This window comes from Rhabdothermincola salaria, from assembly GCF_021246445.1.
Taxonomy (GTDB): Bacteria; Actinomycetota; Acidimicrobiia; order Acidimicrobiales; family Acidimicrobilacustridaceae; genus Rhabdothermincola_A; species Rhabdothermincola_A salaria.
Genome location: NZ_JAJQXW010000003.1, coordinates 285148 through 341008, shown reverse-complemented (window position 1 = coordinate 341008; position 55861 = coordinate 285148). Strand labels below are relative to the sequence as shown.

60 protein-coding genes (2 of these 60 running past the window's edge) are annotated in these 55861 nt (G+C 71.8%); 39 read left to right on the top strand and 21 right to left on the bottom strand.

The annotated features are described in order from the left end of the window. Both LUW87_RS14895 and LUW87_RS14890 read left to right on the top strand, forming a co-directional pair. Positions 1-560, top strand: the 3' portion of a protein-coding gene (locus LUW87_RS14895) for an EAL domain-containing protein (RefSeq protein WP_232671984.1). It extends 2164 nt beyond the left edge of the window; the window shows 560 of its 2724 coding nt (coding positions 2165-2724); the start codon falls outside the window, past its left edge; its stop codon occupies positions 558-560. Between the two features lie 103 nt (positions 561-663). Continuing rightward, a complete protein-coding gene (locus LUW87_RS14890; RefSeq protein ID WP_232671983.1) occupies positions 664-1674 on the top strand; it encodes a cobalamin B12-binding domain-containing protein in 1011 nt (336 codons plus the stop codon). 74 nt (positions 1675-1748) lie between these two features. On the opposite strand, the gene LUW87_RS14885 is transcribed toward LUW87_RS14890, so the two are convergent. Then, a complete protein-coding gene (locus LUW87_RS14885; protein ID WP_232671982.1) occupies positions 1749-2261 on the bottom strand; it encodes a hypothetical protein in 513 nt (170 codons plus the stop codon). 213 nt (positions 2262-2474) lie between these two features. On the opposite strand from LUW87_RS14885, the gene LUW87_RS14880 reads away from it, so the two are divergent. Beyond that, positions 2475-3014, top strand: a complete 540-nt coding sequence (locus tag LUW87_RS14880) for a hypothetical protein (RefSeq protein WP_232671981.1) — start codon at positions 2475-2477, stop codon at positions 3012-3014. Further along, positions 3014-4060 (top strand): COG1361 family protein, encoded by a 1047-nt coding sequence (locus LUW87_RS14875; protein ID WP_232671980.1) that lies wholly within the window; start codon positions 3014-3016, stop codon positions 4058-4060. The genes LUW87_RS14880 and LUW87_RS14875 overlap by 1 nt, the downstream gene beginning before the upstream one ends. Positions 4061-4071: 11 nt before the next feature. Here LUW87_RS14875 and LUW87_RS14870 read toward each other — a convergent pair whose 3' ends face one another. The 3 genes from LUW87_RS14870 to LUW87_RS14860 form a co-directional block, all read right to left on the bottom strand. Then, complete coding sequence (locus tag LUW87_RS14870) at positions 4072-4809, bottom strand: GAF and ANTAR domain-containing protein (RefSeq protein ID WP_232671979.1); 738 nt, start codon at positions 4807-4809, stop codon at positions 4072-4074. A gap of 118 nt (positions 4810-4927) precedes the next feature. After that, entirely contained in the window at positions 4928-5659 is a 732-nt protein-coding gene (locus tag LUW87_RS14865) for a GAF and ANTAR domain-containing protein (protein ID WP_232671978.1), read from the bottom strand. Beyond that, the gene (locus LUW87_RS14860; protein ID WP_232671977.1) at positions 5656-6108 is read right to left on the bottom strand and encodes an STAS domain-containing protein; all 453 of its coding nucleotides are present in this window, start codon (positions 6106-6108) and stop codon (positions 5656-5658) included. Before LUW87_RS14860 ends, LUW87_RS14865 begins: the two co-directional genes overlap by 4 nt. 336 nt (positions 6109-6444) lie before the next feature. On the opposite strand from LUW87_RS14860, the gene LUW87_RS14855 reads away from it, so the two are divergent. Together LUW87_RS14855 and LUW87_RS14850 are read left to right on the top strand one after the other, a co-directional pair. Beyond that, the gene (locus LUW87_RS14855; protein ID WP_232671976.1) at positions 6445-8217 is read left to right on the top strand and encodes a putative bifunctional diguanylate cyclase/phosphodiesterase; all 1773 of its coding nucleotides are present in this window, start codon (positions 6445-6447) and stop codon (positions 8215-8217) included. 130 nt (positions 8218-8347) lie between these two features. After that, positions 8348-8935, top strand: a complete 588-nt coding sequence (locus tag LUW87_RS14850; RefSeq protein WP_232671975.1) for a TetR/AcrR family transcriptional regulator — start codon at positions 8348-8350, stop codon at positions 8933-8935. A gap of 37 nt (positions 8936-8972) precedes the next feature. Here the strand turns inward: LUW87_RS14850 and LUW87_RS14845 are convergent, their stop codons facing one another. Together LUW87_RS14845 and LUW87_RS14840 are read right to left on the bottom strand one after the other, a co-directional pair. Then, positions 8973-9275 (bottom strand): hypothetical protein, encoded by a 303-nt coding sequence (locus LUW87_RS14845; RefSeq protein WP_232671974.1) that lies wholly within the window; start codon positions 9273-9275, stop codon positions 8973-8975. Continuing rightward, positions 9272-10360 carry a glycosyltransferase family 4 protein gene (locus LUW87_RS14840; protein WP_232671973.1) on the bottom strand — a complete coding sequence of 363 codons (1089 nt, stop codon included), beginning with the start codon at positions 10358-10360 and terminating at the stop codon, positions 9272-9274. The genes LUW87_RS14845 and LUW87_RS14840 overlap by 4 nt, the downstream gene beginning before the upstream one ends. A gap of 33 nt (positions 10361-10393) precedes the next feature. On the opposite strand from LUW87_RS14840, the gene LUW87_RS14835 reads away from it, so the two are divergent. Next, positions 10394-11578 carry an MGH1-like glycoside hydrolase domain-containing protein gene (locus LUW87_RS14835; RefSeq protein ID WP_232671972.1) on the top strand — a complete coding sequence of 395 codons (1185 nt, stop codon included), beginning with the start codon at positions 10394-10396 and terminating at the stop codon, positions 11576-11578. 60 nt (positions 11579-11638) lie between these two features. Here the strand turns inward: LUW87_RS14835 and LUW87_RS14830 are convergent, their stop codons facing one another. After that, a complete protein-coding gene (locus tag LUW87_RS14830) occupies positions 11639-11947 on the bottom strand; it encodes a hypothetical protein (protein ID WP_232671971.1) in 309 nt (102 codons plus the stop codon). 99 nt (positions 11948-12046) lie between these two features. Between LUW87_RS14830 and LUW87_RS14825 the strand changes: the two genes are divergently transcribed. After that, the gene (locus LUW87_RS14825; protein WP_232671970.1) at positions 12047-12775 is read left to right on the top strand and encodes an enoyl-CoA hydratase; all 729 of its coding nucleotides are present in this window, start codon (positions 12047-12049) and stop codon (positions 12773-12775) included. Between the two features lie 37 nt (positions 12776-12812). Here LUW87_RS14825 and LUW87_RS14820 read toward each other — a convergent pair whose 3' ends face one another. Continuing rightward, positions 12813-13367: a septum formation family protein gene (locus LUW87_RS14820; RefSeq protein ID WP_232671969.1), complete on the bottom strand. Its 555-nt coding sequence runs from the start codon at positions 13365-13367 to the stop codon at positions 12813-12815. A 127-nt stretch (positions 13368-13494) separates the two neighbouring features. Next, positions 13495-14490 (bottom strand): sortase, encoded by a 996-nt coding sequence (locus tag LUW87_RS14815; protein WP_232671968.1) that lies wholly within the window; start codon positions 14488-14490, stop codon positions 13495-13497. A 629-nt stretch (positions 14491-15119) separates the two neighbouring features. On the opposite strand from LUW87_RS14815, the gene ccmA reads away from it, so the two are divergent. From ccmA to LUW87_RS14770, 9 genes are read left to right on the top strand one after another with little or no spacing between them, the layout of a single operon-like run. Then, a complete protein-coding gene (ccmA, locus tag LUW87_RS14810; protein WP_232671967.1) occupies positions 15120-15899 on the top strand; it encodes a heme ABC exporter ATP-binding protein CcmA in 780 nt (259 codons plus the stop codon). Continuing rightward, the gene (locus tag LUW87_RS14805; RefSeq protein ID WP_232671966.1) at positions 15889-16557 is read left to right on the top strand and encodes a heme exporter protein CcmB; all 669 of its coding nucleotides are present in this window, start codon (positions 15889-15891) and stop codon (positions 16555-16557) included. The genes ccmA and LUW87_RS14805 overlap by 11 nt, the downstream gene beginning before the upstream one ends. After that, positions 16554-17408 (top strand): cytochrome c biogenesis protein CcsA, encoded by an 855-nt coding sequence (gene ccsA / locus LUW87_RS14800; protein WP_232671965.1) that lies wholly within the window; start codon positions 16554-16556, stop codon positions 17406-17408. The genes LUW87_RS14805 and ccsA overlap by 4 nt, the downstream gene beginning before the upstream one ends. Continuing rightward, a complete protein-coding gene (locus LUW87_RS14795) occupies positions 17405-17542 on the top strand; it encodes a hypothetical protein (RefSeq protein WP_232671964.1) in 138 nt (45 codons plus the stop codon). Before ccsA ends, LUW87_RS14795 begins: the two co-directional genes overlap by 4 nt. Next, positions 17533-18150: a cytochrome c maturation protein CcmE gene (locus LUW87_RS14790; RefSeq protein WP_232671963.1), complete on the top strand. Its 618-nt coding sequence runs from the start codon at positions 17533-17535 to the stop codon at positions 18148-18150. Before LUW87_RS14795 ends, LUW87_RS14790 begins: the two co-directional genes overlap by 10 nt. Continuing rightward, the gene (locus tag LUW87_RS14785) at positions 18147-20228 is read left to right on the top strand and encodes a heme lyase CcmF/NrfE family subunit (RefSeq protein WP_232671962.1); all 2082 of its coding nucleotides are present in this window, start codon (positions 18147-18149) and stop codon (positions 20226-20228) included. Before LUW87_RS14790 ends, LUW87_RS14785 begins: the two co-directional genes overlap by 4 nt. Continuing rightward, complete coding sequence (locus tag LUW87_RS14780; protein WP_232671961.1) at positions 20225-20845, top strand: TlpA family protein disulfide reductase; 621 nt, start codon at positions 20225-20227, stop codon at positions 20843-20845. Before LUW87_RS14785 ends, LUW87_RS14780 begins: the two co-directional genes overlap by 4 nt. Next, a complete protein-coding gene (locus tag LUW87_RS14775) occupies positions 20842-21384 on the top strand; it encodes a cytochrome c-type biogenesis protein (RefSeq protein ID WP_232671960.1) in 543 nt (180 codons plus the stop codon). Before LUW87_RS14780 ends, LUW87_RS14775 begins: the two co-directional genes overlap by 4 nt. Next, positions 21381-22391 (top strand): tetratricopeptide repeat protein, encoded by a 1011-nt coding sequence (locus tag LUW87_RS14770; RefSeq protein ID WP_232671959.1) that lies wholly within the window; start codon positions 21381-21383, stop codon positions 22389-22391. Before LUW87_RS14775 ends, LUW87_RS14770 begins: the two co-directional genes overlap by 4 nt. Before the next feature lie 99 nt (positions 22392-22490). Here the strand turns inward: LUW87_RS14770 and LUW87_RS14765 are convergent, their stop codons facing one another. Together LUW87_RS14765 and LUW87_RS14760 are read right to left on the bottom strand one after the other, a co-directional pair. Beyond that, positions 22491-22961 (bottom strand): SixA phosphatase family protein, encoded by a 471-nt coding sequence (locus LUW87_RS14765; protein ID WP_232671958.1) that lies wholly within the window; start codon positions 22959-22961, stop codon positions 22491-22493. A gap of 43 nt (positions 22962-23004) precedes the next feature. Then, a complete protein-coding gene (locus tag LUW87_RS14760; protein WP_232671957.1) occupies positions 23005-23199 on the bottom strand; it encodes a hypothetical protein in 195 nt (64 codons plus the stop codon). 29 nt (positions 23200-23228) lie between these two features. Between LUW87_RS14760 and LUW87_RS14755 the strand changes: the two genes are divergently transcribed. From LUW87_RS14755 to LUW87_RS14720, 8 genes are all read left to right on the top strand, one after another. Then, positions 23229-23672, top strand: a complete 444-nt coding sequence (locus LUW87_RS14755) for an SRPBCC family protein (RefSeq protein ID WP_232671956.1) — start codon at positions 23229-23231, stop codon at positions 23670-23672. Positions 23673-23761: 89 nt separating this feature from the next. Then, positions 23762-24685, top strand: a complete 924-nt coding sequence (locus LUW87_RS14750) for an alpha/beta fold hydrolase (protein WP_232671955.1) — start codon at positions 23762-23764, stop codon at positions 24683-24685. Between the two features lie 160 nt (positions 24686-24845). After that, complete coding sequence (locus LUW87_RS14745; RefSeq protein ID WP_232671954.1) at positions 24846-26237, top strand: ABC transporter substrate-binding protein; 1392 nt, start codon at positions 24846-24848, stop codon at positions 26235-26237. Between the two features lie 163 nt (positions 26238-26400). After that, positions 26401-27795, top strand: a complete 1395-nt coding sequence (locus LUW87_RS14740; protein WP_232671953.1) for an ABC transporter substrate-binding protein — start codon at positions 26401-26403, stop codon at positions 27793-27795. 88 nt (positions 27796-27883) lie between these two features. Continuing rightward, the gene (locus tag LUW87_RS14735; RefSeq protein WP_232671952.1) at positions 27884-30142 is read left to right on the top strand and encodes a branched-chain amino acid ABC transporter permease; all 2259 of its coding nucleotides are present in this window, start codon (positions 27884-27886) and stop codon (positions 30140-30142) included. After that, complete coding sequence (locus LUW87_RS14730; protein ID WP_232671951.1) at positions 30139-30882, top strand: ABC transporter ATP-binding protein; 744 nt, start codon at positions 30139-30141, stop codon at positions 30880-30882. The genes LUW87_RS14735 and LUW87_RS14730 overlap by 4 nt, the downstream gene beginning before the upstream one ends. After that, positions 30879-31598 carry an ABC transporter ATP-binding protein gene (locus tag LUW87_RS14725; RefSeq protein ID WP_232671950.1) on the top strand — a complete coding sequence of 240 codons (720 nt, stop codon included), beginning with the start codon at positions 30879-30881 and terminating at the stop codon, positions 31596-31598. The genes LUW87_RS14730 and LUW87_RS14725 overlap by 4 nt, the downstream gene beginning before the upstream one ends. A gap of 13 nt (positions 31599-31611) precedes the next feature. Further along, a complete protein-coding gene (locus LUW87_RS14720; RefSeq protein WP_232671949.1) occupies positions 31612-31998 on the top strand; it encodes a hypothetical protein in 387 nt (128 codons plus the stop codon). 100 nt (positions 31999-32098) lie between these two features. On the opposite strand, the gene LUW87_RS14715 is transcribed toward LUW87_RS14720, so the two are convergent. Both LUW87_RS14715 and LUW87_RS14710 read right to left on the bottom strand, forming a co-directional pair. Next, entirely contained in the window at positions 32099-33286 is a 1188-nt protein-coding gene (locus LUW87_RS14715; protein ID WP_232671948.1) for a cysteine desulfurase family protein, read from the bottom strand. A gap of 8 nt (positions 33287-33294) precedes the next feature. Further along, positions 33295-34014, bottom strand: coding sequence for a helix-turn-helix transcriptional regulator (locus LUW87_RS14710; RefSeq protein ID WP_232671947.1), 720 nt, complete (start codon positions 34012-34014; stop codon positions 33295-33297). Positions 34015-34114: 100 nt separating this feature from the next. Between LUW87_RS14710 and LUW87_RS14705 the strand changes: the two genes are divergently transcribed. From LUW87_RS14705 to LUW87_RS14685, 5 genes are all read left to right on the top strand, one after another. After that, positions 34115-35257, top strand: coding sequence for an Mrp/NBP35 family ATP-binding protein (locus LUW87_RS14705; RefSeq protein ID WP_232671946.1), 1143 nt, complete (start codon positions 34115-34117; stop codon positions 35255-35257). Positions 35258-35330: 73 nt separating this feature from the next. Then, on the top strand, positions 35331-35567 hold the full coding sequence (locus LUW87_RS14700; protein ID WP_232671945.1) for a DUF3107 domain-containing protein: 237 nt from the start codon (positions 35331-35333) through the stop codon (positions 35565-35567). 16 nt (positions 35568-35583) lie between these two features. Next, positions 35584-36546, top strand: a complete 963-nt coding sequence (locus tag LUW87_RS14695; protein WP_232671944.1) for an ArsA family ATPase — start codon at positions 35584-35586, stop codon at positions 36544-36546. A gap of 6 nt (positions 36547-36552) precedes the next feature. Beyond that, positions 36553-37728, top strand: a complete 1176-nt coding sequence (locus LUW87_RS14690) for an ArsA family ATPase (protein WP_232671943.1) — start codon at positions 36553-36555, stop codon at positions 37726-37728. A 19-nt stretch (positions 37729-37747) separates the two neighbouring features. After that, entirely contained in the window at positions 37748-39247 is a 1500-nt protein-coding gene (locus LUW87_RS14685; protein ID WP_232671942.1) for a sensor histidine kinase, read from the top strand. A gap of 136 nt (positions 39248-39383) precedes the next feature. On the opposite strand, the gene LUW87_RS14680 is transcribed toward LUW87_RS14685, so the two are convergent. Beyond that, positions 39384-39650, bottom strand: coding sequence for a WhiB family transcriptional regulator (locus tag LUW87_RS14680; RefSeq protein ID WP_232672071.1), 267 nt, complete (start codon positions 39648-39650; stop codon positions 39384-39386). A gap of 359 nt (positions 39651-40009) precedes the next feature. On the opposite strand from LUW87_RS14680, the gene LUW87_RS14675 reads away from it, so the two are divergent. Then, a complete protein-coding gene (locus LUW87_RS14675) occupies positions 40010-40702 on the top strand; it encodes a glycerophosphodiester phosphodiesterase (protein WP_232671941.1) in 693 nt (230 codons plus the stop codon). Between the two features lie 18 nt (positions 40703-40720). Here LUW87_RS14675 and LUW87_RS14670 read toward each other — a convergent pair whose 3' ends face one another. Continuing rightward, entirely contained in the window at positions 40721-41653 is a 933-nt protein-coding gene (locus LUW87_RS14670) for a diacylglycerol/lipid kinase family protein (RefSeq protein WP_232671940.1), read from the bottom strand. A gap of 159 nt (positions 41654-41812) precedes the next feature. Between LUW87_RS14670 and LUW87_RS14665 the strand changes: the two genes are divergently transcribed. Together LUW87_RS14665 and LUW87_RS14660 are read left to right on the top strand one after the other, a co-directional pair. Then, positions 41813-42595 (top strand): electron transfer flavoprotein subunit beta/FixA family protein, encoded by a 783-nt coding sequence (locus LUW87_RS14665; RefSeq protein WP_232671939.1) that lies wholly within the window; start codon positions 41813-41815, stop codon positions 42593-42595. 45 nt (positions 42596-42640) lie between these two features. Then, positions 42641-43606: an electron transfer flavoprotein subunit alpha/FixB family protein gene (locus tag LUW87_RS14660; protein ID WP_232671938.1), complete on the top strand. Its 966-nt coding sequence runs from the start codon at positions 42641-42643 to the stop codon at positions 43604-43606. Positions 43607-43807: 201 nt separating this feature from the next. Here the strand turns inward: LUW87_RS14660 and LUW87_RS14655 are convergent, their stop codons facing one another. From LUW87_RS14655 to LUW87_RS14645, 3 genes are read right to left on the bottom strand one after another with little or no spacing between them, the layout of a single operon-like run. Next, positions 43808-44518 carry an SCO1664 family protein gene (locus LUW87_RS14655; protein ID WP_232671937.1) on the bottom strand — a complete coding sequence of 237 codons (711 nt, stop codon included), beginning with the start codon at positions 44516-44518 and terminating at the stop codon, positions 43808-43810. Then, positions 44500-45006: a DUF3090 family protein gene (locus LUW87_RS14650; protein WP_232671936.1), complete on the bottom strand. Its 507-nt coding sequence runs from the start codon at positions 45004-45006 to the stop codon at positions 44500-44502. The genes LUW87_RS14655 and LUW87_RS14650 overlap by 19 nt, the downstream gene beginning before the upstream one ends. Before the next feature lie 8 nt (positions 45007-45014). Next, the gene (locus LUW87_RS14645; RefSeq protein WP_232671935.1) at positions 45015-45662 is read right to left on the bottom strand and encodes an MSMEG_4193 family putative phosphomutase; all 648 of its coding nucleotides are present in this window, start codon (positions 45660-45662) and stop codon (positions 45015-45017) included. Positions 45663-45752: 90 nt separating this feature from the next. On the opposite strand from LUW87_RS14645, the gene LUW87_RS14640 reads away from it, so the two are divergent. Both LUW87_RS14640 and LUW87_RS14635 read left to right on the top strand, forming a co-directional pair. Further along, entirely contained in the window at positions 45753-46430 is a 678-nt protein-coding gene (locus LUW87_RS14640) for a uracil-DNA glycosylase (RefSeq protein WP_232671934.1), read from the top strand. 133 nt (positions 46431-46563) lie between these two features. Then, positions 46564-47010: a hypothetical protein gene (locus LUW87_RS14635; RefSeq protein WP_232671933.1), complete on the top strand. Its 447-nt coding sequence runs from the start codon at positions 46564-46566 to the stop codon at positions 47008-47010. 50 nt (positions 47011-47060) lie between these two features. Here LUW87_RS14635 and LUW87_RS14630 read toward each other — a convergent pair whose 3' ends face one another. Further along, positions 47061-48266 carry a Coenzyme F420 hydrogenase/dehydrogenase, beta subunit C-terminal domain gene (locus LUW87_RS14630; protein ID WP_232671932.1) on the bottom strand — a complete coding sequence of 402 codons (1206 nt, stop codon included), beginning with the start codon at positions 48264-48266 and terminating at the stop codon, positions 47061-47063. Between the two features lie 75 nt (positions 48267-48341). On the opposite strand from LUW87_RS14630, the gene LUW87_RS14625 reads away from it, so the two are divergent. The 4 genes from LUW87_RS14625 to LUW87_RS14610 all read left to right on the top strand — a co-directional run bounded on the left by LUW87_RS14625 (position 48342) and on the right by LUW87_RS14610 (position 54312). After that, positions 48342-49583, top strand: a complete 1242-nt coding sequence (locus LUW87_RS14625; protein ID WP_232671931.1) for an acyl-CoA dehydrogenase family protein — start codon at positions 48342-48344, stop codon at positions 49581-49583. Positions 49584-49742: 159 nt separating this feature from the next. After that, positions 49743-50945, top strand: coding sequence for a DUF4397 domain-containing protein (locus tag LUW87_RS14620; protein ID WP_232671930.1), 1203 nt, complete (start codon positions 49743-49745; stop codon positions 50943-50945). A 177-nt stretch (positions 50946-51122) separates the two neighbouring features. Continuing rightward, on the top strand, positions 51123-52619 hold the full coding sequence (locus LUW87_RS14615; RefSeq protein ID WP_232671929.1) for an LCP family protein: 1497 nt from the start codon (positions 51123-51125) through the stop codon (positions 52617-52619). A 121-nt stretch (positions 52620-52740) separates the two neighbouring features. Further along, complete coding sequence (locus LUW87_RS14610) at positions 52741-54312, top strand: MFS transporter (RefSeq protein WP_232671928.1); 1572 nt, start codon at positions 52741-52743, stop codon at positions 54310-54312. Between the two features lie 35 nt (positions 54313-54347). Here LUW87_RS14610 and LUW87_RS14605 read toward each other — a convergent pair whose 3' ends face one another. Next, positions 54348-54791, bottom strand: coding sequence for a universal stress protein (locus LUW87_RS14605; RefSeq protein WP_232671927.1), 444 nt, complete (start codon positions 54789-54791; stop codon positions 54348-54350). After that, positions 54788-55861 carry the 3' portion of a BCCT family transporter gene (locus LUW87_RS14600; RefSeq protein WP_232671926.1) on the bottom strand. 582 nt of this gene lie beyond the right edge of the window, so the window shows 1074 of its 1656 coding nt (coding positions 583-1656); the start codon falls outside the window, past its right edge; the stop codon is at positions 54788-54790. The genes LUW87_RS14605 and LUW87_RS14600 overlap by 4 nt, the downstream gene beginning before the upstream one ends.

Below are 55861 nucleotides of genomic sequence, written 5' to 3'. Positions count from 1 at the left end.
AAGGGGCCGGCCGGATCCCGACGGCACCCGCATCAGGCGTGGCGGGTGCCTCCGGTGCCACCGACGATGGCCATCGCCCGTCGGCGAGGCGGGCCGGTGCCCCATCGCCTCACCGCAGACCCGGTCCGCCACCGCTCGCCCGCGGCCCGGAACGGCCGACGGCGGCCGTGGAAGTCGCCGAGTCCGACGTCGTCGCCGACCTGCTGCGCGGTCTGCTGCGGGTTCGCTCCGCGCCGGCCGCAGCCGAGCTGCTCCAGACCACGATCCGGGGGATGGGCGGTCTCCCGGTGCTGGCGACCGACGCAGGGGAGCACGCGCTCCCCGTCGACGTGTCCCTCGGCGAAGGGCCGTCGGTGCTCGTCGAGGTCGATCGGTTCACGGTCGCCCGCATGCAGCTCGAGCGGCTGTTGCCGCGCCTCGTCGAGGATGCACGCCAGGCCGTGGACCTCCTCCGTCGAGCGGAACGGCTCGGAGAGGGCGCCGCCCGGGAAGAGCTCATCGACCTCGCCCGACCGTCGCGCCTTCGACGCGGTGTCGACGAGAGCGCGACCCGCTCGTGACGTCCCCGCTCCGGGCCCGTGGGTCCCGCACCGCGGCGGCCGTGGTGGTGGGTCCGGATGGTCCCGGCCCGACAGCGTCGGGACGCTCGTGCACCGAAGCGCCGTGACACCACTCGGGCCGGAGGCGGCCGAACTGCTGGGCGTGGCCCGCCGAGGGCAGCCGCGACCGGCGATCGAGCTCGTCCTCGCGCTCCGTTCCCGTGGCCTCGAGACCGACGCGATCATCACGGACGTCCTGGCCCCGGTGCAGGTCGAGGTGGGGGATCGGTGGGCGGCGAACCTGTGGAGCACCGCCGATGAGCACGCGTCCACCGCGGTGGTCGACGGTGTGCTCGGAGCTCTGGCCTTGCAGGAACGGGCCCCGGATGCGTGGCGGGGGACGGCCCTGGTGGCCTGCGCCGAAGGCGAGCACCACACGACGCCGGCCCGCATGGGTGCCCAGCTGCTCCGCAGTGAGGGGTGGGACGTGACCTTCCTCGGCGGCAGCCTCCCGGCCGACGACCTCCAGCGGTACGCCGCGGTCACCGAGCCCGATGTCGTGGTGATCAGCTGCACCGTCCCGCTGTTCCTGGGCGGTGCCCGCCGGTGCTTCGCCGCCGTCGCCGAGCTCGGACTTCCCGCCCTGGCGGCCGGGGCTGCATTCGGGTCCGACGACGTCCGAGCACGACGGCTCGGCGCCAGCGGGTGGATCGGTCCGACCGCCGACCTCGGTGCCGCCCTGGCTGCGCCGCCCGCTCGCGAGCGATCCCCGGCCCCCTCACCTCCCGAGGCGTTCGCCCTGGAGCTGGCCACCGAGGAGCTGCAGCGATCGTGCCTGTCCGCCATGGCTGAGCGTCTGCCGGCGATGGCCACCTACTCCCCGGCCCAGCTCGCCAGCACGCGCACCGACGTCGGCTACATCCTCAGCTACCTGGTGACGTCGATCGACCTGGGCGACGACGGCATCTTCACCGCCTTCGTCGAGTGGCTGGCCCATGTCCTGGCGACGCGTGGCGTGCCCCCCGTCGTGCTGGACCGGTCGCTGGACATCATCGGTGACGTGGTGGCGGAGGCCGGGATGACGGAGGCGGCGAGGCTCTGCGCCACGCAGCGGGCCGCCGGCACGCCGCGCTGATCGCCCTCGACGCGGCAGAGCCCGCTGCGCAAGCAGCGGGCCCGTCGTTCGAGCTACCGGTGGTTCGCTTTTGCCTAGACGAGCGAGGTGGTGACGGTGCCCGAGTAGTCGCCGGCGAGTGCGCCGGCGGGCATGCTGACGTCGAGCGTCGGGTTCCAGGCCGCCGTGTTGTTGCCGGACACGGCGGTGGCGGTGGCCACGGGCGCCACGGCGGTGATCGACTGCCCGTCCGCGGGTGCCACGGTGCTGGTGCCGGTCGTGGTGACGGTGGCGTTGGTGTAGGCGACCCCGGTGGAGACGGACAGGCCCGTGCCGGTGAACGTCGTCGACGCTGCGGAGGTGACCCAGCCGGCGGTGCCGCCGCGAGCGTCGGTGACCAGGACCTCACCGAGGGTGCCGGTGATGGTGTTGGCGGCGACGCCCGAGGCCTGGTTGGTGAGTGCCGCGCTGGCGGCCACGCTGAGGGTGAGGCTGCCGCCGGTGAGGCTGAACGTGGTGGTGGTGTCGTCGGCGGAGGCCGGCACCGCGACGCCCAGCACGAGCGCGGTGGCGCCGGCGGCGAGCAGCAGGGTCTTGGCTGTTTTCATGGGGTGTCCCTTGTCTCGGGAGCGCCGGACGGCACTCTCGTCCGCACTGTGTCGGACCCCTCGGAACCGGGCTGAACCGTTGTTGGGCTCCTGTAGTGGGTTCGCCGAGATGTTGATCGGACGTTGTGACCAGAGGCCGGCCGCAACTGCCGATCACCTGGAGGAAGGTGCTGATCCGGAACTCTCCGATCGCCAACGCTGGGACGACCCACCATGACCAGAGCCCGCCTGCTCGCCGCCACCGCCACTGCCGCCACGGCGGTCATCGTCCTCGGGACCGGCGTCGGCCCCGTCGCTGGCCAGGAGCCCACCACCGCGACCATCACCGTCACCGGGGGCGCACTCATCATCACCGTCCCTGCTGATGCCGGTGCTCTCGGCACCCGGGCCAACACCGTCGAGGGCGGCACCATCAGCGGCCCCCTCGGCCAGGTCCAGGTCGACGATGCCCGCAGTGCCGCCGCCGGCTCGGGCTGGGTGGCCAGCGTCATCTCGACGGCGTTCACCCCGCCGAGTGGGCCGGCCATCGCGGCCTCGGCGGTGAGCTACGGCGCAGGAGTGATCACGAAGGTCGGCACCGCCACCTACACGGCCAACGACCCGGTCGACCTCACCGGCGTGGGTGCGGCGGTCACCGCGTCGGGGATCACCGGTGACAACTCGGCGACCTGGAACCCGACGATCACCGTCGCCGTCCCCGGCGGCATGGCCGCCAACGTGTATTCCGCCACCATCACCCATTCGGTGCTCTAGTGCGGACGCCCACGACCGACGACGTTCGCCCACCCCGCGCCCTCCGTCTGGCGCTGGTCTCGCTCACCGTGGGGTTGCTCCTCCTCGCCGGCGGCGCACCGGTGTCGGCGGCGACCGCCGACGAGCAGAACCCCGGAGGCATCGGCCTGCGTCTGCTCGATGCCCCGGTCTCGGCCAAGGACGACCCTCGGGCCAGGATCTACGTCGTCGACCACCTCGCGCCCGGCGCCGTCATCGAGCGACGCGTCGAGGTGGCCAACACGACGGACACCGCCCAGGAGCTCGTGCTCTATCCCGCGGCTGCGACCATCGACGACGGCACGTTCGTCGGCGCCCCCGGCAGGGAGCTCAACGACCTCGCCTCGTGGACGTCGGTCACCGCCGACGCCGCCACCGTCCCTGCCGGCGGGACCGAGATCGCCGTGGTTCGCATCGTCGTTCCCGACGACGCCGCCCCCGGCGAGCAGTACGGCGTCGTCTGGGCCGAGGCCCGATCCGACGAGGCCGACGCCACCGGCGTCGTCCAAGTGAGCCGTGTCGGCATCCGCCTCTACGTGTCGGTGGGTCCGGGAGGGCCACCTGCGGCCGACTTCGAGATCGAGGCGCTCACGGCGGAACGCTCGGCGGATGGCGCCCCCGTGGTCGCGGCCATCGTGCGCAACACCGGCGGTCGGGCTCTCGACATGACGGGGACGCTGCAACTGTCGAACGGTCCGGGCGGCCTCACTGCCGGGCCGTTCCCCGCCGAGCTCGGGCGCACGCTGGCCATCGACGGCAGCGAGCCGGTGCGGGTGGCGCTCGACGAGCGTCTCCCCGACGGGCCCTGGGACGCCGTCATCACCCTCGAGAGCGGGCTGACTCAGAGGACCGGAGAGGCGACGATCACCTTCTCGGCCGCCGGGGACCCGGTCCCCGTGACCGAAGCAGACGACGCGATGCCGTGGGCGGTCCTCTTGGGCGCCGGCGCCGTGCTGGCCCTGCTCGTGGGGGCCACGTGGTCGATCCGGCGGCAGCGCCGTCGTCGGGCCACCCGTCCGGCTGCCTGAGGGTCAGGCACTCACGACCGGGTCGCCGGGGGTGACTGCAGCTCCGACGGTGGGAGTGAGCTGTCGATGACGGACTGGGCGACGTCGCTGAGTCGGAGGTTGTGGTTGCGGGCGTAGCTGCGAAGGGTGAAGAAGGATCGCTCCATGTCGAGGTCGAGCCGCTCGGCGACCATGCCCTTGGCCTGCTCGAGCATGACCCGGCTGTTCAGGGCGTGCGTCAGCTGCTGGGCGAGGACCTGCGCCTCGAGCGCGGCCCGGTGCTGGAGAATGGCGATGGTGGCGACGTCGGCGAACGCCTGGGCGAGGTCGACGTCGGCGGGGCCCATCGCCCCGGAGCCGGACCGGAAGAGGTTCAGCGCGCCGATCACCGAGCCGCGAAGGCGCAAGGGGAGGGCATGGGCCGAGCGGAACCCGGCGCCGAGCGCTTCGGTGGCGAACTGCGGCCACGGGCCATCCGAGGCGTCGAGGTCCTGGTTCACGACGGCTTGTCCGGTGCGGTGGCACTCGTAGCAGGGGCCCTCCTGGGCCTGGATCTCGAACAGCTCCAGGACGCGCATGGCCTCGCTGGACGAGGCCATGACGCGAAGCTGTCCGTCCGGCGCCGCCAACATGATCCCGGCGGCCTGCACGTCGAGCACCTCGACGCAGCGGTCGGCGAGCAGGGTGAGGAGGTCGACGACATCGAAGTCGTCGACCAGGGTGTCGGCCAGCTCGACGAAGGTTTGGGCGAGCACGGATTCTCTGGTCATCGGGGGCTCCCGTCGGGTGACCACCGGCGATGTGGCCTGTCGGTTCGGACCTCGGGCCCGAGGTCCTCGATCGTAGGGTCCCCGGGCGGCGGGGGCGCGGGCACGAGATGGTGGGTGGTCATGGCATGAGGTCCTTCTCGCCGCTGTCGGCGTCGAAGCGCAGCTGTCGGTCGACGACGTCGCGGGCGACATCGGTGAGGGGTCGGTCGTTGCCGAAGGCGTAGGCGCGCAGGCGGATCAGGGCTTGGCTGACCGTGACCTCGAGCTGGGCCGCGACCATGCCTGTCGCCTGGTGGACCACGTACTGGAAGTTGGCGTTGGTCTCCAGCTCGGCGGCGAGGGTGTCGGGGGGTGCCTCGGCCTGGAGGAGCAGGACGGCCTGGGCGGCCACGTCGGCCATGACCAACGCGTCGCGGCGCTGGTCGTCGGTGAGCGACCCGGAACGGTCGTTGTAGAGGTTGAGCGCACCGAGACGGACGGCGCCGACCTGGAGGGGGAAGCCGAAGATGGCCCTGGCGCCGGCCTCGACGGCCGGTCCGGTGAAGGCCAGCCAGCGCAGCGTGTCGGGTTGGGCGAGGTCGGGCTCGTACACGGGACGGTCCTGGTGGTAGGCGTCGACGCAGGGACCTTCGCCGAGGTCGTACTGCAGCTGTTCGATGACGCCGCTGACGGAGTCGGTGGTGCACACCGATCCGCGGGGGATGTCGCCCGCCATGAGCATGATCCCGGCCCCGGTCACACCGGTGACGCCCGCGCACACCTGGCAGAGCCGCTCGGTCGTGAACCCCGGGCCGGGGTGCAGCAGGCGTTCGAGGATGGCCAGCCGGCGCTGGCGGCCGTCCTCGGTCACGGCGGCCCTCGGTGGGGCGGGACCGACCCGGCCAGGTCGGCGCCGTGCTCCACCTCGACGAGCGCAGGCCGCGGGGACGGGGCCCCGCGGCTGGCCGACGGCGCAGGATCGCCGGAGCGCTCCGATGCGGGCACGTCGACCCACGAGCCCAGGGCGGGGGCCGCGGGCGGGTGCGCAGGCTCGGCGTCGTCGTCGATCAGGGCGACCAGCCCGCACGCGTCGAGGAGTCGCCGGGCGAGCGGTGACGGGGCCCGGACGCACAGCGATCGGGAGCGAGCTCGGAGGTGGTGTCGGGCGACGACGAGGGCGCCGATGGTCGACGCGTCCATGAAGGTCACGCCGCTGAGGTCGACGACGAGGTCGGCGTCGTCGGCCCGGGCGGCTTCGGCGATGGCCGCCGACAGACGCGTTCGGGTGCCGAGGTGGTGGTCGCCGCGGAGCCAGACCACGGTGCGGAGGGGATCGCTACCTGGATCGGGGGACCCGCGTCGGCACACCGACGCTGAGGGCTCTTCGTGGGTACGCATGGGTGTCCTGGTTCCGGTCGTTGCGAGCAACGTGCGCTACCAGGGTCCGGAGCACCGCTCCCGAACCAGCGTGGTGCTGGTCCGGCACGTCTGGGCTGTGTTGTCGTGCCGTTGTCACCGTACACCCTGCCCGGCCCCTTCCGCCGGGCCGGGCGGCACGGTAGGATCACCACACGAGCCGCTCGCCTCGCCGATGCGGACGACACGACAGCCGCGTTGCTCCGGACCTCGGTAGCGCTCAGCCTCACGGGGAGCGACATGGCTGCGACGACGACTGCCGGTGGTACCACCGTCGATGCTGCGTTGCCCGGCGTGGTCGTCGACGGCTCGCCCGATCTGCAGACCGTCACCGGCGTCGACGGCGTGTACCGGTTGGTGTCCTCGGCGGGGCTCGAGCCGTTCGGGTGGACGGCCCCCGAGCTGTTGGGCCGCCCCCTCATCTCCTTCACCCACCCGGACGACTGCCGGCTCATCGAAGAGGCCCACGGCGAGGCCTGGCGCGACGGCGAGACCATCACCACCACCTACCGGTTCCGGTGCGCCGACGGCTCCTATCGATGGATCGAATCCCGCTCTCGGTCGATCGAGGCGGGCGGCGAACGCCTGGTGGTGTCGGCGGTGCGAGACGTCGCCGAGCGCCGGCAGTCCGAGCTCGACCTGCGCCGCCAGGCGGCATCGGACCCGCTGACCGGTCTGGCCAACCGCACCGTCTTCCTCGATCGGCTCCGCCACGCCCTGCTCCGGCTGGACCGCGGGGACAGCCTCGTCGCCGTCCTCTACCTCGACCTCGACCGCTTCAAGCTGATCAACGATTCGCTGGGCCACCACATCGGTGACGCCGTCCTGTCGCAGATGGCCGAACGGCTGCTGCAGGTCCTGCGGCCGCAGGACACCCTGGCCCGGCTGGGGGGCGACGAGTTCGCCGTCGTCATCGAGGACGTGGTCGACCCCGATGAGGCCGTCGCGCTCGGGGCCCGCATCGTGGAGGCCGGTCGCGCCCCCTTCGTGGTGGGCGACGAGCAGTTCATCTGCACCGCCAGCGCCGGCGTCGCCGTGACCTCCGACGCGGGCCACAGCGCCGAAGGGCTCCTCCAGGAGGCCGACCTCGCCCTCTATCGAGCCAAGGACCGCGGCCGCGACCGAGCCGACGTGTTCGACGAAGACCTTCGCACCCGCGCCGTCGGCCGCCTCGGCACCGAGCGCATGCTGCGCCGGGCCCTCGCCGAGGACCGCCTCCGTGTCGCCTACCAGCCGATCATCGAGCTGGCGAGCGGCGAGACCGTGGCCGTCGAAGCGCTCGTGCGGGTCTGGGACGACGACGCGGGAGAGCTCATCGCGGCCGAGGCGTTCATCGAGGTCGCCGAGGAGACCGGCGTCCTGGCCACCATCGACGAGTGGATGCTCGGGCAGGTCGTCGAGCAGGCCGCGGCGTGGCGCGTGCCCTTCGCCGGCACGGCCTTCGTCGACGTGGCCCTCAACGTCACGGCCCGAGACCTGGCCAACGCCGGCTTCGCCCAGTCGGTGATCGACCAGCTCGCCGACCACCACCTTCCGCCCGGCGTCCTGCAGGTCGAGGTCACCGAGCGGATACTGATGGAGGCGTCGAACTCCGCCCTCACGGGTCTGACGTTCCTGCGTGCCGCCGGCGTCAAGGTCGGCCTCGACGACTTCGGCACCGGCTACTCGTCGCTGTCGTACCTGCGCATGTTCCCCCTCGACTTCGTCAAGATCGACCGGTCCTTCGTCCACGGCCTCGCCGCGGGGGCGACCGAGAGAGCCATCGTCGCCTCGATCATCGAGCTCTCCCACGCCCTCGGCATGGGCGTCGTCGCCGAAGGCGTCGAGACCCGCGAGCAGGCGGACGTGCTCGCCGAGCTCGGCTGCGACCGCGCCCAGGGGTTCCACTTCGCGGCCCCCGGCCCGGCCGACGCCGTCGCCGACCGGGTGCTCGGCACGGCCCCTGCGGTCGAGCCCACCGATCGACCGATCGTGGCCAGCCCGAGGCCAGCAGCGCAGGCGTCGCGTCCCTGATCAGGGTCTCGTCGACCACGAGACGGCGCGGTGCCGCCGTCCGGCGGGCGGGCGGCCACCGCGTTGTTACCGGGTGGTAGGACGGGGTCGTCGGGGTCGTTACGCTCGTCGCCACGATGAGGTCATCTCGATGAACGCCCGACTCCCCGCCGCCGAACGTCGCCACCAGCTCCTGGCTACGGCGCTCGCCACCTTCGCCGAGCGCGGGTACCACCAGGCGTCCATGAACGACATCGCCGATGCCGCAGGGGTCACCAAGCCGGTGCTCTACCAGCACTTCGGCTCCAAGCGCGAGCTCTTCCTCGAGGTTCTGCGCGAGGTCGGCGGCGAGCTCCGCCAGCGGGTGCGGGAGGCCACCATCGGGGCGCCGAGCCCGCACCAGCAGGTCCTGCGGGGGTTCGAGGCCTGGTTCCGCTGGGTCGACGAGCAGCGCGACGGCTTCGCCGTGCTCTTCGATGGCGAGGTGCGGCGCGACGCCGAGTTCCTGGCCGAGGCCAGCAAGGTCCAACGCCAGATCGCCGACCTCATCGCCGACCTCATCGCCGTCGACGGGCTGTCCGAGGAGCGTCGACGCCTGCTCGCCTACGGCATCGTGGGTCTGGGCGAGAGCACCTGCCGGCGTTGGTTGGCCAAGGAGATCCAGCTCGACGCCGACCACCTCGCGGCCCAGGTCGCCGAGCTGGCCTGGGCGGGGCTGCGGGGCCTGCGTCCCGAGTGAACCAGGTCGGCGGACCGCCGCCGCGCCGTTGGCGGTGTCAGCGGCCGTGCTCGAGGTCGTCGCGCTCGGCGGCCTTCACCGCGTAGCCCAGCACGATCGCCGGGGCCAGGGCGGCCGATCCCACCGCCATGGTGCTCACGATCACGGTGACGACCGTGCCGTTGAAGTCGACGAAGAACCCGTAGAAGAACGCGGCCATGGCCACCGCGTAGAGCAGGTACCCGAGGCGTTGGCCCAGGGAGGCCAGGCGTTGGATCTTGGCTCGCCGCACCCGGACGGGATCGGCCGACGTGTCCCGGGGGCGGGGGTCGGGCTCGGGATCGTCGGGGGCGTCGCTCACGGCAACCAGCCTGCCTCATCGAACAGGTCCCGCAGGCGCTCGGTCATGGCCTCGAGGGAGAGGTGGGTCCGCGCCACCGTCTCGTTGTGATCCAGGAGGGCGGCGTCGGGCCTCGCGAGCCACGCCGCCAGGGGGGCCGGATCGGCGGGATCGAACCACTCGAAGCCGAGCGTGCGGAGCTCCTCGGCCACCGGATAGGGCGAGACGGCGGCCGGCCGTCGATGGATCGCCGCCTCCACCGGCGGGTTGCCGAACCCCTCCCACCGCGACGGGAAGGCCACCGCATCGGCGGCGCCGTACAAGGTGGCCGGGTCCGGCGCGGGGTGGTGACGCACCGTCAGTCCCTGCGCCCGGGCGTCGGCCACCAGGCGCTCGAGGGTGGGGCCGTAGCCCTCCTCGGCCGGCCCGGTGAGCCAGTAGGTGGCCTCGATGGCCTGGGCCAGCTGCAGGGCGGTGGGCACGTCCTTGCGCTCGATGGCCCGTACCGGATGCACGAGGACCCTTTCGGTGGAGGACATGTCGAGGGCCCGGCGGGCCGCGTCGCGGTCGGCGGTGGGCGCGTGCACGTCGAAGCCGTTGCGGATGGTCACGGCCTCGATGCCCCGGTCGGCCAGCTGGTGGCGGGTGAGGTCGTTGATGGTCACGTGGCGCCACGCCGGGTCGTCGCGGGGCAGCTCGTCGACGTCGGCGTAGCGGTCGCGCTGCCAGGCCGGGTCGTGGTGGTGGAACACCGCGGGACGCCCGGCGAGGGCGCGGGCCACGGCCCGGGCGGCCGGTAGGTTCATCGGGATCGTGCCCAGGTTCTCCACCACCACCACGTCGACGCCGGCCAGGGCGTCGCGGACCCGGGCGGCCAGCGCGTCGATCGCGGGCTCGTCGGCCGCCCCGGGCCCCTCGATTCCGGCCCGCCCATCGGGGAAGGCCCCGATCGCCAAGCCCGGGATCAGCGTGTCCACCGGACCGTCGCCGGCCACCGTGCGGACATCGAAGCCGAGGCGGCGCACGGCGTCGATCCAGGTGGCGGCCACCACCGACACGCCGTCGTGCCCGCCGAGGCGGAACGAGACGAAGGCGCAGACAGCCATGGCGGTGGGAGACGGCTCCGGGGACGATCGGCGATGACGGTGCCCGCCGGCCACGACGGCAGCGGGGGCGAGGGCACGCTACCCGGCACCGACCTCGCGGCTGCGGCCCGCCGGGTGCTCGAGCAGCACTGGCGCGACGGCTACACGGTGCCCAACGGCCGGGTCTACCCCTTCCAGTGGCTCTGGGACTCGTGCTTCCACGCCCTGGTGTGGAACGCGCTGGGCGAGCCCGGTCGCGCCGTCTCGGAGCTGGCCCATCTGTTCCGCACCCAGTCGCCCCTGGGGTTCGTGCCCCACGTCGACTACGAGTGGGAGCCCGGCCACCACGCCTCGTTCTGGGGGCGAGAGGGCCACTCGTCGATCACCCAGCCGCCGATGTTCGGTCATGCCGTGGCCGAGTTGTGGCGCGGCGGTGTCGATGTCGGTGCGCTCGTGGCCCCGGCCCGCCGGGGCCTGGGCTTCCTCCTCGACCACCGCCGGCGGATCGACGGCCTGGTGGCCATGTGCCACCCCTGGGAGAGCGGTGGCGACGACTCGCCACGGTGGGACCACTGGTGCCCCGGCGGGTGGGACCCCCGCCGCTGGTACGACGTCAAGGGGGAGCTGGTCGCCTCCGTCGAGTCGGCCCCCGACGGCTCGCCGCTGTCCAACCCGGGCTTCGATGTGGCGCCGGCTGGCTTCAACGCCCTGATCGCGTTCAACGCCCTCGAGCTGGCCGAGGTCACGGGGGACGACCAGCTGGGAGCCCAGGCCGAGGCGCTGGCGGACGCCCTCGACCGGCGCTGGGAGCCCGCCCTCGGCACCTGGGTCGACGCCGGCGAGTCGGCGACGAGCAGCGGCCGGGTGCGCACCCTGGAAGCGCTGCTCTGCGTGCTGGTCAGCCGACGAGCCGACGCTCGCGACGCGGCGTTCGCCCAGATGCTCGACCCCGGCGCCCACGGGGGGCCGTGCGGCCCGACCCAGGTGCACCGCGACGAGCCCAGCTACCGGCCGCGCACCTACTGGCGGGGGCCGGCCTGGCCCCAGCTCACCTACCTGTGCTGGGCGGCGGCACGACGACACGGGCGAGAGGCCGACGCCACCGCGCTGGCGTCGATGCTCGTGGCGGGTGCGACCCGATCGGGTCTGGCCGAGTACTGGGACGCCGACGACGGCACCGGCCTGGGCGCGGTGCCCCAGTCGTGGGCCACCCTCGCCGTGCTGGCGGCGCCGTCCTGAGGTCGGGCAGCAGGTGTCGGCCACCAGCGCACCGACCCGGCGGCCCGGCCGCTGATCGGCTCAGGACGCCTTGCGGTAGTCGTCGGTCCGGAACGGCTCGAGCGCGGCGACGGCGGGCGCGTCCTCGGGGCGGAAGGGCTGCAACGGTGTGCCGGTGATGCGCACCTCGCCGGTGAGGTCGCGGGTGAGCGCCAGGTGGTTGCGGGGGTCGGGCACCGCTTCGACGATCGACCAGAGGGCCGCGTCGGCGCCGGCCGGGAGCCGGGCCGAACGAGCGTCGTGGTCCCGTCGGGCGTTGGCCACCCACCAGGCGACGGCGCCGACCGCCACCACGACGGAGAGCGCAGCGAGAACGACGGTGATGGACATGGCCGACGACGGTACGGCTGCGAGTGGGCCCGGTGGTGGACCCTCGCGGCCAGTCGCCGGGCCCCCGGCGCGTCGCCGAGCCGTCGGTAGGGTGCGGGCATGATCCGAACCGAGCACCGAGGGGCCGTCGCCCTCGTCACCCTCGACCGCCCCGAGCGGCGCAACGCCGTCAACCACGAGGCGCTCACCGCCCTGCGGGCTGCCGTCGACGAAGCCGTCGACGCCGGCACCCGGGTGATGGTGCTCACCGGCGCCGACGGGCACTTCTGCGCCGGCGCCGACCTGAGCGACGTCGAGGACGAGGGGTTCGTCGCGTCGCTCCACGAGCTGCTCCTGTCGTTGCGTCGGGCGCCGTTCCCCACCATGGCTGCGGTCGAGGGCTTCGCCCTCGGGGCCGGCACCCAGCTGGCGGCCGCCTGCGACCTGCGCGTCGCCTCGGCCACAGCCGGCTTCGGGGTCCCGGCGGCCAAGCTGGGCCTGATGGTCGATCAGTGGACGGTCCGCACACTGGTGGACCTGGTCGGCCAGTCGGTCGCCCGGGAGATGTTGTTGAGCGCCGACGTGATGACGGGCGAGCGGGCCTGGGCGGTCGGCCTGGTCCACCGCCTCGGGTCGCTGGACGACGCCCTCACCTGGGCCGAGCGCATCGCTCGCCTGGCCCCGCTCACGTTGCAGGGCTTCAAGGTCGGGCTCGACGAGGCGGCCGACGCCGACCACACCACACCGGCCTACCGAGAGGCGTTCGAGCGGGCGTGGACCAGCGCCGACTTCGCCGAGGGCCTGGCCGCCTTCGGCGACAAGCGGACGCCCACCTTCGAGGGCCGCTGACCCGTCGCGCCGGGCGTCGGGGTCCGGCGAGACCCGCTCAGCGAGCGGCGCCCTGGGTGGTGCCGGTCAGCAGGCCCGCGGCGGAGTCGTACACCAGGCAGGCCACGCTCTGGCGGCCCGGGCCCCACTCCTCGACGGTGGGGAGGATCCAACCGATGTCGAGCTCGGACCGCTCGTAGGCGGTGCCGACCCACTGGTCGAACACCGGCGGGCAGAGCCGCTTGGCCTGGTCCTCGAGCGCGGCCTGCCCCGGCCACTCGGCCGGCGGGAAGGGCACCTCGGCCACCCCCGCCACCTCGTACTGGTGCGGCTGGGTGCAGTCGAGGAGCAACACGACCTGGTCGTCGTTGCGCCGGGTGGCGTTGGCGTCGATCCGGTTGCGGGCGCCGGTCTCCACCGAGCGCAGGTCGAGGCAGTGGCCCGCCTCGGGGGTGTAGACGAACAGCTGGCGCCCCACCTCCATGGGCACCTCGGTGGTGGTGGTGGTCGCGGGCACCGTCGTGGTGATGGGAGCCGTGGTGGTGGTGGCCACCGAGCCCGAACCGCTGGTGCAGGCCCCCAGCACGATGGTGGTGACCAGCGCCACCGCCATCAGGGCCCGATTGGCTGGACGGGCTGGACGGTGCCGACGCTCGGCGCGCCCGATCGGCGAGCAGCGCGATCGGTGCGATGGGGTGAGGGGTCGATGGGGCACGGCAGGGCTCCGCGGATCCGGGGTCTCAGTAGGCGGCCGGGAGGAGGCGGGCGACGTCCTGGAAGGCCATGAAGCAGACCACGGCGAACACCGGCACGCCGACGACGTAGGGGGGCAGCTGCCAGGTCCAGGCACCGCCCTGACGGCGGCGCAACCACTTGCTGACCAGCCAGGTGGCGAACCAGACGCCGATGGCCGCGATCGACCAGGCGATGGCCGCCGGCCAGGCCGAGGAGTCTCCGCCGGCGAGCGGGTCGGTGGTGGCGTCGACGGTCACCCCGGCCGCTTCGAGCTCCTCGGGTTCGGGCAGGGGGGTCGGCGGCGCGGTGTCGCCGACGAGCGAGGCGGTGACGACGATGCGTTGGGCGGCGCTGTACTTGGGGTGGCAGGCCATGAGGGTGAGCCGGTTGAGGCCCTCCTCCTGGTCGAGGATCCACACCGCGGAGGGCGGCACGATGAAATGCCCGACCTCGCCGCCACCGTCGGCCTCGTGGGCGTCGACCTCGTAGGTGAACGAGCCCTGCAGGGTCTGGATCTCGATGCGGGCCCCCGGGGCCAGCTCGTCGAGGCGGTGGAACGGCGCCGCGTAGGTGGTGCGGTGGCCGGCCAGGGCGGCGTTGCCGGGTTGGCCCGGCATGGGGGTCTGGGGGAAGTGGCCCGGGCCGTCGCGGAGGTAGCGCAGGTCGACGCCCTGCACGTAGACGAAGTCGACCCCGATGTCGGGGATCACGATCCGCCCGATGGGGTCGCCCGGGGCCGGGACGGGGAGGTCGGCGGGCAGGGTGGCCGGACCGGTGGTCGTCGTCGGGGTGTCGGTCGTCGTCGGCGGGGTGGTGGAGGGCGGGGTGGTCGTGGCCGACGTCTCGGCCAGCAGCTCGTCGAAGTCGCCGCCGAGGCGGTCCTGGGCCCGGTCGGTGATGATGGCGGTGCCCCACAGCTGGAACACCACGAACAGCAGCACCAGCACGCCGCCGCGCATCATCGCTCGCCCTATCGCGCCCACGACGCGCCACACCTGCACGCAGCGACCCTACCGACTGTGACCATGGCGCCCTCCTCGCGAGCTCGTCGGGACGCGGTGTGGGCGGGTCGCTGGCGCTCCCGTCGCCCACCTGTCGGGTCCTCGGGGTCCCGGCGGGTCCTGTCCCGCACCAGAACCTGACGTGCTCGGTCGCTCAGAGCGGCGGCTTCGTCGAGCTCGGGCGTGGGTCGACGAACCCTTCGTCGGTCACCGGCGGCGGTCGCCGAGCCGCACTCGCTCCCGTGCGCGCGTCAGAACCGGTGGTACGGGCCACCCCCCGGAACCCACTCGGCCCCGAGTTGCTGGCGCAGGCCGTCAGCCAACTCGCAACAGGCGGAGGAGCGCCAGCGACGGAGCCTCAGCACGCGTACGCGTTTCGGTGAAGCCGGCGGAGGGAGGCTTGCCGACCGGAGCAGATGCCATGGCGCCCTCCTCGCGAGCTCGTCGGGACGCGGTGTGGGCGGGTCGCTGGCGCTCCCGTCGCCCACCAGACGGTGCGCGGGTGCTGGTGACAGCCGGAGGAGCGCAGCGACGGAGGCTCAGTCAGGTCACGCGTTTCGCCGAAGGCGGCGGAGGGAGGCTTGCCGACCGGAGCTGAGTGTCGCGGCGAGGTACCCTGCGCTTCGCCCATGGAGCCCACCCCCCACCGCGCCGAGCCGGGGCCGCCGCCCGGTGCCGAGTCGCCGTCGGAACCCGTGGTCCACCTCCGGGGAGCGGTCGCGCTCCTGGGCGCCTTCCCGGCCCTCGCCGGCGCCGACCTCGATGTGCGCCGACGCGAGATCGTGCTGCTGCGCGGCCCCAACGGGGCGGGCAAGACGACCCTGCTGAGGACGCTGGCCGGGCTGGTGCCCGTGACCGAGGGCACGGCCACGGTGCTGGGGGTGGACCTGGTGGCCGACCGCAAGGCCGTGCGTCCCCGGGTCGGCCTGCTGGGCCATGCCACCGGGTTGTACGACGAGCTCACGGTGGCCGACAACGTTCGCTTCTGGGCGCGCGCCGCCCGGGCCCGCACCGAGGACGCCGACGCGGCCATGGCTCGTCTGGGGCTCGACGGCCGCTTGCGCCACGTCGCCGTCGGACGCTTGTCGGCCGGTCAGCGGCGGCGCACCTCGCTCGCCGTGCTCATCGCCCGCCGTCCCGAGCTCTGGCTGCTCGACGAGCCCCATGCCGGGCTCGACCAGGAGGGGCGCGACCTCGTCGACCAGCTCGTCCGCGACGCGGCCGACGCCGGTGCCACCGTCGTGATGAGCTCTCACGAGCTCGATCGGGCCGTGGCCCTGGCCGACCGGGTGGTCACCGTCGCCGGCGGGGCCACCTACGCCGAGGTGGGCCGTCCGAGCGACGTGGTGGCGCGGTCATCGGTCACGCCGGACGACGCCCACCAGGACGGTCGCAGCGATGTGGCATGACGCCTGGCTGGTGGCCGGCAAGGACCTGCGCCTCGAGCTGCGGTCGCGCGTGGCGCTCAACCAGGTGGTGCCCTTCGCCCTGCTGGTGCTCGTCCTGTTCGCCTTCGCCCTCGATCCCGATCGCGGCCTGCTCGAGCGGGCGACGCCGGGTCTCTACTGGGTCGCCGTGCTGTTCAGCGGGCTGTTGGCCCTCCAGCGGGCCTTCACCGTGGAGGCCGCGGACGGCAACCGCGATGCTCTGCGGCTCTCCGGGCTCGACCCGTCGGGCATCTACCTGGGCAAGGCCATGGCCGTCGCCGTGCAGCTCCTGGTGCTCGAGGTGCTGCTCGGGGTGGGCGTGGCGGTGCTCTACACGACCACGTTCACGGGGTGGCCGCTGCTGCTGGCCACGGTGGGGGTCGCGACCGCGGGGATCGCGGCGGCCGGTACCCTCTACGGCGTCCTGGCAGCCGGGCTCCGAGTTCGTGAAACCCTGCTGCCGCTCCTACTGTTGCCGGTGCTCGCGCCGGTGCTGATCGGTTCGACCCGGGCGTTCGAGGCCGCACTGGCCGGAGCCCCGGCCGACGGTTGGCCCTGGGTCGGGCTGATGGCCGTGTTCGCTGTGCTCTACATCGTGGCTGGGGTGCTCGGCTTCGGGCCCCTGCTGGAGGAATCGTGACGATCGAGTCGAAGGCCACCCCCGGGTCGGCGGCCCCCGCAACGGACCCGACGGTGCCGGCTCCGACCTCCACCGGGTCGGGGGTCACCCGGGTGATCGGCCTGCTCGCCATCGTGGCCACGGTGTTCCTCGCGCTGCTCGGTCTGTGGTGGACCCCGCCCGACTTCGTCCAGGACGAGTCGGTGCGCATCCTCTACATCCACGTCCCCTCGGCCACCCTTGCCTACGTGGGCTGCTTCCTCACCACCATCGGCAGCGTCATGTACCTCTGGAAGAAGTCGCAGTGGTGGGAGCTGGTGGCCTACGCCTCGGCCGAGATCGCCGCGGTGTTCACCGCCCTCACCCTCGTCACCGGGTCGCTGTGGGGTCGTCCCACCTGGGGCGTGTTCTGGGTCTGGGACGCCCGGCTCACGTCCTCGGCGATGCTGTTCTTGTTGCTGCTCGGCTACCTCGCCGTGCGGCGGCTGCCCGCCGACTACACGGTGCGGGCCAAGCGCGCCGCCATCGTCGGGCTGTTGTTGGTGCCCAACGTGATCATCGTGCGCCAGTCGGTGGACTGGTGGCGCACGCTGCACCAGGAGGCCAGCCTCTTCGCCGACGGTCCCGGCGCCACCATCGAGGGGCTCATGCTCTTCGCCCTGTTCTTCGGGTTCGTCACCTTCGGGCTGATCTTCGCCTGGCTGCTGATCCACCGCTTCCGGGTGGCCTGGCTCGAGGAGCAGGTGGCCGGACAGGGCTTGTCGGCGGCCATCGCCGAGCGGCGTGCCGAAGCCACCGGCACGGTGTCCGCGCCATCGGCGCCCGAGCCCGCCGGCGGCCCCGCTCGACCCAACGACGAGGTGACCCCGTGACGTCCATGTGGTGGTATGTGATCGTGGCCTGGGTGGCGGTGCTCGCCACGTTGGCGGTCTACGCCGTCACCACGGTGGCCAAGGGCCGCCGCCTCAGCCGCCAGGTGCCGCCGGAGGACCGTCGGTGGAGCTGACCCCCCGCACGGGCCCGAGCGCCGCCCCCGGCGAGACCGCCGGACCGGGCCTGGCCCCCGAGGCCCCCCGTCGCCCGGGCAGCACCCGGGCCAAGCTGCCCGTCATCGCCGTGATCGTCGCCATCGTCGCAGTGGGCGCGTTCGTCCTCGTCAACGCCCTCGGCAACGCCACGCTGTTCTTCTACAACGCCGACGAGGCGGTCGAGCGCCAGGAGGAGCTGGGCACCGACCGGTTCCGCCTGCAGGGCACGGTCATCGGCCCGTCGGTGGTGCGCACCGACGACGGAGTCAGCTTCGACGTCACCTTCAACGGCGTCGAGGTGCCCGTGCAGCACTTCGGCGACCCGCCCGAGCTGTTCCAGCCCGACATCCCGGTGGTCCTCGAGGGCCGCTTCGCCGAGGGTCCCGACGGCGAGCTGTCCGGGCCGGCCAACGCCGACGGCGCGCCGTTGTTCCTCTCCGATCGGATGCTCGTCAAGCACGACGAGAACTACAAGGCCAAAGAGGGCGACCGTCTCGAGGACGCCGAGGAGGGCGGCGACGTGTCCTCCGGGTCCGGCGAGCCGACCGTGGCCGAGGGGGAGACGGGGCAGGCAGGCACCTCATGAACCTGGCCCTCGGCACGGCCGGCGTAGCGCTCGGGTTGGCGGCGTCCATCGTCGGCGGCCTCACCGTCGCCTACGGCCTGGTGCGCGACAAGCCTGCTCTGCGGCGTCAGGCGCTCGTCTACGGGGTGCTCGTGTTCCTCGGAGGCCTCCTGGCGACCGTCGCCATGGAACGGGCCCTCATCACCCGCGACTTCACCGTGAAGTTCGTGGCCGACAACGGCTCGTCGCGCACCCCGGCGCTGTACAACTTCGCCACCCTCTGGGGCGCGCTCGAGGGGTCCATCATCTTGTGGGCCACCATCCTCGGCGGCTACCTCACGGCGGTGGTCGTCAAGTTCCGCAAGCGCCTCGACGACCCACTGGTGGGTTGGGCGCTGGTCACCATGTTCGTGGTCTGCGCCTTCTTCTTCCTGCTCATGCGGGGCCCGGCCAACCCGTTCCTGGCGTTCGACCCCCCTCCGGGCTTCGACGGTCCCGGTCCCAACCCGTTGCTGCAGAACCACCCGCTCATGGCGTTCCACCCGCCGATGCTCTACCTGGGCTACGTCGGGTTCACCGTGCCCTTCGCCTTCGCCGTCGCCGCCCTCGCCACCGGTCGGGTGGGGGAGGGGTGGCTGTTGGCCACCCGCCGCTGGACCCTCATCGCCTGGGGCTTCCTCACCCTCGGCATCGTTCTCGGCGCCTGGTGGAGCTACGAGGTGCTGGGCTGGGGTGGCTACTGGGCGTGGGACCCGGTCGAGAACGCGTCCCTGCTGCCCTGGCTCACCGGCACCGCCTACCTGCACTCGGTCATGGTGCAGGAGCGCCGGGGGATGCTGCGGGTCTGGAACCTGTCGTTGCTGTGTGCCACCTTCGCACTGACCATCCTGGGGACCTTCATCACCCGGTCGGGTGTGCTCGACAGCGTCCACGCCTTCACCGAGTCCGCCATCGGCCCCGCGATCCTGGCGTTCTTCGCCCTCATCGTGATCGTGAGCGTGGGCCTCATCGGCTGGCGCGGCGATCGCCTCCGGGCGCCGGGGCGCATCGACTCGCCGCTGTCGCGGGAGGGCGCCTTCCTCGCCAACAACGTGCTGTTCGCCGCGTTCGCCTTCGTGGTGCTGTTGGGCACCGTGTTCCCGCTGCTGATCGAGGCGTTCAACGACGACCGCATCTCCGTGGGCGTGCCCTACTTCAACCGCATGACCACCCCCATCGGGCTCACCTTGTTGTTCCTCATGGCCGTGGCTCCGGTGCTGCCGTGGCGCAAGGCCAGCGGTGAGCTGTTGCGCCACCGACTCATCTGGCCGGCCTGGGCCGGCGCCGCCGCCCTCGCCGTCGCCGTCGTCGCCGGGGCCCGGGGCCTGGCGCCGCTGCTGGCCTTCGGCCTCGGCGGGTTCGCGGCCGGTTCGGCCGTACGCCAGCTCGTCCTCGCCGGCCGCCGCCAGGGGTGGCGGGGCTTCGTCGGACGGGCCAACGGCGGCATGGTGGTCCACCTCGGCGTGATCATGGTCGCCGTCGCCGTGGCTGCCAGTGGCAGCTACGTCCGCCAGGCCGAGTTCACGCTGGCCCCGGGCGAGACCGCCTCCTTCGCCGGCCACGAGCTCACCTACGTCGAGCAGACCATCGACGAGCTGCCGGAGAAGACCGTGGTGGCGGCGCAGATCCTCGTCGACGGCACCGGCCCCTGGGCGCCGGCCATCAACCAGTTCAGCTTCGGTGGGCAGACCATCGGGACCCCCTCGGTGCGCACCACCCTCACCCACGACGTGGCCCTCACCCTGCTGGGCCTCCCCGACGCCGAGAACGACACGGTCACCATCCGGGTCACCATCCAGCCCCTGGTCGTGTGGCTGTGGATCGGCGGGGGTGTCATGGCGCTCGGCACCCTGCTGGCGGTGTTCCCCGGTCGGCGCCGCAACCCCATCGATCCCGTGTCGGCCCCCATCGGCGGAGCGCGGCAGGGCTCCGGTGGGGGACACGACGACGCCGAACCGATCGACGAGGCGCCGTCCGAGGCGACCCCTCGGGCCGAGCCGGTCGGGGCGGCGGGCCCGGCGCGGGTACATCCCGCCGAGTCCGCGGACGGAAGCCGATGACCACCCCGCCGTCCACCCGGCCGCCGTCCGGTGAGGTCGTCTCCCGCGGGGGCAGCCACCTGGCCCGCAACGCCGCCATCGCCGTGGGCCTCGTGCTCGTCGTCTTCATCGTGGTGCTGGCCACCCGGCCCACGGGCGACGATGCCGTCAACACCACCGCTGTGGGGCGGGCCGTGCCGCCGGTGGTGGGCACCACGCTCGACGGCGAGACCTACGACATCGACCGTTTCCGGGGCGACTGGGTCGTCGTCAACTTCTTCGCCACCTGGTGCACCCCGTGCATCGTCGAGCACCCCGAACTGGTCCGCTTCTCCGAGGAGCACGCCGCGGCGGGCGATGGCGTCTCCATCGTGGCCGTGCAGTTCGGGGGCGAGGAGGAGCGCACCATCCGGGAGTTCTTCGAGCAGCGGGGCGGCGACTGGCCCGTCCTGGTCGGCGAGGGCACGGGGCGCATCGCCCTCGACTTCGGAGTGACCGCCGTCCCCGAGTCCTACCTGGTGGCGCCCAACGGCCAGGTCGTGGCCAAGTACGTCAGCGGCGTCACCGCCGCCGGCCTCGACGCCGAGATCGACAGGTACGAAGCGGCGGGGGACGACGACCAGGGGGAGGACCCGTGAGCTCCGTGACACAACCGCCGCCGTCGCCCTTCGCTCCGGGGTCCCCGGTGCGGCGCTGGTTGCCGTGGGCGGTGCTGTTCGTGGTGGTGGTGAGCCTGCTCGCCTTCGGCTCGCAGGGCACCACCGGCGAGATGACGGCCCAGGACCGGGTCACCGACCTGGCTCGCACCGTGGCCTGCCCGTCCTGTGGAGGGGAGTCCGTCGCCGACTCGAACCACCCGTCATCGCAGGAGATCCGGCGCGACATGGCGCTGCGCATCGAACAGGGTCAGAGCGACGACGAGATCCGGGCCTACCTGGTCTCCCGCTTCGGTGAGGAGACGCTGCTCACCCCGCCGAGCAGTGGTGTCGGCGCCCTGGTGTGGGTGATCCCGGTGGTCGCCGTCGTGATCGCGCTGACCGCGCTGGTCATCGTCTTCCGGCGCTGGCAGCACGACCCCACCGCCCGGGCCGCCACCGACGCCGACCGGGCCCTGGTGGCCGACGCCCTCCGCCACCGCCACCCCGACGACGTGCACGGCGAGGGCTCGAGTCGGTGACCGACGGCGAGCCCACCGAGGGCCCGGTCGACCCCTCCCCTCCGGCCGACCCGTCACCGCTCGCGGGAACGACCCCGGCGGCGGGCACCGCCGCCCGGCGGGCGGCGCGAGCCGCCAGTGCAGGCCCGGCGTCACGACCCGGTACCGCCAGCTCGCGGACCGGGTCGGGTTCGGCTCGCGCCGCGCGGCGGGCCGGCACCCAGGTCCGCCGTCAGCTCGACCCCGACGCCCTGGCCGCCCTCGAGGAGGAGCGCGACTTCCTCCTCGCGTCCCTGGCCGACCTCGAACGCGAGCACGAAGCCGGCGACGTCGACGACACCGACTACGCGGAGCTCAAGGACGACTACACGGCGCGCACGGCCGCAGTGCTGCGTGCCATCGACGACCGCCAGGCCCTGGCGGAGCAGGTCCGCCCGCCTCGATCGTGGGGCCGGATCCTCGGGGGCGTGGCGGCCGTGGTCGTGCTCGCCGTCGTCGGCGGGGTCCTCCTGGCCCAGGCGTCAGGCGACCGCACGCCGGGCGGCACCGCCAGCGGCGACATCCGCCTGTCCACCCGCGACCTGCTCCTCGCCGCCCAGCAGCACACCGGTGAGGCCACCCAGCACCTCCAGGACGGCGACGGGGATGCCGCCCTGGATTCCTACCGGCTGGCCATCGAGACGTACGAAGAGGTCCTGGCCATCCAGCCGGCCAACACCGAGGCCCTCACCTACCAGGGGTGGGTGCTGCACACCCTGGCCCTCAACTCCGACAGCGAGGCGGCGGCAGAGCTCGAGGGGGAGGCCCGGGCCCGTCTCGACGAGGCGCTGGCCATCGACCCCGGCTACGCCGACGCCCGGGTCTTCCGGGCCATCCTCTTGCGCAACGCCGGCGACGTCGAGGCCGCCCGGGCCGACCTGGCCGCCATCCCCGAGGGGGCGGTGCCCCCGTTCATGGACCAGATGGTGTCCGGCCTGCAGCAGTCCCTCGACCACGCCTCGGCCACCTCCGCGTCGCCTGCGCCCTGACCCCCCGGACCGCTCGGCCCGGGCCCTCAGACGCTTCTTGCATGGAATCGGCGCACTGGAGCACGCCGATCTCATGCAACTACGGGCGTGGTGGGTGGATCAGAGCTTGGGGGGTGGCACGTAGCGGCTGCGGGTGGGGCGGCCGTCGGCGTCGTCGCCGTCGAGGACCCACATGGAGCCCTTGGCGTCGAGCAGCGCCCCGTCCAGCTCCATGCCGCCGGCCACGAGATAGCGCAGCACCTTGGGGATGAGGTCCCCGTGTGAGCAGGCCACCACCGTCTTGGGGCTCAGCGACACCAACAACTCGGCCGCGGCCTGGGTGTGGGCGCCCTCGGCCAGCCGATCATCGGCGACGACGTCGCACCCGAGGTGGGCGGCGAGCGGTTCGACGGTCTCGGTGCAACGCAGGAAGGGGCTCGAGACGATGCGACGGACCTTCTCGTCGCCGAGCTGCTCGGCCAGCCAGGCCGCCTGACGGCGGCCCTTGTCCGAGAGCGGTCGCCTGCGGTCGTCGCCCTCCCACGCGGAGCGGGACCCGGCGTGACCGTGGCGGACGAGGTAGATCGGCACGAGGCCCGACGCTAGCGGTGGCGAGGGTGCCCCCCGGACAGAATCACCCGATCGCGCCTGTGGCATCGGTCGCAGCGGCGCGACCTCGCGCCGGGGCGAGCACGATGAGCACGATGAGCACGATGAGCACGACGAGCACGACGAGCACGACGAGCACGATGAGCACGATGAGCACGATGAGCACGACGAGCACGACGAGCACGACGAGCACGACGAGCACGATGAGCACGATGAGCACGACGAGCGGAGTCCTGCCAGCCTGACCACGTGCTCGAGTCCGATCGGACCTTTCCCGTCGAGGCCGAACCCGGTGAGGTGTGGTCGACGTTGTGCCGTCCCGAGCGGTACCGCGTCGTGTGGCCCTGGTTGAAGGAGTTCGACGGGACGGCCCTCGCCGAGGGGGAGCGTTGGTCCTGTGCCGTGCAGCCACCTCTGCCCTACGTGGTGCGCTTCCGGCTCTCCCTGCACACGGTCGTGGCGGGTGAGCGGGTCGAGGCGGAGGTCGACGGCGACATCCGGGGCCGAGCCCGCCTCACCGTGGCACCTGCGCCCCACGGCACCGACCTGCACCTGGTCTCGGAGTTGGAGCCGGCCACGATCCTGCTGCGGGGCGTGCTGCGGGCGGCCCCGCCCATCGCCCGGTTCGGTCACGACTGGGTGCTCGACACCGGTGCCCACCAGTTCCGGAGCCGAGCCTGCTCTGGTCGGTGAGGAGGCGGGCCGCGGCGGCCACGATGGCGGCCCGGTCGTGGCCCGCCCGGGCTGAGACCCCACCGGCGCGGCCCCGGTAGCGTCGGGCCATGGCCTCCGTTCCCCTGCTGCCGACCGCACCGGCCTGGTTCCAGACGGCTCTCGACGTGCCCTTCGACGACGAGGTCGTCGAGGTCGATGACGCCCCCATCCACTACCTGGCGTGGGGGGAGCGGGGGCGGCGCGGCCTGGTCTTCGTGCACGGCGGTGGAGCGCACGCCCACTGGTGGACCCACGTGGCCGCCACCTTCGCCGAGGACTTCCGGGTGGTCGCGGTCGATCTCTCCGGCCACGGCGACAGCGCCCACCGGGCGCGCTACGACATCGAGACGTGGACCGACGAGGTCATGGCGGCGGCGGGCCATGCAGGCATCGAGGGGCGGCCGGTCATCGTCGGCCACAGCATGGGCGGCTTCGTGACCATCGCCACCGCAGCCCGGCACTGCGACCGCCTGAGTGGCGTGATCGTGGTGGACTCCCCGGTCCGAGAACCGGACCCGGAGGTCGAGTCCGCCCGTCTGAAGGAGGCCTTCGGGGCGCCGCGGACGTACCGCGAGCTCGACGACGGCCTGGGCCGCTTCCGCACCATCCCCGAACAGGCCCACTACCTCGACTACGTGATGGACCACGTCGGGCGGCGCTCCTTGAAGCCGGTCGACGGCGGCTTCCAGTGGAAGTTCGACCGGCGTGTCTTCGAGCAGTTCGACGAGCGGATCCGTGCCCTCGGCATGCCCTACCTGGCCCAGGTCACCTGCCGTTTCGCGCTCCTGCGGGCCGAGCACGGGCTGGTCACCCCCGACATCGGGGCGGCCATGTACGAGGTGTTGGGTCGGGTGGCGCCGGTGATCGAGCTCCCCGAGGCGGGGCACCACCCGATGCTCGACGTCCCCCTGGTCCTGCTCACGGCCATCCGCACCCTGCTCGCCGACTGGGACCACTCCGAGCCCCACCGTCGGCCCACCGGCGCGTCCTGAGCGGAGCCTCCGAGAGGCTCGAAACCCGAGGGTGCCAGCGCGGGATGCTTCGTCGGCAAATTGTCTGTTGTGGCGTCTGTCACGGGCCTAGCGCGCGTTTGGCTAGGGTGGCTCTTCCTGGATCCGCCTGGGGAAGGCGGACCACGACCATGGGGGATACATGAAGCATTACCGAGTCCTCGCCGTGCTCCTGGCGCTCGGCCTGGTGGCCGCCGCCTGCGGGCGCGATGGAGGCACCACCGCGACGCCGACGGAGCCGGGATCGCCGGACACGACGGAAGCGGCCGGCGACGAGGCCTGCGAGGGCGTCGAGCTGGAGGCCACCGACACCGGTGTGACCGCCGACACCATCACCATCCAGGTCATGGCCGACACCGGTTCGCCGTTGGCTCCGGGCCTGTTCCAGGGCAACGTCGATGCCCTCGAGGGCTTCGAGACGTTCATCAACGACAACGGCGGCATCGCCTGTCGTGAGCTCGTGGTGGAGGCGTGGGACTCCAAGCTCACGCCGGAGGAGACCAAGAACGGTCAGATCAACGCCTGCGCCAACGCCGTGGCGTTGGTGGGCGGCAACTCGCTGTTCAACCCGGACGTGTCGACGATGAACACCTGCCCCGACGCCGAGGGGAACCCCACCGGCATGCCCAACGTGGCGGCGCTGGCCAACGACGTCAACGAGCAGTGCTCGAACAACACGTTCATCATCACCGGTACCGCCGAGCCCTGCAACGACGACGGCACCCCGATCAGCGGCGAGCGCGATCTCCTCGCCTTCATCGGCAACATCGAGTACTACCAGACCATCGAGCCCGACCTCACGGGGCTGTTCATGGTGCCGGGCGACCTGCCCACCACCGTGCAGTCGGCCACCTACCAGATCGAGGCCCAGCGAGACGCCGGCGTCGACATCGTCGGTGCCTTCAAGGTGTCGGGTCGCGCCGAGCAGTCGGCCTACACCCCGCTGGTGCAGCAGGCCCGTAGCAGCAACGCCAACTACGTCTACAACGGCTCCAACGACGTGGCCATGACCCTCATGCGCCGTGAAGCAGCCGCCCAGGGCCTCGACAGCGTCGAGGTCTGGGCGTGCTCGCTGGCCTGCTACACCGAGAAGTTCCAGGAAGCCGGCGGCGACGTCGAGGGCACCTACGTGTGGATGCAGTTCCTGCCGTTCGAGGACGAGGGCAGCAACGAGGCGCTCGACAACTACCTCGCCAGCGTCGAGACGCCGGACTCCTTCGGCGCCCAGGCCTGGATGGCGGCGCTGCTGTTCCAGGAGGCGGTCAACGGCATCGTCGAGTCCGACGGCCCCAACGCCATCACCCGGGCCTCGCTCATCGAGGCCCTCAACGGCATCGACTCCTTCGATGCCGGCGGCTGGATGGGTCCCAAGGACCCCAAGGGCGGCTTCTCCGACTGCATGGTCATCATGCAGATGGGCGCCGACGGCTTCGAGCGGGCGTTCCCGGAGGAGCCGGGCACCCTCGAGTGCGACCCCGCCGCTGTGGTCGAGGTGACCCTCGACCCGGCCGTGGCCGCCGAGAGCATCCAGTAGGACCGCGGTGAGCTGAGGGGTCGGCCCCGCGTCGGGTCGGCCCCTCTCTCACCGCTCGGGGGACGAGGCCGATGTTGTGACGCACGCCACAACACGAGCGGGTGTTTGGGCTATGGTGCCGCTCCTGGATCTGCCGGGGGGTGGATCGCAGATAGGGGGATCGATGAAGCGCTACAAAGTCATCGCAGTGCTCATGGCGCTCGGCCTGGTGGCCGCCGCCTGCGGCCGCGACGAGGGCGGCACCACTGCGGCAACCACCGAGCCGGGATCGCCGGACACGACGGAAGCGGCCGGCGACGAGGCCTGTGAGGGCGTCGAGCTGGAGGCCACCGACACCGGTGTGACCGCCGACACCATCACCATCCAGGTCATGGCCGACACCGGTTCGCCGTTGGCTCCGGGCCTGTTCCAGGGCAACGTCGATGGCCTCGAGGCCTTCGAGACGTTCATCAACGACAACGGCGGCATCGCCTGTCGTGAGCTCGTGGTGGAGGCGTGGGACTCCAAGCTCACGCCGGAGGAGACCAAGAACGGTCAGATCAACGCCTGCGCCAACGCGCTGGCGTTGGTGGGCGGCAACTCGCTGTTCAACCCGGACGTGTCGACGATGAACACGTGCCCCGACGCCGAGGGCAACCCGACGGGCCTGGCCAACGTCTCGGCGCTGGCCAACGACGTCAACGAGCAGTGCTCGCTGAACTCGTTCATCATCCAGGGCACCGCCGAGCCCTGCAACGCCGACGGCACCCCGATCAGCGGCGAGCGCACGCTCACCGCCTTCATCGGCAACATCGAGTACTACCAGAGCATCGAGCCCGAACTGACCGGCCTCTACATGGTGCCGGGCGACCTGCCCACCACCGTGCAGTCGGCCACCTACCAGTTGGTGGCCCAGGAAGAGGCCGGTGTCGACTGGGCGGGTGCCTTCAAGGTGTCGGGTCGCGCCGAGCAGTCGGCCTACACCCCGCTGGTGCAGCAGGCCCGCAGCGGCGACGTCAACTACGTCTACAACGGCTCCAACGACGTGGCCATGACCCTCATGCGTCGTGAGGCGGCGGCCCAGGGCCTCGACAGCGTCGACATCTGGGCGTGCTCGCTGGCCTGCTACACCGAGAAGTTCGCCGAGGCGGGTGCCGACGTCGAGGGCACCTACGTGTGGATGCAGTTCCTGCCGTTCGAGGAGGAGGGCAGCAACGAGGCGCTCGACAACTACCTCGCCAGCGTCGAGACGCCGGACTCCTTCGGTGCCCAGGCATGGATGGCGGCGCTGCTGTTCCAGGAGGCGGTCAACGGCATCGTCGAGTCCGACGGCCCCAACGCCATCACCCGGGCGTCGCTCATCGAGGCCCTCAACGGCATCGACTCCTTCGATGCCGGCGGCTGGATGGGTGCCAAGGACCCCAAGGGCGGCTTCTCCGACTGCATGGTCATCATGCAGATGGGCGCCGACGGCTTCGAGCGGGTGTTCCCGGAGGAGCCGGGCACCCTCGAGTGCGACCCCGCCGGTGTGGTCGAGGTGACCCTCGACCCCGCCGTCGAGGCCGAGAAGATCCAGTAGTCCCGTCCCGGCCCGTCGAGGTGCCGGCCCTCGTGGCCGGCACCTCGACGGTGCCACGTCAACGATCACGAGCAGTCCCAGGGGGAACATGCGGCTCAAGGTCTCACCCAAGGCGTTCGCGGCCATCGCCGTGGCCGCTCTCACCGTCTTCATCATCGCCTCCAACTGGGGCGGCGCGTCCTTCGACGTCGGCAACATCACCACGTGGCTGGTGGTGGGCATCTCGCTCGGCGGGATCTACGCCATCCTCGCCGGCGGCCTGGTGGTCACCTACGCCACCACGGGCATCTTCAACTTCGCCCACGCCGCCATCGGTGGCTTCCTCGCCTTCCTCTACTGGGAGCTCTCGGTCAACCGCGGGGTCAACACGCTCCTGTCGCTGGTCATCGTGTTGGGCATCGTCGCCCCGCTGATCGGCCTGGGCCTCGACCGGCTCATCATGAAGCGCCTGCGCGACGCCAGCCTGGTCGTGCAGCTCATGGTGACCGTGGGCCTGATGCTCGCCTTCATGGGCATCACCCTGACCATCTGGAAGCCCAACACCGGGCGCACCCTGCCGCAGTTCTTCCGCGACACCAGCGGCGTGCAGATCGGCGACGTCACCGCCACCTGGCACCGCATCATCACCGTCATCGTCGCCATCGGCATCGCCGTCGGCCTGCGTTGGCTGCTCTACCGCACCCGCATCGGCATCTCGATGCGCGCCGTGGTCGACAGCCGCCCGTTGGCCGGCCTCGTCGGCGCCCGACCGTCCAAGGTCAGCGGCGCCTCCTGGGCGCTCGGCTGCATGACCGCCGGCCTGGCCGGCATCCTCATCGCCCCCGAGACGGGCATGGTGATGGAGAACCTGGCGCTGCTCATCGTGGTCGCCGCCGCCGCGGCGGCCATCGCCCAGCTCAAGAGCCTTCCCTGGGCCATCGCCGGCGGCCTCATCATCGGGTTGAGCAAGGCCTTCGCCGGGGTGTTCCTCACGTTCGACCAGAACTGGAGCTATGCCCCCGAGGCCATCCCCGCGGTGATCCTGTTCATCGCCCTGCTCTTCCTGCCCCAGGCCCGCCTCGAGACGGGCAAGGTCAAGCTCACCAAGCGCACCGAGCGGCTCACCAAGCCCTGGGAGGCGGTGGTAGGGGCCACCGTCGTCTTCTCGTTGGTCGCCATCTGGGCCAACGGGTGGATCCCGTTCCTCACGCCCAACTTCGGCGAGCGGTCCTCGGTGTGGCTGGGGCGTGGCGCCTTCTTCATGGTGCTCGGCGTGATCACGCTGTCACTTGTGCCGCTCATCGGTTGGGCCGGCCAGGTGAGCTTCGCCAACTTCGCCATCGCCGGCATCGGTGCCGTGCTCTACAGCCACCTGGGGGGTCAGAACGGCGACCCGATCGGCATCTTGCTGGTCATGTTGGTCTGCGCCCCGCTGGGCCTGCTCATCGCCCTGCCGGCACTGCGGTTGAAAGGGTTGTACCTGGCCTTGGCCACCTTGGCCTTCGCCGAGTTCACCGACAAGGTGATCGTGCGCCACCCCAACATGCTCGACCCGTCGGCCACCGGCACGTTGTTCGAACCCTTGCAGCTGTTCGGTTTCACCATCAGCACCGACGCCGGCGACCGCAAGGCCTTCGTGATCTTCCTGGCTGCGGTCTTCGCGTTGTTCATGTTGGGGCTCATGCTCATGCGCCGCACCCGCTTCGCTCGTCGGTGGATCGCCATGTCCGACTCGCCGGCGGCATCGGCCACCATCGGGGTGAACATCACCACCCAGAAGATGCTGGTCTGGGCGCTGTCGGGGGCGATCGCGGGCTTCGCCGGCACCATGCTGGGCCTGTCCTCGGGCGCGCTGCGGGTCGACTCGTTCCCGCTGTTCGCCGGTCTGCCGCTGGTGCTGTTGCTCGCGGTGCAAGGCGTGCGCTACCCGATCGCCGCCTTCATGGCCGTCATCGGTCTCGCCTCGTTCCCCGCCCTCTACGAGGTGCTGGGCGAGCCGAGCTGGCTGACTGCGGTCGAGCTCATCGGTCCGGGCCTGGCCGCCATCTCCATGGCCTTCCGGCCCGAGGGGGCGGTGTTCTACGCCGGACGCGACCTCGCCGGCCTCCTGCCCTGGCGGCGAGACGCCCGTGAGGAAAAGGAGCTCGCCCGGTCGATCGCCCGCGAGCAGAACATCCGTCTCGCCGAGATCGGCGACCTGGGCCTGACCCGGGAGTTCACCAGCGAGAAGGTGGCCCAGCTCGATCGGGTCCTGCACGTCGCCGACGAGCTCGACGAGCAGCCCCTCGTCCCCGCCGCCGCCGGTGCGGGGCACGGAGGCAACGGCTCGACCAGACCGGGCGTGCCCGGAGAGGAGGTGCCGGTGTGACCGATTTGCTCAGCACGGAGGACATCGTGGTGCGCTTCGGCGTGCTGCAGGCGGTGTCCAACGCCAGCCTCCAGGTGGAGGCGGGCCGGGTCACCGGCCTCATCGGCCCCAACGGCGCCGGCAAGACCACGTTCTTCAACGTGGTCACCGGCCTGCAGGAGCCCACCGCGGGGCGGGTCACCCTCGAGGGCGTCGACATCACCGACAAGAGCCCGTTCAAGCGGGCCCGCATGGGCATCGCTCGCACCTTCCAGAAGCTCGAGGCCTTCTCGAGCCTCTCGGCCCGCGAGAACGTCCTGGTGGCCGCCGAGCAGCGACGGGCCTGGGACAAGTCCAAGTTCGACCCGGGCAAGGTCGCCGACGAGATGCTGGCCCGCGTCGGCATCGCCGATGTGGCCGACTTCATGGTGGGCACGCTGCCGACCGGCACCGCCCGCCTCGTCGAGCTGGCTCGGGCGCTGGCCACCGACCCCAAGGTCCTGCTGCTCGACGAGCCCTCGTCGGGCCTCAACGAAGAGGAGACCGAGGAGATGGCGGCGCTGTTGCGGCGCCTGGTGGCCGACGGACTCGCCGTGCTGCTCGTCGAGCACGACATGTCGTTCGTCATGGGCACCTGCGAGTTCATCTACGTCCTCGACTTCGGCAAGATCATCGCCACCGGCACCCCGGCCGTCATCCAGGCCGACCCGGCGGTGCAGGCGGCCTACCTGGGGGCGTTGTCCGAGGAGGAAGTGGCATGACCGGGATCCTCGAGCTGCGCAACCTGCGCGGCGGCTACGGGACCATCGACGTGCTCCACGGAGTGAACCTCTCCCTGGAGGTCGGCCAGGTCCACGCCCTGTTGGGCCCCAACGGTGCCGGCAAGACCACCACCTTGGGCGTGTGCAGCGGCCAGATCGCGCCTTCCGCTGGGCAGCTGCTGCTCAGCGGCCGCGAGATCAACGGCGCCACCAGCGATGCGCTCGCCCGATCCGGTGTGTGCCTCGTGCCCGAGGGGCGGGGCATCTTCCCCAACCTCACCGTCACCGAGAACCTGCGCATGTTCACCCATGCCGGGGTGTCGATGTCCGACGTCCAGGACAAGGCCTTCAGCCAGTTCCCCCGCCTCAAGGAGCGTCGCAAGCAGGTCGCCGGCACCATGTCGGGTGGCGAGCAGCAGATGCTGGCCATGTCGCGGGCGCTGGTCACCGACCCCGCCGTGTTGTTGCTCGACGAGCTGTCGATGGGCCTGGCGCCCATCATCGTCGAGGAGCTCTACGAGCGGGTGGGCGAGCTCGCCGCCCAAGGGATCTCCATCCTCGTCGTCGAGCAGTTCGCCCAGGTCGTGCTGGGCGTCGCCACCGTCGCATCGATCATGTTGCACGGCCGCATCACCCGTACCGGACCACCCGCCGAGATCGCCGAAGAGCTCACCGAGGCCTATCTCGGCGTCACCGCCGACCCAGCCCATGTCTGACAAGGAGCACATCGTGACCGCCACCCAACCCACCACCTCAGCCACCGACAACGGTGGTGTGACCCCGTCACCCCGACTCGCCGAGTTCCAGCGCGAGGTCGACGACCTCAAGGTCTCCGGCGGCAAGGCCAACCCCGAGCGCGTCTGGGTCATCCTCTCGGGCATCGGCATGGTCCTCGGCATCGTGCTGGCCCTCGTGGGCTGGCTCGGCACGCGGGGGACCGAGAGCACCCTCGGCATCGCCGACTACAGCGCCATGGGCACCCTCGGGTTGACCCTCACCGTCGCCTCGGCGGCGGTGTTCGCGGTGATGTCGCTGCGTCGCTACTTCCGCTACTGGCTGGTCCGGCTCATCTTCGAGCAGCGCGACCAGACCGATCGCGTCGTCGGCCAGCGCTGACACGAGTCCTGGGGCCCTCGGGCCCCGGAGGGAGACGGGGATCGCTCGGCGCGCTTGGGGGAGCCGGTCGACCCCCGTCTCGTCGCGTCCCGGCTTCGGCTCAGGCCAGCGCTCGTAGGCGCTCGACGACCACCGGCAGGGTGTCGAGGAGGGCGTCGACGTCCGCGTCGGTGGTGTCCCACCCGACCGAGATGCGCAGCGAGCGGTGGGCATCGGCGCCCATGGCCTCGAGCACGGGTGAGGGCTCGAGCGACTCCGAGGCGCAGGCGCTGCCGGAGTGGGCGGCGATGCCGGCCTGATCGAGGCCGAGCAGCACCCCTTGGGGTTCGACCCCGTCGACGCTCACGCACACCAGGTGGGGCAGCCGGCCGGTCGCGCCGGGCTCGCCGAGGACCTCGATGCCGTCGGTGCGGGCCAGCGCGGCCAGCAGGCGGTCGGTGTGCGCCCGTGACGACCGTTCCTCGACGGTGAGGGCCGTCTCGCCCTCGGCGTCGGTGATGAGCAGCGCCTCGGCGGCCGCTCCCAGCCCGACCAGCGCCGGGAGGTTCTCGAGGCCCGCCCGCCGGGCCCGCTCCTGGTCGCCGCCCGTCAACAGCGGCGTGAGGCGCAGCCCGCGGCGCACGAGCAGCGCCCCGGTGCCGGGAGGCGCGCCGAACTTGGGCCCGCTGAGCGAGAGCAGGTCGGCGCCGACCGCACCGAAGTCGAGCGGCACCCGGCCGGCGGCCTGCGCAGCATCGACGTGCACCAGGACCCCCCGTTCGTTGGCCAGGCCCACGACGGCGTCGACGGGCTGCAGGGTGGGGACCTCGTGGTTGCCCCACTGCACGTGCACCAACGCGGTGTCGGGTCGCACGGCTTCGGCCACCTCGTCGACGTCGATGCGACCGAGCCGGTCGACGCCGACGATCGAGACCGACCCTCCGAAGGCCTCGGCGAACGCGGTCGAGGACTGGCGCACTGCAGAGTGCTCGACCGCGGCGAGCACCACGTGGGGCTCGTGGCCGAGCTCGACCGCCCGGCGGACCGCGCCCCACACCGCGGTGGCGATGGCCTCGGTGGCGCCGCTGGTGAACACCACTTCGCGCGAGCGCGCCCCGACCAGGGCGGCGAGCTGGTCGCGGGCCTCCTCGAGGGCGGCCCGGGCCCGCATCCCCTCGACGTGGATCCGGCTCGGGTCCCCGGCGACGAGGTCGTGGCCGTCGCCGCCGGTGAGCCAGGCCACCATGGCGTCGCGAGCCGGGGGACGCAGCGTCGACGTCGACGCGTGGTCGAGGTAGTGGCGGGCCACGGTCGGGGTCAGGACTCGACCGAGGTGATGCAGACGGCGTCGCCCATGGGCTTGGACGACTCGAGGGCGAGGTGGGCGTCGCCCCCGTACAGGGCGGCGACCATGCCCCGCACCATCCCCCGGTCGACCGCGCAGATGACGGGGTTGGTCATCACGGCGTCGCCGAAGGGGCAGTGCTCGCTGACGATGCGCAGCTCGTTGTTGCGCTTCTCGGCGTGGGCCGCGAACCCGTGGGCGGTGAGGGCGTCGGCCACGGTGTGCAACGCGGACCGGACGGAGCGCTGGGTGTCGGACGTGTCGCCGAGGCTGGCGGCCATGCGGCGGCCGTACTCCTCGCCCACCTCCTCGGCCATCAGTTCGGCCTGCTCGCGGGGCAGCATCTGTATGGCTCGTCCCAGCAGGGTGACGAGGACGTCGTCGTGGCGCACGGGCAGATCGAGGTGGTCGGCCTTGGCGGTGGCCCGGTAGCGCTTGGAGGGGCGCCCCGCGCCTCCCGCCGGTTTGGCCACCGTGACCTCGAGATAGCCGCCTCCGGCGAGCTTGTCGAGGTGGTGGCGGGCCACGTTGGGGTGCAGGTCGAAGCGCTTGGCCACCTCGGTGGCGGTGACGCCGTCCTCGGTGGAGCGCGCCGCCAGGTAGATCTCGCGCCGCGTGGGGTCGCCGAAGGCCGACGTGATGGCGGTGACGACCGAAGAGAACTCGGTCGGACTGAGGGTGGCTCGGTCCACATCGGTATTCTACCTACGGTGATAGGAGAAATCCGTCGCTGCGTCGCGATCCGCGGGTCGAGCGCCAGAACCACCAGTGCCACCACCGCCAGGAGTCCCCATGCCCACCGAAGCTGACGTCATCGAGGCCCTGCGCCCCGTCGAGGACCCCGAGCTGCACCGCAGCATCGTCGACCTCGGCATGGTGCGAGGCGTGGCGATCGACGGCGAGGTGGTGGCGGTGCAGATCGCGCTCACGGTGGCCGGCTGCCCGCTGCGCAACGAGATCCAGAACCGGGTCTCCTCCGCCGTGGAAGCCCTGCCCGGGGTGGCCCGCACCGACCTCGACTTCACCGTCATGACCGACGACGAGCGCGCCGCCATCCGCCAGATGCTCCACGGTGATCCGGCGTCCACGGCCGGCAGCCAGGCCGCGCACGGCCACGCCGAGGGGCGCGCCATCCCCTTCGCCGACCCGGCCAGCACCACCCGGGTGCTGCTCATCGCCTCGGGCAAGGGTGGGGTGGGCAAGTCGTCGCTCACCGCCAACATGGGCATCGCCCTGGCCCAGCGGGGCCACAAGGTCGCGGTGGTCGACGCCGACGTGTGGGGGTTCTCCATCCCTCGCATGTTGGGGGTCGACCACCCTCCGGTGGTCATCGACGAGATGCTGGTGCCACCCGAGGTCCACGGCGTGCGGTGCATCTCCATGGGCTTCTTCGTCGAGGAGGACCAGCCGGTCATCTGGCGCGGGCCCATGTTGCACAAGGCCCTCGAGCAGTTCCTCACCGACGTGTTCTGGGACGACCCCGACTACCTGCTGATCGATCTGCCGCCGGGCACCGGCGACATCGCCCTGTCGTTGTCGCAGTTCCTCCCCCGCGCCGAGGTGTACGTGGTCACCACCCCCCAGGCCGCCGCCCAGCGCGTGGCCCAGCGGGTGGCGTTCATGGCCGAGAAGGTCAACCTGCAGGTGCGGGGCGTGATCGAGAACATGTCGTGGTTCACCGGTGACGACGGCAAGCGCTACGACCTGTTCGGATCCGGCGGCGGCGCCGCCCTGGCCGAGCACATCGAGGCTCCGCTCATCGGCCAGGTGCCGCTGGTCCAGGCGCTGCGCGAAGGCTCCGACTCCGGTCGGCCGATCATGGCCGTCGATCCCGGGTGCGAGGCGTCGCAGGCCATCGCCGCCATCGCCGAGCACATCGACGTCGAGCTGGCCCCCACCCGGCGCTACAACCCGGGGCTCAAGCTGCTCGGCTGAAGCTCCGAGGCGGGCGGTGGCTCGCGGCCGCCGTAGGCTGGCCGCTCACCTCACTCACGCGCAGGAGACCTTCGTGGACGTTCGCATCGGTGTGATCGACACCGCCAAGGAGATCGACGTCGAGCTCGCGGCCGACGCCGATCGCCATCAGATCCGAAGCTCGATCGAGCACGCCCTGGCCGACGACGACCGGGTGCTGTGGCTCACCGACCGCCACGGTCGCGAGGTCTGCGTGCCCAGCGCCAAGATCGCCTACGTGGAGCTCGGCAGCCCCGACAGCGAGCGGCGCATCGGCTTCGGCGCCGGCTGACGGCACCACCGCCGTCATGGAGCGCCCTCCCCGGCTCGAACTGCTCGAGCGCCGGCTCGTCTTCGTCACCGGCAAAGGTGGGGTGGGCAAGACCAGCGTGGCGGCGGCCCTCGGGCTGTTGGCCTCGAGCCGGGGACAGCGCACCCTGCTGGTGGAGATCGACGCCAAGGGGGCGCTCAACGACGTCTTCGAGACGGGGCCGCTGGCCTTCGAGCCCCGCGAGATCGCCCCGAACCTGTTCGCCATGGCGATGGACACCGAGGAGTCGCTGAAGGAGTACCTGAAGCTCCAGCTGCGCATCCCGCTGCTGGCCCGCATCGGGCCCCTGGCCAAGTCGCTGGACTTCGTGGCGACCGCGGCTCCGGGCGTGAAGGAGATCCTCACCGTCGGCAAGATCGCGTGGGAGGTCAAGGAGCGCCACTACGACCTGGTGGTGGTGGACGCGTCCGCCACCGGCCACGTCGTGGGCCAACTGGCCGCCCCCGAGGCGATCAACGACCTGGTGAAGGTCGGCAGGGTCCGCGACCAGACCCGGTGGATGCTCGACCTGCTCTCGGACCCGGCCATCACCGGCGCGGTGGTGGTGGCCACCCCCGAGGAGATGCCGGTCACCGAGACCCTCGAGCTGGTCGACCGCCTCGAGGCCGAGACCCAGGTGCCGCTGGCCGCCGTGGTGGTCAACAAGGTGTTGCCCGAGCTGTTCGGGCGGGGTGAGCAGGAGGTCTTCGACCGGCTGTGCGGCCCCGCGCTCGCCGACCCGCTGGCCGCCGCCGCGGGAGGCCGGGTGGCACCGGTGCTCGACGGCGCCCGGCTGGCCGTGACGCTGCGTCGCACCCGCGCCGAGCACATCACCCGGCTGCGCACCCAGCTCCCCACCGACATGCCGTTGCTGTACGTGCCGTACCTGTTCACCCGTTCCCACGGGGTGCGGGCCACCCACAACATCGCCGACGCCCTCGGCGCCGAGCTCGGGTACTGACCGGTCATGGCCGCACCCGCACCCCCGGCCCCTTCGGGGCTCCACCAGCTCCTGGCCACCCGCGAGATCATCATCACCTGCGGGTCGGGCGGGGTGGGCAAGACCACCACGGCCGCCGCGGTGGCGGCCATGGCCGCGGCGCAGCTCGGCGGCAAGGTCCTGGTGCTCACCGTCGACCCGGCCCGTCGCCTGGCCACCGCACTCGGCCTCGAGCGCTTCGGCAACGTCGAGACCCGGGTGCCGCCCGAGCTGTTCACCGCCGCCGGCGTGCAGCCCCAGGGGGAGCTGTGGGCGGCCATGCTCGACACCAAGGAGTCGTGGGACGAGCTGGTGCGGGCCCACGCTCCGGACGCCGAGACCCGCGAGGCCATCCTCGCCAACCCCCTCTACCGCAACATCACCGGCAAGTTCGTGCAGAGCCACGACTACATCGCCATGGAGCGCCTCTACGAGATCCACCGCTCCGGCCGTTACGACCTGATCGTCGTCGACACGCCGCCCACCCGCAACGCCATCGACTTCCTCGAGGCACCCGAGCGCATGGCCGAGTTCTTCTCGTCGCGCCTGTTGCGGTGGCTCATCACCCCGGCCCGATCCCGCCTGGTGAGCGCGGCCTCCAAGCCCTTCTACACCATCGCCGACCGCATCCTCGGTTCGCAGTTCCTCGCCGACATCGCCGAGTTCTTCGTGCTGTTCCAGACGATGTACGACGGCTTCGTCGAGCGGGCCGATGCCGTCACCCGCACCCTCTCGGACCGGCGCACCAGCTTCGTGGTGGTGTCCACCCTCGAGGAGGGGCCGGTGCGTGAGGCGCAGTTCTTCATGACCGAGCTGCGTCGCCGCGAGCTGGCCCTCGGCGCGCTCGTCCTCAACAAGGTCCTCCCGGACTGGTTCGGCGACGATGCTGCGTGCGAGGTGGCCACCCGGCTGACGAACGAGCCCGACACGGCGGCCGCCGCCCTGACCGCCACGGCACCGGACGTGGGTGAGCCCGAGCAGGTCGCCCGGGTCCTCCGCGAGATCGGTCAGAGCTTCCTCGACTACCGCATCGTGGCCACCCGCGAGCGGGAGCAGGCCGCCGAGCTCGGTCGCCACGCCGGCGTCGTCGTGTCGGCGCCCTACCTCGACCACGACGTCGCCGACCTCGAAGGCCTGTTGGCCCTCGGCCGGCGCATCTGGTAGCCACCGGGGTCGACGCACCATGGCCAGCCTCGCCGAGCTCGCACGAGCCACCACCCGCCTCGGCCTGCCCGAGATCGATCACCTCCAGCGCCTCGTGGCGAGCTGGGGCCTCCTCGCCGACCTCTGCTTCGCCGACCTGATGCTCTTCGTGGGCAGCGACGTCGACGACACCGGCGCTCGCGCCACCGGGCCCGTGGAGGAGCGGCCGCTGGTGGTGGTCGGCCAGATCCGACCCACGACCAGCCAGACCCTCTTCCTGCAGGACTGGGTGGGTCGCATCGTCGACGCCGACGAGCGACCGTTCGTGGCCCGGTGCCTGGCGGCGGGCACCATCATGGAGGGCGAGACGCTCGGCGACGTGCGGCGCGAGCCGGTGCGAGAGCTGTGCATCCCGGTGACCTTCCGGGGCCGCACCATCGGGGTGCTCACCAAGGAGTCCACCCCCACCGTGGGACGCCAGCCCGGTGAGCTCGAGCGCACCTATGTCGAGGTCTTCCACCGGTTCGCCCGCATGATCTCGTCGGGGGAGTTCCCGTTCGCCGGGGAGATCGGCCCGACCGAGGAGGCGCCGCGCGTCGGCGACGGTGTGATCCTGCTCGACGACGCCATGCGGGTGGCCTACGCGTCACCCAACGGGGTGTCGGCGTTGCACCGCGTGGGCGTGCACGCCAACTCCGAGGGCATGCGGTTGGGCGAGCTGGGTCTGCCCGAGACAGCCGTGCGCACCGCGTACACCCAGGCCCGACCAGCCACCGAGGAGATCGAGCACGGCCAGGAGATCACCGTGTTGATGCGCTTCATCCCTCTGGTCGAGAAGGGGATCGTGAGCGGTGCCCTCGTGTTGTTGCGCGACATCTCCGAGCTGCGCCGCCGCGATCGCCTGCTGTTGAGCAAGGACGCCACGATCCGCGAGATCCACCACCGGGTGAAGAACAACCTGCAGACGATCTCGTCGTTGTTGCGCCTGCAGGGGCGCCGCCTGGCTTCCACCGAGGCCAAGGCCGCCGTCGAGGAGTCGGTGCGGCGCATCCGTTCCATCGCCTTGGTGCACGAGACCCTCTCGCACGAGTCCGGCGACGACGTGGCCTTCCTCGAGATCGTGCGCCCGCTGGTGCGCATGGTCGAGGAGGGGCTCATCTCGCCGGAGCGCCCCATCCGGTTCTCGATCCGGGGGGAGGCGGGCAACCTGCCGGCCACCATCGCCACGCCGATGGCCGTGGTGGTGACCGAGTTGCTCCAGAACGTGGTGGACCACGCCTACCCCGACGGCATCGAAGGGGCGGCCGACGTGGTGGTCGAGCTGGCCAACGACGGCCACCGGCTCTCGGTCTCGGTGATCGACGACGGGGTGGGCACGCCTCCGGGGTTCAGCCTCGATGCCAGCACCGGTCTGGGGCTCTCGATCGTGCGCACCCTCGTGACCACCGAGCTCGCCGGTTCCATCGAGTTCCACGCGGGCGAGGGGCCGCCGCCTCGTCCGGGCACGGTCGTGACCCTCGTCGTGCCCGTCAACGGCTGAAGGGCCGGCTTCGGGTGGTGCCGCCGCCGGTGGTCGGTGCCCCGGCCCCGGCCCCGGACGCGACGATGGCCTCCGCGGAGGAGGCCATCGTGGGTGCGGTCGAGCCCCGGTGGGGCCGGAGCGGTGGGTCGTTCGCTCAGGAGGCCCGGCGGCGGGCGGCCAACCACTGGCGGCGCAGCTTGCGGCGCTCCTCCTCGGAGGTGCCGCCCCAGATGCCCGAGTCCTGGTTGGTGGTGAGGGCGAACTCGAGGCACGGCTGCTTGGCCTCGCACTCGTCGCAGACCGCCTTGGCGTTCTCGATCTGCTCGATGGCGGGGCCGGTGGTGCCGACCGGGAAGAACAGATCGGGGTCGGTGTCACGGCAGGCGGACTGGGCACGCCATTCGTCGGACGCGGCGGACAGGGACAAAGAGCGGGACGTGGTGAGGGCCACGGTGCCTCCACTGATCGGGCTCACGATCGTCGGGGGGTGAGACGAGAGGATCGTGAAGCTGTTCACATGCCACCGCGCAAGACGCATGCGTGTGGCTGGGACGGACGCACGGTACCGGCGGGCCGGGGCCGTGGCAAGGGTCTGTTCGGTCACATCACGGTCACCTCCCCGCCATTCCCCGTGCACACTGCGATCGCTCGGCCGCAACGTGACGAACGTCTCACCCGACCGCCCCGCGGCGACGCTGCGCACGGGCGTCGGACGCCGCGTCGCCGTCGACGCGGCGCGGGCGGGGACCCCACGACGCGCGGCCACGTAGGGTCACGGCCATGACCCTCGTCATCGCTCACCGTGGTGCCTCGAGCGCCCACCCGCCCGGCAACACGGTGGCTGCCTTCCGCGCCGCCCGCGCCCTCGGTGCGGACTGGGTCGAGCTCGATGTGCGCCCGGCGGCCGACGGGAGCCTCGTGGTGCACCACGACGACCGGGTACCCGGCGGCGGGCTGGTCGCCGAGACCGAATCGGCCGACCTCCCCGAGTGGGTGCCCACCCTGGCCGACGCCCTCGACGCCTGTGCGGGGATGGGGGTCAACGTGGAGATCAAGGTCGACGCGCCCGTCGCCGCCACGGCGCGCCAGGAGCACCTGGTCCGGGCCACGGTGGCGGCGCTCGACGAGCTCGACGAGCCCGAGCGATTCCTCGTCACCAGCTTCGACTGGACCGCTGCGGCGCAGGTGGCCGAGCTGTCGCCTTCCCTGCCCACCGGGCTGTTGGTGTTCGACTTCGGCACCGGGCCGGATCCCGTGGCGCAGGCCGTGGCCGGCGGCCACCGCTCGATCAACCCCTGGGACCCGTTCGTCACCCCGGAGCTGGTCACGCGGGCCCACGCCGCCGGCATCGTCGTGCACCCATGGACCGTCGACGACCCCGAGCGGATGCGGGACCTCGTCGCCATGGGGGTGGACGGGATCATCACCAACGTGCCCGACGTGGCCCGCGGCGTGGTCGACGCCGTCCGCTGAGCCGACCGTGCGGCCGGGTCAGGGTCGCCGGGTGGCCCGGGGGACGACAAGGTCCATCACCTCGGGCTCGTGGCGCAGCACCAGGTGGTCGATCTCGCCGAGGTAGTCGCCGTCGACCTGGTAGGGGAACGGTCCGTAGCCGACCACCTCGGCGTCGTGGACGTCGGCGGCGTGGGCCACGTGGCGGGACCGCCGCAGGTGGCGTCCCGAGCCGATGGCCGACGCGGCGATGCGCAGCAACGGCACGGGGTCGAGCGAGCGGAGCGTCACCAGCGACAGGGCCCGGTCGAGGTTCGCCTCGGGCGCCACGTCGAAGGGTCTGGTTCCGACGTAGGTGTAGGGGTTCGTGTTCAGGCAGATGGTGAACAGCCCGTCGTCGACCACCGGGCCGTCGGTGACCCGCACCGCGAACCGCGGTCGACTGCGGTCGTAGTGGCGTCGCCAGGTCTGCACGGCGGCCCAGCCGAACAGGACGTGGCTGGCCCAGCGCTTGAGCGAGCCCCGGCGTTCGACCTCGGCCACGACGGCGGCGTCGAAGCCGACGCCGACGTGGAAGAGGAAGTAACGGCCGTTGACCGAGCCCAGGCCCACCCGCCGTATGGAGCGGTGGGCGAGGGCGTCGAGGAGCCAGCCCGTGGCCTCGATGGGGTCGTCGGGCAGGCCGAGGGTGCGGGCGAACACGTTGGTGGAGCCGCCGGGCAGCGCCGCCAGCGCGGTGTCGGTGCCGGCCAGGCCGTTGGCCGCCTCGTTGAGGGTGCCGTCCCCGCCGAGGACGACGACCACGTCGACCCCGTCGGTGGCCGCACCCCGCGCCAACCGGGTGGCATGGCCCCGGCGAGCCGTCTCGGCCACCGTCACCTGGTGGTCGGCGGAGAGCGCCTTGGCGATCACCACGCGCCCGCGAGCGGTGACCGACGATGCGCTGGAGTTCACGACGAGGAGGACTCTCACGGCGCCGGCGACGGTACTCGCCTGCCGCTCCAGGTGGGGGAGGTGCCGGGCGAGAGCGGTTACCCGTCGGTCACTTCCCTGGTCGGCCGAGCGGGCCGACCAGGGGCGGATCGGTCGCGGAATTTGGCCCTCGGCCCCCGATCGGCGCAGAATCTCGGGATGAACGTCGTCGTGTGCGTCAAGCAGATCCCGGACCCGGCCGACCCGGGTGCGCTGGATCCCACCACCAAGACCCTCAAGCGGGACGGCAAGCTCATCCTCGACGAGTCCGACTCGTACGGTGTCGAGATGGCCCTGCAGCTCGTCACCGCGGCCGGCGGCGGCGAGGTCACCCTCGTCTCCATGGCCCCCAACGGCGAGGTCGGCGGTCTGCGCACGGCGCTGGCCATGGGAGCCGCCCAGGCCATCCTGGTGAGCGACGAGGCCCTCGCCGGCTCCGACGCCCTCGGCACCGCCAAGGTGCTGGCCAAGGCCATCGAACGGGTCGAGGCCGCCGACCTGGTGCTCACCGCCACCGAGTCGAGCGACGGCTACACGGGCACGGTGCCCGAGCAGATCGCCGCCCTGCTCGACCTGCCGTCGGTGACCTTCGCCAAGCAGATCGAGATCGACGCCGGCACCGTCAAGGTGCAGCGCCAGACCGACAACGGCTACGACGACGTCGAGTGCCCGCTGCCCGCCGTGGTGTCGGTGACCGCCGGCGTGGTCGAGCCCCGCTACCCCTCCTTCAAGGGGATCATGGCCGCCAAGTCCAAGCCGGTCGACACGCTCACCGTCGCCGACCTCGGTCTCGACGCCGCGTCGATCGGCTGGGCCGGCGCCGGCCAGGAGATCGTCGCCATCGAAGAGGCGCCCGCCCGCGAGGCCGGCGAGATCATCGAGGACGACGGCACCGGCTTCGAGAAGATCGTCGCCTACCTCGAGAACCTCAAGGTCATCTGAGCACCCACGCAGTCCGGCAACGGACGATTAGGAGAACTTTTCGCCATGACGCTTTCCAAGATCTGGGTGTTCGCCGAGGCCGTTGACGGCAAGGTCACCCCCACCACCCTCGAACTGCTCACCAAGGCCCGCGAGCTCGGCGACACCGTCGAGGCCGTGTACGCCGGTGGTGACGCCGACGCCATCGCCGGCACCCTCGGCGAGTACGGCGCGGCCAAGGTCCTCGCCACCGGCGACCTCGGCGACGCCCTGCCGGGCGTGCCGGTGGCCGGCGCCCTCGCCGACGCCGCCGGCGCCCAGGCGCCGAACGCCATCTTGTTCCCCACCACCTACGTCGGTCGCGATGTCGCCGGGCGCCTGTCGGTCAAGCTCGACCGCACGGTCATCACCAACAACGTCGACGTGGCCGTCGAAGGCTCCAGCCTGGTCACCACCGAGCCCGTCTTCGGTGGCTCGACCAACGTCAAGACCACCTTCAGCGGCGAGGGCCCGTTCCTCGTGCTGGTTCGCCCCAAGTCCTTCGCCCCCGAGGCGTCGGGCGGCGGTGCGGCGGCGGTCGAGACCATCGCCGTGCCCGACGCAGGCAAGAGCGGAGGGGCCAAGATCGTGAACCGCCACGTCGAGGAGCGCTCCGGCCCGTCGCTCGACGAAGCGGCCGTGGTCGTGGCCGGCGGTCGTGGCCTCGGTGAGGCCGAGAAGTACGAGATGATCGAGCGGCTGGCCAAGGACCTCAAGGGTGCCCCCGGTGCCTCCCGCGCCATCGTCGACGCCGGTTGGGTGCCCTACAGCTACCAGGTCGGCCAGACCGGCAAGGTCGTCAAGCCCGACGTCTACATCGCCGCCGGCATCTCCGGTGCCACCCAGCACATGGTCGGCATGAAGGGCTCCAAGAACATCATCGCCATCAACAAGGATGCCGAGGCCCCCATCTTCGGGATCAGCGACCTCGGCATCGTGGGCGACGTGCACAAGGTGCTGCCGGCGCTCCTCGAGGCCCTCGAGAAGCGCTAGGCGCAGGCGGCCCCACCGGGCCGCACCGACCCTTCGTCGAACCGACCCCGGCCTCGTGCCGGGGTCGGTTCGCGTAGCGCCTGCGGGCCCGTGGCCGGGCTGGCCCGTCTGCTGGCGCCCGGCGAGGTCCCGGGCGAGCCTTCCTCACCACCCCTCGATGCCACCGTCGGGGCCGGCACCGCCGCGTGGGGCGGCGCTCGCTCAGACCAGCGGCCAGGGGTAGCGGTGGCCGGTGGGGTCGACCGGCAGGGTGCCTTCGCGCACCAGCGCCCGGGCCCGGGTGACCAGCGCATCGCGCTCGAAGGTCCCGAGCAGGGCCGCCAGGGGTTCGGGGAGGCCGTCGTCGACGAGGCGTCGCAGGTCGGCGATGGCGTCGGGATCGAGCGGCTCGCCGGCGAAGTCCCAGATGACCGTGCGCAGCTTGAACTCGGCGTGGAACGACAACCCGTTGTCGATGCCCCAGATGCGGCCCCCCGGACCCAGCAGGCAGTGCCCGCCCTTGCGGTCGGTGTTGTTGGCCACGAAGTCGAAGGCAGCCAGGCGCCGGAACGTGGGGTGGTGCTCCTCGTCCTCGAGGAGGGTGAAGTAGTGCTGCTCGAAGTCGGCCTCGACGAAGGCCTGCAGCGATCCCACGCCGAGGGGACCTTCCTCGCGCAGCACGGTGAGGGGCACGAGGTCCCATCCGAGGGCGTGGCTGAGCTCGTAGGCGGCCACCTCCCGGCGGTAGAGGCCGTCGGGGAAGTCCCAGAGCGGCCGCTCACCCCGGTGGGGCTTGTAGATGGCCCGCTCGGTGCGTCCGTCGAGGCAGGCCTCGGCGAGGAACGTGCCGTTGGAGCTCCACGGCATGCGGCCGATGATCTCCAGGGCGCCGTGCTCGAGGACGGGGCGCAGGCTCAGTTCATCCGGGGGCACGCGTGCCTCCCCGGTCCCGTGGGCAGGCCGCACAGCGGGCACGGAGGTCGTCCGGCGGCGACGAGGGCCCGACCCGTGCGGATGAAGCCGGCCACCTGGGCGCGCGTCATGCGGATGCGGGCGGTCGGGGGCTCGCTGTCGGGGTCGGCCTCGTCGACGACGTCGTCGAAGGGCTCGGCCACGACCAGGATGCGGTCGGTGTCCTCCTCGTAGGCCACGGCCAACGAGGCGATCGGCCACGAGGTGATGGCCGTGCGGGGATCGGGCGGTTCGGGGTCGCCGGGGATGTCGGCCTCGTCGATGGGGGGGAGGTCGGCCAGGATGCCGCCGAGGTAGTCGCACAGCGCAGCCACCTGGGACTTCTCCACCTTGAACAGCACGGGCACGTCGTCGTGCACCACCTGGAGCAGGAAGAGGCGGTCGCCGGGCTCGCCGAGGGCGACGGGCATGACCTGGGTGGGATCGGGGAAGTCGAAGGAATCCAGCATGGGTGCGATCAGGAGAGGCCGAGGGCGCTGAGGTCGTCGCCGGTGGAGTTGGCCGCCAGTACCGCCGGTCCGCCGGGGCCGTAGAGCACCGCGGAGATGGAGCAGGGCGACACGACGATGCGCTGGAAGAGGTCGAGGTGGGTGCCGAGGGCCTGCGCCAGCGCGGCCTTGATGGGATCGGCGTGCGACACGGCCACGATGGTCTCGCCGGGGTGGCGGGCGACGAGGCGGTCGAGCGCGGAGCCCATGCGGGTCTGCATCTCCACGAACGACTCGCCCCCGGGGAAGCGGAAACCGCTCGGGTAGCGCTGGACGGTCTCCCAGGCCGGCTTCTTGCGGAGGTCGGCGAGCTTCTTGCCCGTCCATTCGCCGAAGTCGCACTCGAGCAGGCCCTTGTCGGTGCGCACCCGCAGGCGCCGGGCGCGGGCGATGGGGGCGGCGGTCTCGCGGGTGCGCTCGAGCGGCGAGGCGTAGACGGCCGCCACCTGCTCGAGCGCGGCGATGCGGTCGGCCGCCCGGTCGGCCTGGGCCCGGCCGGCCTCCGCGAGGTGCAGGCCGGGGGCCCGCCCCGGCAGGGTGGCGCCGGTGGTGGGGGTCTGGCCGTGGCGCACCAGCAGCACGAGGGTGGGTCGGGGGGTTTTGGATCGGGCAGCCATGGGCGTCGGTCACGATACCGAGGGGCGGGCGGGTCGCGGGGGTCCGGCCCCAGGAGGGCCGGTCGACGACGGACCGCTACCGTCGCGACGGTGTCCGACTCGCTCGTCGCCGTGGCTGCCGACGTGGTCGGCTGTCGCCGTTGCCCACGCTTGGTGGCGTGGCGCGAGGAGGTGGCCGCCACCAAGCGCGCCGCCTACGCCGACGAGGAGTACTGGGGTCGTCCCGTGCCCGGGTTCGGCGACCCGTCGGCTTGCATCGTGGTGGTGGGCCTGGCCCCGGCGGCGCACGGGGCCAACCGCACCGGGCGGATGTTCACCGGTGACCGCTCGGGGGAGTGGCTCTACCGGGCGCTGTGGCGGGCCGGGCTCGCCAACCAGGCCGAGAGCGTGGGCCTCGACGACGGGTTGGCCCTCGCCGACGCCTACGTCACCGCCCCGGTGAAGTGCGCGCCGCCGGCCAACAAGCCCCTCCCCACCGAACGCGATGCGTGCGCTCCCTTCCTCGCCCGTGAGCTCGACGTGCTGGGTGAGCTCCGGGTGATCGTGGCGTTGGGCGGGTTCGGCTTCGCCGCAGTGGCGGCGCACCTCGGCCTGCGGCCCCGACCCCGCTTCGGCCACGGCGTCGAGGTGGACCTCGGCCACGGCCGCACCCTCCTGGGCTGCTACCACGTGAGCCAGCAGAACACCTTCACCGGCCGCCTCACCGAGCCCATGCTCGACGCGGTCTTCGCCCGGGCTCGGGCCCTGGCCGGCCTGGCGCCGGCCTGAGGCCCGGCGGCCCCCCCCGATTCGGGGCCCGAGGGCGTCGCGGCTACGGTGTCCCGCGGCCCGACCCCGAAGGGGTCGGCGAACGACCCACGAGGACGGTTTGGACACGATGCAGCGACGACGGACTGCCGCGATGGCCGGAGTGGCCCTCGTGCTCGGCCTCACGCTGGCCGCCTGCGGCGAGAGCAACACGCCGGACTCCTACGAGGCGATCGTCGAGAAGAACTTCCTCGAGGCCTGCACCAACCGCTCGTACACCCTCACCGACGACACGCTGGCCGGCACCGACGCCACGCTGTCACCGGATGTCACCGGCGGCAGCGACGAGCAGTGCCGCTGCCAGTACCAGGTCTTCGTCGACATGGTGCCGTACAACTCCGACGACGCCTCCCAGAGCGGCTACGAAGGTCCGACCTTCTCCGAGCTCGACAACGCCTTGGGCAGCAACGACGATCCGGCGGCGGAGTTCGATCAGCTCCCCGACGACGTGCAGGACGCCCTGGGCAGCTGTGCGCTGCCGGATCGGCCCACCGGCGACACCTCGGCGGACGACGAGTCCACCACCACGACCGAGGGCTGACCCGGGCTCTCCTGCCGGGCCTCGGCCCCGGTCGGCGGCCCGGACCGGGTTCAGGTCTTGGCCTTGGCCTTCTTCTCGGGCAGGCCCAGGCGCACCACCGGCTCGGCCCACTGGGGCCAACGCGACCGGCTCTTCTCGGCCAGCTTGCGCATGAGGGCGATGGCCCCCGGGTCCTCGTCGCCGGGCCGGGCCACGATCGAGCCGTCGGCGATCATGCGATCGATGATCTCGCGACCGAGATCGGTGCGCACGATGGTGAGGGTCCAGTCGTTGTCCTTGCCGATGCCCCCGGTGGAGATGTCGGCGTGCTCGGCGGCGAAGTCGGGGCAGTGGGTGCAGCCCTCACGCGTCCAGGCGTGGCACTCCTTCAGGTTGACCTCGTGGTAGCTGCCGTCGCGCATCCAGATCTGGAAGACGCCCTTGATGTTCATCTTCACGATCTCGGACTTGCGGAGGCGGTACTTGGCCTCGAAGAGCTCTTCGAAGATGGCGTCGTCGAAGGTCTTGGAGCAGAGCAGCCCGATGTTGAACACGATGGGCTTGGAGATCTTGCCGACCTTGCGGCTCCACATCACCGGCGGCACCGACGACTGGCAGCTCATGCCCACCAGGGCCAGCTTGGACAGCCCCTTCTCGAGGGCCTCGTCGATGGCCAGGGTGTTGGCCGAGTAGGTGTAGCGACTACCGGCCGCGGCGAGGACCTCGTCGCGGTCGGACGCCACGCCGGGCACGGCCTTCCAGCTGCCGGAGTCGGCTCCGCCCTCGAGGTAGGAGGTCAGGGCACCGTCGATGTAGCCCTCCTGCATGGCCCAGATGAGGATGGCCGACACCAGCCCGCCGTCCTGGCCCATGCGGTGCACCATGTCGTCGGAGGCCCGGGTGAGGAGGATGTCGCCGTGGATGCCGGCGATCTCGTCGTCCTCTCGTTCGCGGCCGAAGAGGTGCTCGTCGGCCTGCGGCTCCCACAACCGGAACCGGGGGCACGCCCTCGTGCACGAGGTGCAGCCCTTCTCGCCGTGCACGCAGTTGTCGAGGCCCAGCTCTTCCTCGAGGTGGAAGGGCGTGTAGCCGCCGGCGGTGTGGTCGTAGCCGATGACGTCGTGGGGGCAGGAGATCACACATCCCGCGCAGCCGGTGCACAGCCCGGAGGTGATGACCTCGCTGAAGAGCTCCTTCCACTGGAAGCTCCAGCGCTCGGCCTTGGGCTTGGCGGGCACGGAAGGGGCCGCGGGCGTGGCGTCGGAGGTGGTGCTCATGGGCTGCACGGTAGCCAACCGGCGCCGGTCGCCCAGGAGTTGGACCGCTCTTGACCGCTCGGTCAAGAATGGGGCATGGACCTGACCTATCCACCTGAAGCCGAGGCGTTCCGCACCGAGATCCGCCAGTGGCTCGAGGACAACCTCCCCGAGGGCTGGTTCGACGAGGGCTTCACCATGACCGACCAGGAGCGCGGGGCCTGGCTCGAGGAGTGGACCGGCAAGCTCTTCGAGGGCGGTTGGATCTGCGCCACCTGGCCGACGGAGTACGGCGGCAAGGGCCTCACGACCATGCAGGGCGTGGTGCTCTCCGAGGAGTTCGCCCGGGCCGGCGCCCCCATGCGCGGCGACTTCTTCGGTGACACCCTCGTCGGTCCCACCATCTTGCAGTGGGGCACCGAGGAGCAGAAGAAGGAGTTCATCCCCGGCATCCTCTCGGGCACCATCGCCTGGTGCCAGGGGTTCTCCGAACCCGATGCCGGGTCCGACATGGCCTCGCTCAAGACCACCGCCGAGCTCGACGGCGACGAGTGGGTCATCAACGGGCAGAAGATCTGGACCACCCAGGGCTTCGTGGCCGACTACGTCTTCGTGCTGTGCCGCACCGACAAGGACGCCCCCAAGCACAAGGGCATCTCCTACCTGCTGTGCCCCATGGACCAGCCCGGTGTCGAGGTGAGGCCGATCAAGCAGATCGACGGCGCCGCGGAGTTCGCCGAGGTCTTCTTCACCAACGCCCGTTGCCCGAAGGACAACGTGGTGGGCGGCCTCAACAACGGCTGGGCCGTGGCCATGACCACGCTCGGCTTCGAGCGGGGCACGTCGGCCACCACCGGCTACCGCCGCTTCGAGAACGAGCTGAACAGCATCATCGAGATCGCCCGGGGCAACGGGGCCATCGACCATCCCGTCATCCGTCAGCGCATCGCCGCCTGCCACTCCAAGGTCCAGATCATGCGGATCAACGGGTTGCGTTCGCTCGCCACCGTCGTGTCGGGCAAGAAGGACAAGGGCGTCGCCGCGCTCGGGGCGACCAACAAGATGTTCTGGAGCGAGTACCACCAGGAGGTCATGGAGCTGGCCATCGACATCCTGGGGGTGAAGGCACAGCTGCTGCTGGGGGAGCCGGGCAAGGAGGAGTCGGTGCCGGGCTACGGCCGCCGGGCCACCAACGCCGAGTACCCGGCCAACGCCTTGCAGTCGGCCTTCTTCTTCAGCCGCTCGGAGACGATCTGGGGCGGGACCGCCGAGATCCAGCGCAACATCGTCGGTGAGCGGGTCCTGGGCCTGCCCAAGGAGCCCAAGGTCGCGAGCTGAGCCCCCGCCCGACCGCACCGGGAGCTCGCTCGGACACCACCTCGGCGGGGGGTCTGGCACAAATCACGTGACGAACGTCACTTCACGGCTAACATCTCGCCTCGGCGGCGGAGGCGGTGCATCACGTACCAGGTCGCCATGACCCTGAGGAGGGACAACGTGAGAAAGATCGCCATAGCGGCGTGTCTCGGGTTGCTGATGGCGCTCGTGCCGGCCACCGGCGCAGTGCAGGCGGCAACGTCGACGACGGGTGACCTGCGAGTCATCCATGGCATCCCTGGCGGCCCCGAGGTCGATGTCGACGTCTGGGTCAATGGCCTGGAGGCCGCGTCGGACCTCGCCTCGGGCGAGAGCTTCGATGTCGGCCTGTCCGCCGGCGACCACGACGTGGTCGTCTGCTTCGCCGGCTCGACCGACGACACCTGCGCCCCGGGCGGTGCCGCCCAGACCGTCCTGAGCGGGGTCATCTCGGTGGCCGGTGGGACGACCTACACCCTGGTCGTCGAGCCGAACGTCGCCGGCCCGCCCCCGCCCGTCGGGACGCTCGCCCAGTTCGTCGTCGACACGACGCCCACGGGTCTGGGCATGGCCCGGTTCCAGTTCAACCACGCCATCCCGGCCGGCGTGGGCCCCGTCTCGGTCTGCCTCGACGGCGAGGCCGTCGCAGGCCTGGAGGAGATCACCTTCCCCAACGCCGGCATCGCCGAGGTGCCCGAGGGCGTGTACGGCCTGAGCCTCGATCTGGGCCTCGGGTGCGATCCCGAGACCAACGACGTCAACCTCGTCGCCGGTACCAGCTTCGCCCTGACCGCCACGGCGGTCGAGACGTGCGGCGCCAACTGCGTCCAGGTGCTCGTCGTCGGCCAGGAACGTCCCGACAACATGCCGGACCCGGCCTTCTGCAACGACGTGCTCGGGCTGAGCGAGGCCACCATCCTGCTCGACGCCCTCTTCGCCGGCGTCGTGGTCGGCGAGCCCGGCACCTACCCGACGCCCGACGAGGTCATGGACGTCGTGGACGCGTTGAACGCCGTGATCCTCCTCGGCGACATCGACGTGCCGCTCGAGGTGCAACCCCAGTGGGAGATCCTCACCGCGGGCCTTCGTGACCTGGCGGCCGGCCTGGCGTTGGTCGGCGGCGACCTCGAGATGCTTCCCGAGGCCGCGCTGCAGGACATCATCGACGGCCTGAACGACGACACGCCGGACCCCGAGATCGACGCCGCCACCGAGGTGCTCACCGAATGGGTCGTCGCCAACTGCTTCGACACGCCGGCGCCCACGCCGACGCCGACGCCGACGCCGGCACCCACGCCGGCTCCGGCCCAGCCCACCAGCGTCACGCCCCGCTTCACCGGGTGAGGCCGCTGAGGGTCTGACGGACGCCCCGTCGACCAGCAGCGACGAGGCGAGGCCCCCTGCCGATCGGCAGGGGGCCTCGCCGCGTCCGGACCGGCTCCCGGCGTCACCTGCGGTGTGCTCGATCGCACACACAGGTGACGCCGGGCACCGCAGCCCGGCCGGTACGCTCCTCGGGTCATGCCTGCAGTCCCCCCGTCCGGCAAACCCGCCTTCCGACACGCCCGCGAGCCGCTGCCTCGCCGGGCCCGGTGGAGTGCCCGGCGCAAGGTCCTGGTGGTGCTGGGCACGGTCGTCGCCCTCGTGGCGCTGGCCGGGGCCAGCGTGTTCGGCTACGGCTGGTTCCGGTGGAACCAGGTCGAGCGCAAGGACCTGGCGTTGGCCGAGACCATCGGCGCCGGACCCCAGAACTTCCTGATCGTCGGGTCCGACAACCGCGAGGTGGTGACCGGCGACGACCCCAACGCCTCGGCCTTCCTGAACGAGCCCGGCGCCGGCCACAGCGGTCAGCGCTCGGACACGATCATGATCGCCCGGGTCGATGCTGCCAACAGCAGCGTCGACCTCATCTCGTTCCCGCGAGACCTGTGGATCCCGATCCAGCCCGGCGGCGAGGAGCAACGGATCAACACGGCCTACAACAACGGGGCCCAGGCCCTGGTCGACACCATCCAGACCGAGTTCGGCATCGACATCAACCACTACGTGGAGATCGACTTCTCCAGCTTCAAGGGCGTCGTCGACGCCGTCGGCGGGGTGCCGATGTACTTCGAAGGCCCCATGCGAGACGAGCACACGGGCTTCTACCAGTACGAGCTGGGGTGCCAGTCGCTCGACGGCGACCAGGGCCTGGCCTTCGCCCGCTCCCGCCACCTCGAGCACCAGGACTCCCAGGGTCGCTGGGTCGAGGACCCCACCGGCGACTTCGGGCGCATCAGCCGCCAGCAGTTCTTCATCCGCCGGGTGATCGACCGGGCCAACGCCTCGTTCGGTTCCCTCGACGTGAAGGCCGTCAACGACGTGGTGGCCTCGACCGCCGACAACCTGACCATCGACGACGGCCTCGGCCTGGGCGAGATCGTCGATCTGGCCCGAGCCTTCCAGGGGTTCTCCGGCGACCAGATCGTCACCCACAACCTCCCGGTGACCGACCGCATCACCAGCGGTGGGGCGTGGATCGCCGAGCTCGTCGAGGTCGAGGCCGAGCCGGTGCTCAACGTCTTCCGTGGTCTGCCTCCCGACGCGGTGTCGCCTGGTTCGGTGAGCCTCATCGTGCGCAACGGCAGCGGGGCCGAGATGCAGGCCACCGAGGTCTCCGGCGAGCTCGAGGGCCTCGGCTACCAGGCCGCCATCGGAGCCGACACCGACGAGACCAACACCCGCACGGTCGTGCGCTACGCCCCCGGCATGGAGCGCCACGCCGACCAGGTGGCCCGCCAGCTGGCGTCGGGGGCCGACCTCGAGGAGGACGCCTCACTCGAGGGCGAGGACTCTCCGATCGTGCTGGTCACCGGCACGGACTTCACCACCGTGCTCGACGAGGCCCGCCCGGCGACCACGACCACGACGCTCGAGGCGAGCGGGGACGAGACCACCACGACCGTGGCCGCCGAGGCCACCGACGAGATCATCGGCGTGGTGCCCGACGCCGCCCCCGCCGGTCTGGACTGCCGCTGATCCGGAGCCGGATCGGGATCGCCGGCTCCACCGCCGGCGCAGCCGGTCGTGTCGCCTCGACCCCGATGGCCCACGCGGCGGTCGAACCCATCGTCTCGACCGGGGTCTAACGTCCTGGCTCGTGCCTGGCGACACCGCGGAGCAGCCCGACGCCCCCGACCTGGACAGAGCCCGCCGCCGGCGCTGGCTGGTGCTGGCGGTGCTGTCGGGGTGCCTGGCGCTGATCTCGCTCGACAACACCATCGTCAACGTGGCCCTGCCGCGGCTCCAGGAGGACCTGGGCGCCACCCAGGAGGAGCTGCAGTGGATCGTCGACGGCTACTCGTTGCTCTTCGCCGGCTCGTTGTTGCTGGCCGGCAGCCTCGGCGACCGCTACGGGCGCCGGCTCGCGCTCCTCGTGGGTCTCGTCGTGTTCGGCGTGTTCTCCCTGGCGGCCACCCTGGCCGGTGACGCCCTGGTGCTCACCCTGTGCCGGGCGGCCATGGGCGTCGGCGGCGCGTTCATCATGCCCTCGACCTTGTCGGTGCTCACCCAGGTGTTCCCCGACCCGGCCGAGCGGGGACGGGCCATCGGCGTCTGGGCGGCGGTGGCGGGCGCGGCCGTCGCCCTCGGTCCGATCCTCGGAGGTCTGCTGGTGGAGCACTTCGACTGGCACGCCATCTTCCTCGTCAACCCGCTCCTGGTGGTCCCGCTGCTGGTCGCGGTGCTGGTGGTCGTGCCCGAGACCCGCGACCCGTCCCGGCCCCGCCTCGACCCGTTGGGGGCGGTGCTGTCGACGACCGGGTTGGTCGCCATCGTCTACTCCGTGGTGGAGGTACCCGACCAGGGGGTGGCCCCGGCCACGGTCGGCGCCGCGGTGGGAGGGTCGGTCCTGCTCGCCCTCTTCGTCGTCTGGGAGCTGCGCACCTCGGCCCCGATGCTGCAGGTCCGCTGGTTCGCCCAGCGGGTGTTCAGCGTGTCGGTGGGATCGGTGGCGGTCATCTACTTCGCCCTGTTCGGGACGATGTTCTTCGTGCCCCAGTTCCTCCAGCTGGTGTGGTCCTACAGCCCGTTGGAGTCGGGCCTCGGGGTGCTGCCCCTCGCCGGCGGGCTGCTCCTGGCGTCGCTGCTGAGCCCCCGCTGGTCGGCGAGGGTCGGCGCCCGCACCGTGGTCGTGGTCGGGTTGGCGGCGGTCGCCGTCGGCATGGGGGTGGCCTCGGTCATCACCACGGCGACCCCCTATGTCGTGCTCGGTGTCGTGCTCGCGCTCATGGGCGGCGGGCTGGGCCTGGCCCTTCCCCAGGCCACCAACGGGATCCTCGGGTCGGTGCCTCGCGAGAAGTCGGGCTCGGCGGCGGCGGTGAACGACGCCATCGGCGAGATCGGGGGATCGCTCGGCGTCGCGGTGCTCGGTGCGATCCTGGCGGCGTCGTACCGTTCGAGCATCGACGAGGCGGTGACACGCGCGGGTGACGTCGCCGATCGGCTCCCCGGCGGGGTGCTCGATGCCGTGCGCGAGTCGCTCTCCGGGGCGGTCGGCGCCGCGGCGCGCGTCGGAGGCACCTACGGCGAGGCCATCCGCAACACCGCCGGGGTGGCGTTCACCAACGGGATGACCCTCGCCCTGCTCGTCGGTGCCGCGGTGCCCTTGGTCGCCGCCGTGGTCGTGCGCCTCGTCTACCCCGGCGACCTGCCCGAGGCCAGCGAGGGCTGACCCGCCGGCGAGGTGCGGGCGGTGCTCGCCGTGCCTCAGCTGCGTGTGTGCAACACGGGTGCCGGGCAGCGCCGGGCCAGGTGCTCGCCGACGCTGCCCAGCAAGGAGGTGGCGATGGCCGGACGGCGACGGGTGCCCACCACCACCAGGGCGGCGCCGCGTCCGAGTGCCTCGAGCTCACGGCCGGGGTGTCGGGCGCCGCGGAGCACCCGGGTGACCTCGAGATCGGTGAGGTCGACGTCGACGGTGTCGAGCCAGGTGTCGAGCGCCTCGGCGGCGCGGCGTCGGACGCCTTCGGGGTCGGGCCGGTCCTTGCCCCTCCCGGCGGGCACCGGGAACGCCGTGGCGGCGGTCGCCGGGTGGTGCACGTGGACGATCTCGAGGGCTGCCCCCCGCCAGCGGGCTTCCCGGACGGCCTCGCGCAGCGCGACTGCCGAGGCGTCGTCGAGATCGACACCGACCACCACGCGTCCCGTCATCGTCCGTCCTCCCGTTGCGGCATCGGTGCCTCCTGGTCTACCGGGTGTCCCGCTCGGTCGCCGTTCGCGCCCGTCGTCGGATCTCGTCCCGCTCGGGTGCGATCCGCCTCGGGTGCGGCGCTGTCGTCGTCACCGGTCTCGAGTGACGGTCCGGGAGGGCGCCCGGCGCGTTCGGCTCGCAGGCCCCGCATGAGCCCGAAGGCCACGATCACCAGCACCATGGCGAACGGCAGGCCCATGGCCACCGCCCCGGCCTGCAGGGCCACGAGGCCTCCGGCGAGGAGCAGGGCGGCCGCCAACAGGCCCTCGGCGAGGGCCCAGAAGAGCCGGATCGGCCCGGGGGCGTCCTCGGAGCCCCTGGTGGACAACAGGCTGATCACGAACGAGCCCGAGTCGGAACTGGTGACGAAGAAGATGACGATCAGCCCCATGGCCAGCACCGTGGTGACGGTGCCGAACGGCAGCTCGGCGAGCATGGCGAACAGGCCGAAGGAGGGGTCCTCCAAGGACCGATCCACGAGGTCCGCCGCGCCGCTGAGCTGGATGTCGATGGCGGTGTTGCCCATCACCGTGAACCAGAGGAAGCTCACCAGCGTCGGCACGATGAGCACGCCGAGGGTGAACTCCCGGATGGTGCGCCCCCGGGAGATCCGGGCAATGAACATGCCGACGAAGGGCGACCAGGAGATCCACCAGGCCCAGTAGAACAACGTCCAGTCCGACAGCCACCCGTCGCCCTCGTAGGTGCCCGTCCAGGTGATGGTCTCGAGGAACCGGCTGATGTAGCCGGCGGTGTTCTCCAGGTACGCCCCCAGCAGCACCACCGTGGGGCCGGCGAGAGCCACGAACACCAACAGCGCGGTGGCGGCGATCAGGTTGCCCTGCGACAGCAGCCGGATGCCACGATCCAGCCCGCTCATCACCGAGATGGTCGCGATGAGGGTGATGACGGCCACCAGGGCGACCTGCACCCCTGTGCTGATGCCGATGTCGAAGACGTCCTCGAGTCCGGCGTTGAGCTGCATGACCCCGAGGCCGAGGGAGGTGGCGACGCCGAACATCGTGCCGAG

Bases quoted from the DNA above. Each gene is read 5' to 3' on its own strand.
- LUW87_RS14745 (WP_232671954.1), top strand. From the start codon at position 24,846: ATGAAGCATTACCGAGTCCTCGCCGTGCTCCTGGCGCTCGGCCTGGTG.
- LUW87_RS14650 (WP_232671936.1), bottom strand. From the start codon at position 45,006: ATGCTGGATTCCTTCGACTTCCCCGATCCCACCCAGGTCATGCCCGTC.
- LUW87_RS14725 (WP_232671950.1), top strand. From the start codon at position 30,879: ATGACCGGGATCCTCGAGCTGCGCAACCTGCGCGGCGGCTACGGGACC.
- LUW87_RS14705 (WP_232671946.1), top strand. From the start codon at position 34,115: ATGCCCACCGAAGCTGACGTCATCGAGGCCCTGCGCCCCGTCGAGGAC.
- LUW87_RS14855 (WP_232671976.1), top strand. From the start codon at position 6,445: ATGGCTGCGACGACGACTGCCGGTGGTACCACCGTCGATGCTGCGTTG.
- LUW87_RS14825 (WP_232671970.1), top strand. From the start codon at position 12,047: ATGATCCGAACCGAGCACCGAGGGGCCGTCGCCCTCGTCACCCTCGAC.
- LUW87_RS14870 (WP_232671979.1), bottom strand. From the start codon at position 4,809: ATGACCAGAGAATCCGTGCTCGCCCAAACCTTCGTCGAGCTGGCCGAC.
- LUW87_RS14695 (WP_232671944.1), top strand. From the start codon at position 35,584: ATGGAGCGCCCTCCCCGGCTCGAACTGCTCGAGCGCCGGCTCGTCTTC.
- LUW87_RS14630 (WP_232671932.1), bottom strand. From the start codon at position 48,266: ATGAGCACCACCTCCGACGCCACGCCCGCGGCCCCTTCCGTGCCCGCC.
- LUW87_RS14840 (WP_232671973.1), bottom strand. From the start codon at position 10,360: ATGGCTGTCTGCGCCTTCGTCTCGTTCCGCCTCGGCGGGCACGACGGC.
- LUW87_RS14635 (WP_232671933.1), top strand. From the start codon at position 46,564: ATGGCCGGAGTGGCCCTCGTGCTCGGCCTCACGCTGGCCGCCTGCGGC.
- LUW87_RS14665 (WP_232671939.1), top strand. From the start codon at position 41,813: ATGAACGTCGTCGTGTGCGTCAAGCAGATCCCGGACCCGGCCGACCCG.
- LUW87_RS14750 (WP_232671955.1), top strand. From the start codon at position 23,762: ATGGCCTCCGTTCCCCTGCTGCCGACCGCACCGGCCTGGTTCCAGACG.
- LUW87_RS14685 (WP_232671942.1), top strand. From the start codon at position 37,748: ATGGCCAGCCTCGCCGAGCTCGCACGAGCCACCACCCGCCTCGGCCTG.
- LUW87_RS14830 (WP_232671971.1), bottom strand. From the start codon at position 11,947: ATGTCCATCACCGTCGTTCTCGCTGCGCTCTCCGTCGTGGTGGCGGTC.
- LUW87_RS14605 (WP_232671927.1), bottom strand. From the start codon at position 54,791: ATGACGGGACGCGTGGTGGTCGGTGTCGATCTCGACGACGCCTCGGCA.
- LUW87_RS14880 (WP_232671981.1), top strand. From the start codon at position 2,475: ATGACCAGAGCCCGCCTGCTCGCCGCCACCGCCACTGCCGCCACGGCG.
- LUW87_RS14740 (WP_232671953.1), top strand. From the start codon at position 26,401: ATGAAGCGCTACAAAGTCATCGCAGTGCTCATGGCGCTCGGCCTGGTG.
- LUW87_RS14850 (WP_232671975.1), top strand. From the start codon at position 8,348: ATGAACGCCCGACTCCCCGCCGCCGAACGTCGCCACCAGCTCCTGGCT.
- LUW87_RS14625 (WP_232671931.1), top strand. From the start codon at position 48,342: ATGGACCTGACCTATCCACCTGAAGCCGAGGCGTTCCGCACCGAGATC.
- LUW87_RS14690 (WP_232671943.1), top strand. From the start codon at position 36,553: ATGGCCGCACCCGCACCCCCGGCCCCTTCGGGGCTCCACCAGCTCCTG.
- LUW87_RS14675 (WP_232671941.1), top strand. From the start codon at position 40,010: ATGACCCTCGTCATCGCTCACCGTGGTGCCTCGAGCGCCCACCCGCCC.
- LUW87_RS14805 (WP_232671966.1), top strand. From the start codon at position 15,889: ATGTGGCATGACGCCTGGCTGGTGGCCGGCAAGGACCTGCGCCTCGAG.
- LUW87_RS14615 (WP_232671929.1), top strand. From the start codon at position 51,123: ATGCCTGCAGTCCCCCCGTCCGGCAAACCCGCCTTCCGACACGCCCGC.
- LUW87_RS14780 (WP_232671961.1), top strand. From the start codon at position 20,225: ATGACCACCCCGCCGTCCACCCGGCCGCCGTCCGGTGAGGTCGTCTCC.
- LUW87_RS14645 (WP_232671935.1), bottom strand. From the start codon at position 45,662: ATGGCTGCCCGATCCAAAACCCCCCGACCCACCCTCGTGCTGCTGGTG.
- ccmA (WP_232671967.1), top strand. From the start codon at position 15,120: ATGGAGCCCACCCCCCACCGCGCCGAGCCGGGGCCGCCGCCCGGTGCC.
- LUW87_RS14785 (WP_232671962.1), top strand. From the start codon at position 18,147: ATGAACCTGGCCCTCGGCACGGCCGGCGTAGCGCTCGGGTTGGCGGCG.
- LUW87_RS14735 (WP_232671952.1), top strand. From the start codon at position 27,884: ATGCGGCTCAAGGTCTCACCCAAGGCGTTCGCGGCCATCGCCGTGGCC.
- LUW87_RS14885 (WP_232671982.1), bottom strand. From the start codon at position 2,261: ATGAAAACAGCCAAGACCCTGCTGCTCGCCGCCGGCGCCACCGCGCTC.
- LUW87_RS14820 (WP_232671969.1), bottom strand. From the start codon at position 13,367: ATGGCGGTGGCGCTGGTCACCACCATCGTGCTGGGGGCCTGCACCAGC.
- LUW87_RS14660 (WP_232671938.1), top strand. From the start codon at position 42,641: ATGACGCTTTCCAAGATCTGGGTGTTCGCCGAGGCCGTTGACGGCAAG.
- LUW87_RS14835 (WP_232671972.1), top strand. From the start codon at position 10,394: ATGACGGTGCCCGCCGGCCACGACGGCAGCGGGGGCGAGGGCACGCTA.